We start from the raw sequence: 57,671 nt of genomic DNA, 5'->3' as shown, positions 1-57,671 counted from the left end.
CGACCCAACCGCCACCAACCCACCACCCTCACCACCGCACTCACCCACACCCACAACACCGGACACACCCCCACCTGGAACACCCTCATCCCCCACACCCACACCACCCCCCTCCCCACCTACCCCTTCCAACGCCACCGCTACTGGCTGGAGGCCACGGACGGAGACGGGGACGTGTCGTCCGCAGGGCTGGTCACGGCCGGACATCCCCTGCTGGGCGCGGCCGTCACGCTCGCCGACTCCGACAAGCTGGTGCTGACCGGCAGGCTGGCGGTCGGCAGCCAGCCGTGGCTCGCGGATCACGCGATCTCCGGCTCGGCGATCCTGCCGGCGACGGCCTTCCTCGAACTGGCCGTCCAGGCCGGCGACCGCGTCGGCTGCGACCGTGTGGAGGAGCTCACCCTCGAAGCGCCCCTGCTGCTGGCGCAGCGGGGTGCGGTGACGCTGCAGTTGGTGGTGGACGAGCCGGACGAGAACGGCAGCCGCTCCCTGGCCGTGTATGCGCGCCCGCAGGACGCGGAGGCGGAGCTGCCGTGGACGCGGCATGCCTCCGGTGTCCTCGCCACGGGCGTCGCCGAGGGCGACGACGAGCTCACGGCGTGGCCGCCGGCGGGCGCGGAGCCCCTGGACGTCGACGACCTCTACGAGCGGTTCGCCGCCAACGGCTTCGCCTACGGCCCCGCCTTCCAGGGCCTCACCGCGGCCTGGCTCCGCGGTGACGAGGTCTTCGCCGAGGTCCGCCTCCCCCAGGAGCAGCACGCCTCCGCCTCCGCCTACGGCCTGCACCCCGCGCTCCTCGACGCCGCCCTGCACACCATCGCGCTCGGCCCGAAGCTCCAGAACGACCAAGGGCTGCTGCCGTTCTCCTGGTCCGATGTCGCGCTGCACGCGTCCGGCGCTGCCGAGCTGCGGGTGCGGCTGACCGGGCTGAGCGCCGACTCCGTGTCGCTGACGGTCGCGGATGCCCTCGGCCGGCCCGTGGCCACGGTCGGCTCGCTCGTGCTGCGTGCGCGCCCGGCACGGCTCGGCGCCGCGCCGGGTGCCGGCCCGGACGCGCTCTACCAGCCGGTCTGGGTCGACCTGGCCGCCCCCTCGGAGCCGCGTGAGGCGCCGGTGCTGCCGGGCTTCGAGGTGCGCGAGCCCGCTGACCTGGTGCGTCTCGCGCAGGCGGCACAGGTGCCCGACGTGGTCGTTGCGCCGTACGTGCCGCAGGACGGCGCGACGGCCGACGTGGTCCGCGCGGCCGTGCACCGGGCGCTCGCCCTGGTTCAGGGCTGGCTGGCGGAGGATCGGTTCGCGGGCGCGCGGCTGGTGTTCGTGACGCGCGGTGCCGTGTCCACCGAGCCGGACGGCGACGTGACCGACCTGGCGCACGCGGCCGTCTGGGGCCTGGTGCGGTCCGCCCAGTCGGAGAACCCGGACCGCTTCGTGCTGGCCGACGTCGACGACGATCCCCGGTCGCTCGGTGCGCTGGCCCTCGCGCTCGCCGGCGACGAGCCGCAGTTCGCCGTGCGTGAGGGGCGGGTGACGGTGGCTCGGATCGCCGTCGCCACGGCCGCCCCCGCCGCGGACGTCCCGTCGTGGGACACGTCCGGCACCGTGCTGATCACCGGCGCGACCGGCACCGTCGGCGGCGTGATGGCGCGTCATCTGGCCGCGTCCGGGGCCCGGAACCTGTTGCTGACCAGCCGTCGCGGCCCCGCCGCCGAGGGTGCCGAGGAGCTGCGGGCCGAACTCGTCGCGCTGGGTGCCGAGATCACCCTCGCGGCCTGTGACACCTCCGACCGGGACGCGCTCGCGGCGCTGCTCGCCACGGTGCCGGCCGACCGCCCGCTCAGCGCGGTCGTCCACACCGCCGGTGTCCTCGACGACGGGGTCGTCACCTCGCTCACCTCCGAGCGGGTGGACCGGGTGTTCGCGCCGAAGGTGGACGCGGCACTGCACCTGCACGAGCTGACGGCGGAGCGCGGCGTGCCGCTGATCCTGTTCTCCTCGATCGCCGGATCCTTCGGCGGCATGGGCCAGGGCAACTACTCGGCGGCCAACGCGTTCCTCGACGCCTTCGCCCAGCACACGCGGGCCCGGGGGCACGACGTGCGCTCGATGGCCTGGGGTCTGTGGGAGGAGCGCAGCGAGATGACCGGCAAGCTCGGCGGCAGCGATCTGGGGCGCCTCGCCCGGGGCGGCATCGTGCCGTTCTCCTCTGCGGACGGCACGGAGCTCTTCGAGCGGGCCCGGGCACTGGACGCGGCGGTCGTCCTGCCGGCGCGGTTCGATCTCGTCTCGCTGGGCTCGCGCGGTCCCGCGCCCGCGCTGCTGCGGGACCTGGTTCCGGCCGGCCGCGGCCGCGCACCCGTCCGGCGGGCCGCCGCGGGCGGCGGGGCGGCTCCGGTGCGCGGGGTCAGGGAGCACCTGGCCACCCTGCCGAAGGCCGAGCACGGCCCGTACCTGCTCGACCTGGTCCGAACGGCGGTCGCCGGTGTCCTCGGCTACACGAGCAGTGCGGCCGTCGATCACGAGCGGGGGCTGATGGACCTCGGCTTCGACTCGCTGACCGCGGTCGAACTCCGCAACCAGCTGGGCAAGTCGACCGGTCTGCGGCTGCCGGTGACCCTGCTCTTCGACTATCCGTCATCGCGGGCGATCGCCGAGTACCTGGAGGCGGAGATCGCGCCGGCCGATATGCCGGCCGGCCCTGCTCTCGCCTCGCTCGCGGAGCTCGACCGCCTGGAACTGGATCTCACGCGGCTCGCCGGGGACGAGGAGTCCCGGACACGGATCGCGGACCGTCTGGAGGCCCTGCTCGCGCAGATCGCCCCGGCGCGGGCCTCGGCGGCGAACGCGGACGCGGAACGGATCGAATCCGCCTCCGACGACGAGATCTTCGACTTCATCGAGAACGAACTCGGCCTCTGACCCGACGGCTGTCGCGGAGACACGCCATGGCTGTGAACGAAAGGAAGAGCAACGGTGAGTGAGGCAAAGCTTCGCGACTACCTGAAGCGCGTGACGGCGGATCTCCATGTGACCCGCCGCCGGCTGAAGGATGCCGTGGACAGGGACCGGGAGCCCATCGCGATCGTCGGGATGGCATGCCGTTATCCCGGCGGGGTGAGCTCGCCGGAGGACCTGTGGGACCTGGTGGCCGAGGGCCGGGACGCGGTGGGCGGATTCCCGACCGACCGGGGCTGGGACCTGGAGGCCCTGTACGACCCGGACCCGGACACGCCCGGCACGAGCTACGCCCGGGAGGGCGGCTTCCTGACGGAGGCCGACCACTTCGACGCGGCCTTCTTCGGGATCTCGCCGCGTGAGGCGCTGGCCATGGACCCGCAGCAGCGTCTGCTCCTGGAGACCGCGTGGGAGGCCGTCGAGCGCACCGGCATCGCGCCCTCCACGCTCAAGGGCAGCAGGACGGGCGTGTTCGCGGGGGTGATGTACCAGGACTACGGGTCGCGGCTGCGTCAGGTCCCCGACGATGTCGAGGGCTATGTCGGGGCGGGTGGCTCCGGCAGCATCGCCGCCGGGCGGATCTCGTACACCATGGGCCTGGAGGGCCCCGCCATCACGGTGGACACCGCCTGTTCCTCGTCACTGGTGGCCATCCATCTGGCGGCCCGGTCGCTGCGCGCCGAGGAGTGCGAACTGGCTCTGGTCGGCGGGTCGATGGTCATGTCGACCCCCGTCGCGTTCGTCGACTTCAGCCGCCAGCGGGGGCTCGCCACCGACGGGCGCTGCAAGGCGTTCTCCGCCGATGCCGACGGCACCGGCTGGGGCGAGGGCGTCGGCATGCTCGTGTTGGAGCGGCTGTCCGACGCCCAGCGCAACGGGCACCAGGTGCTGGCCGTGGTCAAGGGTTCGGCCGTGAACCAGGACGGCGCGAGCAGTGGTCTCACGGCTCCCAACGGGCCCTCCCAGCAGCGGGTGATCCGCGCCGCGCTGGCCAACGCGGGCCTGACCGCCGCGGAGGTCGACGCGGTGGAGGCGCACGGCACCGGCACCTCGCTCGGCGACCCGATCGAGGCCGGCGCCCTGCTCGCCACCTACGGCAAGGACCGTCCCGCGGACCGGCCGCTGTGGCTCGGCTCGCTGAAGTCGAACATCGCGCACACCCAGGCGGCGGCCGGCGTCGGCGGTGTCATCAAGACGGTGATGGCGATACGCAACGGGCTGCTGCCCAAGACGCTGCACGCGCAGGAGGGTTCGCGGAACGTCGACTGGGAGTCGGGAGCGGTCCGGCTGCTCGCCGAGGCACAGCCGTGGCCGGAGACGGGTGCCCCGCGTCGTGCGGGTGTGTCGGCCTTCGGATTCAGCGGTACCAACGCGCATGTCATCGTGGAGCAGGCGCCGGTGGTGGAGCCGGTGGAGACCCCGGCCGAGACAGGTGTGCCATGGCCGGTGCCCTGGGTGATCTCCGGCCGCAACGAGGACGCCGTCCGCGACCAGGCCCGCCGCCTCGCCACCCACATCCGCCAACACCCCGAACACACCATCACCGACATCGCCCACTCCCTCGCCACCACCCGCACCGCCTTCCCCCACCGCGCCGCAGCCATCGGCACCAACCGCAACGACCTCCTCACCCAACTCGACCACATCACCAAAACCACCACCCCCATCACCCACACCCAAACCGGCAAAACCGCCTTCCTCTTCACCGGACAAGGCGCACAACACCCCGGCATGGGAGCCGAACTCCACACCACCTACCCCACCTTCGCCGACACCTTCGACCACATCTGCACCCTCATCGACCCCCACCTCCCCCACCCCCTCCACGAAACCATCTTCGGCAACCACCCCGAACGCCTCAACCAAACCCTCTACACCCAACCCGCCCTCTTCGCCTACGAAACCGCCCTCTACCGCCTCATCGAATCCTTCGGCATCACCCCCGACTACCTCGCCGGCCACTCCATCGGCGAAATCACCGCAGCCCACATCGCCGGCATCCTCACCCTCCACGACGCCACCACCCTCATCACCACCCGCGCCCGCCTCATGCACCACCTCCCCACCGGCGGCGCCATGATCTCCCTCCAACTCCCCCACACCCAAACCCAAGAACTCATCCAAGGCCACGAACACCACGTCGGCATCGCCGCCGTCAACGGACCCCACACCACCGTCATCTCCGGCGACGAAACCACCACCCTCCACCTCGCCGAACAAGCCGAAAAAAACGGCATCAAAACCAAACGCCTCACCGTCTCCCACGCCTTCCACTCCCCCCTCATGCAACCCATCCTCGACGACTTCCTCCACACCGCCCACACCCTCACCTACCACCAACCCACCACCCCCATCATCTCCAACCTCACCGGCAACCCCGCCGACACCACCAGCCACACCCCCACCGACATCACCACCCCCCACTACTGGACCAACCACATCCGCAACACCGTCCTCTTCCACCAAACCATCACCACCCTCACCAACCACAACGTCGTCCGCTACCTCGAAATCGGCCCCACCCCCACCCTCACCGCCCTCGCCCACACCACCCACCCCCACGCCACCCACATCCCCACCCAACGACCCAACCGCCACCAACCCACCACCCTCACCACCGCACTCACCCACACCCACAACACCGGACACACCCCCACCTGGAACACCCTCATCCCCCACACCCACACCACCCCCCTCCCCACCTACCCCTTCCAACGCCACCGCTACTGGCTGGAGGGCGGGGACACCGCGGGGGACCCGGGCAGTGCGGGTCAGGCGGCGACGGAGCACCCGCTGCTGAGCGCGGCGGTCGAGCTGCCGGACGCGGAGTCGCTGGTGCTCACGGGGCGGCTGGCGCTCGGCGGTCAGCCGTGGCTGGCCGACCATGCGGTGGGCGGCACGGTGATCCTGCCGGGGACGGCGTTCCTCGAACTGGCCGTCCAGGCCGGCGACCAGGTGGGCTGCGAGCAGGTCGAGGAACTGACCCTCGAGGCGCCCCTGGTGCTGTCCGCGGGTGAGGCCCTGGCGCTGCGGGTGACCGTGGAGGAGGCCGACGAGGCGGGACGGCGGGCGCTGACCGTCCATTCCCGCACGGACGGTGCCGAGTTCGGCGAGCCGTGGACCCGGCACGCGTCGGGCATGCTCGCGCCCGACGCGGTGGCCCCCGCCGCCCTGGACGCGGCGTGGCCGCCGGCGGGCGCGGAGCCCCTGGACGTCGACGACCTCTACGAGCGGTTCGCCGCCAACGGCTTCGCCTACGGCCCCGCCTTCCAGGGCCTCACCGCGGCCTGGCTCCGCGGTGACGAGGTCTTCGCCGAGGTCCGCCTCCCCCAGGAGCAGCACGCCTCCGCCTCCTCCTACGGCCTGCACCCCGCGCTCCTCGACGCCGCCCTGCACGGCATCGCGCTCGGCCCGGTGCTCGACGCGGGTCAGGAGGGCGGCGACACGCAGGGCAGGCTGCCGTTCTCGTGGACGGGGGTGAGTCTGCACGCCTCCGGCGCCACCGACGTGCGGGTGCGGATTGCGCCGTCGGGCGGGGGCGAGGCGGTGAGCCTCGACATCGCCGACGGCACGAGTGCCCCCGTGGCCCGGATCGAGAGTCTGGTGCTGCGCAGGATGTCCGGCGACACGCCGGTGGCGCCCGCCGCCGGCGGGTCGGCGCATCCGTCGCTGTTCCGGCTCGACTGGACCGCGCCGCGTGCCGGCGAGCGGATGCCCGCACCCCTCGTGCGGGCCGCGCTCATCGGGGACGACGGGCTGAAGATCACGGAGAGCCTCTTCGACGCCGGTGTGCACGTGGAGTCGTACGCGAACCTGGAGTCGCTCGGTGCCGCCGTGGACGCGGGCACCGCGGCCCCCGCCTTCGTCCTCATGTCCTGCTCACCCCGTCCGCCGGAACTCGCCTCGTCGGCGCGGGACGCGGTGTGTGAGGCGCTGGAGCAGGCGCGGGCCCGGGTCGCCGACGAGCGGTTCGGCGATGCGCGGCTGGTGTTCGTGACCCGCGGCGCGGTGGCCACCGAGCCGGATGCCGATGTGACCGACCTGGCCCAGGCCGCCGTCTGGGGCCTGGTGCGCTCCGCGCAGACGGAGAACCCGGACCGTTTCGTCCTGGCCGACCTCGACGACGATCCTCGCTCGGCGCGGGCGCTGGCCGTCGCTCTGCCGTCCGGTGAGGCACAGTTCGCCGTGCGCGAGGGCGGGCTGCGCGTTCCCGGACTGAACAGGGTGCCGGCCGGTGCGGCGGGAGCGCCGCTGCCCATCTCACCGGACGGGACGGTGCTGATCACCGGTGCGACCGGCTCGCTGGGCGGTCTGGTCGCGCGGCATCTGGTGACCCGCCACGGTGTCCGTCATCTGCTGCTGACCAGCCGGCGCGGTCCCGGGGCCGACGGCGCGCAGGCGCTGCGGGAAGAGCTGACGGCGCTCGGCGCGACGGTCACGCTCGCCGCCTGCGATGCCGCCGACCGTGACGCGCTGACGGGGCTCCTCGCCTCGGTCCCGGCGGAGCACCCGCTGGTGGGCGTGTTCCACACGGCGGGTGTCCTGGACGACGGCACCCTCGGCTCGCTGGCGCCGGAGCAGGTGGACCGGGTGCTGCGTCCGAAGGCGGACGCGGCCCTGCTGCTGCACGAACTGACCCTGGAGATGAACCTGGACGCGTTCGTCCTGTTCTCGTCGGCCGCCGGTGTGCTGGGCGGCGCGGGGCAGGGCAACTACGCGGCGGCCAACGGCTATCTGGACGCGATCGCCCAGCACCGCCGGGCGAACGGGCTGCTCGGGACGTCGCTCGCCTGGGGTCTGTGGGCGCAGGACAGCGGCATGACCGGCGGCCGGGCGGCCTCCGCTCAGCCGACGCGGTCCGGTGTCGCCGCCCTCGGCGCAGAGGAGGGGCTGGAGCTGCTCGACCTGAGCCTCGGGCTCGGGCTCGACGGGCCGGCGCTCGTGGTGCCGATGCGGGTGGACCAGCGGGCGCTGCGCGCGGGCGCGGCCTCCGGTTCGGTGCCGCAGCTGCTGCGCGGTCTGGTGCGCGGGCCGGCGCGGCGCGCGGGCGCGGCACGGCGGGCCTCGTCGTCCGGCGGTGCGGACTCGCTGCGTGAGCGGCTGGCCGGGCTCGGCGAGGCCGAGCAGGAGAGCCTGATGCTGGAGGCGGTGCGCGCCCAGGTGGCGGCGGTCCTCGGGCACGCGGACGCGTCCGCGATCGGGGCGGACCACGAGTTCGCCGACTCGGGCTTCGACTCGCTGACGGCGGTCGAGCTGCGCAACCGGCTGGCCACCGCCACCGGGCTGAGGCTGCCGGCGACCCTGGTGTTCGACCACTCGACGGCGGCAGCGCTCGCCTCGCATCTCGCGGCGGAGCTGCGGGCGTCGGGTGACGCGGACGAGGGCGGCTCCGTGGCGTCCGCGGCGCGTGCGTCGGACGACGGCGGTTCGCACTCGCTGCTCACGCAGTACACCCGGGCGTTCGAGACGGGCCAGTGGAAGGAGATCTTCGATCTGCTCCACGCGACGGCGGCGCTGCGGCCCCGGTTCCGCACGCCGGAGGAGCTCGAACGGCGTCCGAGTCCGGTGCTGCTGAGCAAGGGATCGGCACCGCACCACATGTTCTGCTTCTCGTCCTGCCTCGCCGTGGCCGGCATCCACCAGTACGCCCGGTACGCCGCGTCGCTGCGCGGACAGCGCAACGTGTCGGCCCTGGCGCTGCCCGGTTTCGGCCGGGGCGAGCGCCTGCCGGAGGATGTCGCGGCCGTGATGGACTCGCAGGCGCAGGCGGTGGCCGAGGCCGCCGACGGCGCGCCCGTCGTGCTGCTCGGCTCGTCGGCCGGCGGCTGGTTCGCGCACGGCACGGCCGCGGCGCTCGCCCGGCGGGGCGTCGAGGCGTCCGGTGTGGTGCTGGTGGACACGTACGTGCCCAAGAGCAGCATCCTCAACCAGTTCGGGCTGTCCCTGATGGACGGGATGACCGAGCGCGAGGGCGTCTTCGTGACGATGGACGACGCACGGCTGTCGGCCATGGGCTGGTATCTGAACATGTTCGGCACCTGGGAGCCGGAGCCGGTGGAGGTCCCGACGCTGCTGGTGCGGGCGACCGAGCCGCTGTCCACCGGTTCGCTGCGCCTGGAGGAACTCCCCGACTGGCGGTCTTTCTGGGAGCTGCCGCACGACGTCGTGGACGTCCGGGGCAACCACTTCTCGATGATGGAGGAGCACTCCGTCGAGACGGCGCAGGCGATCGAGGACTGGATCGCGCGGCTGTCCCGCTGACCCGCCACAGAACCCCTTCGTCCGGGGGGCGTGCGTGCGGGAGGTCCGCGCGTACGTCCCCCGGCCCGATGCAGTGAAACGGAGTACCACGATCGATATGGCATCACCCACGACACAGGAGAGTCTGTGGCTGCGCAGATACCACCCGCGCCAGGCGGCCGAGGTCACCCTCGTGTGCCTGCCGCACGCGGGGGGTGCCGCGAGCTTCTGGTTCCCCTTCTCCGAGCTCCTGCCGCCCGAGGTGGAGGTGCTCGCGGTGCAGTACCCGGGCCGCCAGGACCGGCGGCTCGACCCCCGGATCGAGAATGTCCAGGAGATGGCGCGCGGCGTCTTCGACGCCCTCGGGGAACGGGCGCGCGAGCGGCCGCTCGCCCTGTTCGGGCACAGCATGGGGGCGAGTGTCGGCTTCGAGCTGATCCGGCTCCTCGAAGGCGAACTGGACGTCGTCCCGGCGGTGTTCTTCGCCTCCGGGCGGCCGGCGCCGTCGGTGCACCGGAGCATCGGTGTGCATCTGCGGGACGACGCGGGGATCGTCGAGGAGCTGCGGCGGATCAGCGGTACCGACGGGCGTGTGCTGGACGATCCCGAGCTGCTCCAGCTCGCGCTGCCCGCCATCCGCAGCGACTACAAGGCGGCGGAGACGTACGAGTACCGGCCGGGCCCGCCGCTGCGCTGCGACATCATCGGGCTGACGGGGGACGCAGATCCCCGGGTCGAGCCGGACGAGGTGGCCACCTGGCGCGACCACACCACGGGCTCGTTCGCCTTCCACGTCCTGCCCGGCGACCACTTCTATCTCGGCGGCCGCAAGCGGGAGGTGGTCGACGTCGTCGTGGATGCGCTGCGCGCGTCGGGCGCCCTCTCGGGTCCGCTTCCCGGCGGCGCCCTCACGCCGCCGGCTCTCCGTCCCGATGACACCAGGTCGCCCTTCGGCGACAGAAAGGCCGTGTGACGATGCGCGTCCTGTTCGCCACCGTTTCCGAGAAGTCCCACCTGTACACGATGGTGCCGCTGGCGTGGGCGCTGTCCGCCGCCGGGCACGAGGTGCACGTCGCGAGCAACCCGGCGCTCGCCGACGGGATCCGCTCCACGGGTCTGACCGCCGTGTCGGTGGGCACCGACCACAATCTGCACGAGATGCTCGCGGCCAACCGCGACTCCCTGGAGAACCCTCTGTCGGACTGGAGCAACCCGGTCCCGGAGGCGCACACCTGGGAGGAGGTCCTGATGAAGTTCAAGGTGAGCGTCACGTTCGCCTATCAGACCTACAACGACGGCATGATGCACGAGCTGATCGACTACGCGCGGCACTGGCAGCCGGATCTGGTCGTCTGGGACTCGGCGTGCTACGCAGGCCCGGTGGCCGCGAGGATCGTGGGCGCGGCGCACACCCGGCTGCTGTGGTGCACCGACATCTACGCGGCGATGCGCGACGTCTTCCTGCGGCGCAGCGGGGAGCAGCCGCCGGAGCGGCGCGAGGACCCGATGGCCGACTGGCTCGGCGGCATCCTGTCCCGCTACGGCTCCGACTTCGACGAGGAGGTCGTGGTCGGGCAGTGGAGCACCGATCAGGTGCCCACCAGCCAGCAGCTGCCGCTGGGGCTGAACCGGCTGCCGATGCGGTACCTGCCGTACAACGGCCCGTCGCTGATCCCGGACTGGCTGCGGGAGCCGCCCGCGAAGCCGCGGGTGGTGCTGTGTTCGGGCATCTCCGCGCGGGCCGCGCTCGGTGGGACGTTCATGCCCGTCGACGAGATCATCGGCACCCTCGGCGAGATGGACGTCGAGGTGGTCGCCGCGCTCGGCGAGGAGGAGGCCGGGCAGATATCGCGGATCCCGGACAACACCCGGGTCGTCGACTTCGTGCCGCTGCACGCGGTGCTGCCCGGCGCCTCGGCCCTCATCCACCACGGCGGATTCGGTTCGTGGGGCACCGCGATGGTGAACGCCGTGCCGCAGTTCATCCCTACCATCCGGTACGCGGACTGGTGGAACAAGGCGAACGGGCTCCAGGAGTACGGCGCGGGCATCGCGGTGCACGCCACCGAGCTGACGCCCGACGTGCTGCGGGAGAGCGTGCGCCGGCTCGTCGAGGACGAGTCGTACCGCAAGGCCGCCGACCGGCTGCGTCTGGAGAACCTGGAGAACCCGACGCCGGCCCGGCTGGTGCCCGAGATCGAGCGGCTCACCGCCGAGTACCGGCGGCGCTGAACCACGGGGGTCGGCCGATCGGTTGATGGTGGACATCAACCGATCGGCCGACCCTCCGCCGGTCGATCGGCGGGCGGAAGGATCAGCCGATCCCGCGCCTCATGAGCCGATGTCCGCGGGCCGCCGCTCTTCTAGCCTTCAGGTGTGAAGCCGAACCGTCGGAAAGGTGGGGAACGATGCCGCTGATCGAAGTCAGGAATCTGCGGAAGGAATACCCCGGCCACGTGGCCGTGGCCGATGTGTCGTTCGATGTGGAAGAAGGAGAGATCTTCGGAATCCTCGGCCCGAACGGCGCCGGCAAGACCACCGCGGTCGAGTGCATCGAGGGACTCCGCAAGCGCGACGGCGGCCAGGTCAGTGTGATGGGCCTCGACCCGCTGCACGACGTGGCGGAGCTCCGTCAGAGCATCGGCGTCCAGCTCCAGCAGAGCGAACTGCCGCCGCGGCTGAAGGTCTGGGAGGCGCTGGAGCTGTACAGCTCCTTCTACCGTGACCCGGCCGACTGGCGTGAGCTCATCAGCGACTGGGGTCTGGCCGAGAAGGCCGACGCCTCCTACGAGTCGCTCTCGGGCGGCCAGCAGCAGCGGCTCTCCATCGCGCTGGCCCTGGTGGGCAAGCCGAAGATCGCGGTCTTCGACGAGCTGACCACGGCACTCGACCCGCATGCCCGCCGGGAGACCTGGAAGCTGATCGAGAAGGTGCGGTCCCAGAACGTCACCGTGCTGCTCGTCACGCACTTCATGGAGGAGGCCGAGCGCCTCTGCGACCGGATCGCCATCATCAAGGGCGGCCGTGTGGTGGCTCTCGACACCCCCTCCGGTCTGGTGTCGCGGGTCAGTGACGAGCAGGTCATCCGGTTCATCCCCTCGGTCCCGATCGAGGAGGAGCTGCTGATGCTGCTGCCCGACGTGACCCGTATGACGCGATCGGGATCCCAGATCACGGTGGTGGGGAAGGGGAACGTTCTCTACTCGGTGATCTCGGTGCTCGCCCGCAACCAGATCGTGGCCAACGAGCTCCGTCTGGAGCAGCCGAGCCTCGATGACGCATTCGTCGCCCTGACCGGCTCCCAGCCGGCCAGCTGACCCATTCCCACGAGGAGATCCACCCATGGCAGGGCGAGCCAAACTCACCTTTGTTGAAAGCAAGTTGTTCCTCCGCGACCCAACCGCGGTGTTCTTCGTGATCGCGTTGCCGGTCATGCTGCTCGCGATCTTCGACATCATCACCGGCAGTTCCGACGACGATGCCGCGACGAAGGAGTCGATGGCTGCGTTCGTCCCGGCCATGGCGATGTCGATGTGCATCACGATGCTCGCGCTGAACGTGCTGCCGACGACGCTGGCCACGTACCGCGAGAAGCAGATCCTGCGGCGGATGGCCGCCTCCCCGGTGCACCCGTCGAACCTGCTGTTCGCGCAGCTGCTGATCAACATGGTCACCGCCGTCATCGCCGCGATCCTGGTGCTGGCCGTCGGGCAGACCGTCTTCGACACCCGGCTGCCGGACAGCGCCCCGGCGTTCATCCTGGCCTTCTTCCTCGGCACCTGGGCGCTGTTCTCGGTCGGCCTGTGCGTGGCCGCCATGGCGCCCGGCTCCAAGGCGGCCACGGCCATCGGCCTGTCGCTGCTGTTCCCCAGCCTCTTCTTCGGCGGGGCGCTGGTCCCCAAGGAGGACCTGCCCGAGACGGTGGGCACGATCGGCGACTACACCCCGCTCGGCGCCGCCCTCGAAGCCCTGCGCAACGCGTGGGACGGGGACATGCCCAGCGTCACCCAGCTGCTGGTCCTCGTGATCACGGCGCTGGTTGCGAGTACGGTGGCGGCGAAGTTCTTCCGCTGGGAGTAGGACGAGGCGATGCGTGACGAGTACCGGGGGTGGGAGCGCCACTCCGATCTCCTCTTCGGGGCGCTGCCCTACCTGCTGCTCGGTCTCTCCCTGCTGCTCGCGGTGACCGACTCCCCGCTCGGGGTGTGGCGCCGCGAGCACGTCGTCACCATCGTGTGGGCGGGCGTGGCGGCGGTGTGGACCGCCGCCACCTTCACCGTGCCGACCCGGGGCCACTACCGGATGGCCCGGGGGCATCCGCTGACCATCATCTACTTCATCGGCCTGCTCGCCCTGGCGGCGGTGCTGCTGAGCCGTGACGACGTCTTCGTCCTCTTCACGGCCACCGCGTTCCTTCAGGCGCTCGTGCTGCTCTCGACGAGCTGGGCGTTCCTGTGCGTGTTCTGCGCCTCGTTCGTGGTGAACACCGTGCCCGACGGGTTCCCCGAGCCGACGATCCCCGCCTGGACGGGCTACGCGGGCGCGATCGTGGTGCAGACCGTGGTGGTGGGCTGGATCAACCTGCTGTTCAGCAAGCTCGACGCGCTCTCCCTGCAGCGCAAGCAGACCGTCAGCGAGTTGCGCACCGCGCTCGCCGAGAACGAGGGCCTGCACGCGCAGTTGATAGCGCAGGCCCGTGAGGCCGGTGTGCACGACGAACGCCGGCGGCTCGCGGTGGAGATCCACGACACGCTGGCCCAGGGACTGGCCGGGATCATCCGGCAGCTGGAGGCCGTCGGCGCGGAGGACGAGCGGGTGCGGCCGGACGTGGAGTGGCGTCGGCACATCACCACCGCGCACGAGCTGGCCCGGGAGAGCCTCGCGGAGGCCCGCAGGTCGGTACAGGCTCTGCGCCCCGAGCAGTTGGAGGGTTCCACGCTGCCGGGCGCGCTGGCCACGATCGCCCGCAAGTGGTCCGACGAGCACGCGCTGCCCGCCGGCTTCGCGACCAACGGGACGGTGCGGCCGCTCCACGCCGATCTGGAGGCGACCCTGTTCCGGGTGGCCCAGGAGGCGCTCGCCAACATCACCAAGCACGCGCGGGCCGGCAAGGTCGGCATCACGCTGTCGTACATGGAGGAGATGGCAGTCCTCGACGTCATCGACGACGGGGTCGGTTTTGACCCGCCGGCCGCCGAGGCGGTGGCCGGCATCCGGGACGGCAACGGCCTGGGGCTGGTGGGTATGCGGGCCCGTCTGGAGCGTGTGGCGGGCACCCTGGAGGTGGAGAGCGCTCCGGGTGAGGGCACCGCGATCAGCGCCTGCGTACCCTTCGAGGCACAGCACATGGAGTTCGGGAAGGCAGGGCCATGAACACGCAGGGCACCCCCATCCGCATCCTGATCGTGGACGACCATCCGGTGGTGCGGGACGGTCTGCGCGGATCGCTGGAGCGGGACGCCGCGTTCACCGTGACGGCCGAGGCGGCGGACGGCGAGGAGGCCGTGGCGCTGTACCGGGCGCACGCGGCCGACGTGGTGCTGATGGACCTGCGGATGCCGCGCATGGGCGGGGTGGAGGCCACCAAGCACCTGATGGAACTGGACCCTTCGTGCCGGATCCTGGTCCTCACCACCTACGACACCGACAGCGACGTGGTCGGCGCGCTGGCCGCGGGCGCTACGGGCTATCTGCTGAAGGACACCTCGCGCGAGGAGCTGATCCGGGCGGTGCGTTCGGCGGCGGACGGACAGTCGGTGCTCTCCCCCGCCATCACCACCCGGGTGCTGAACCAGGTGCGCAGCAAGCCGCGCGGCCCGCTGAGCGAGCGGGAGCTGGAGGTGCTGCGGCTGATCGCGGAGGGGAACACCAACCGTCAGGTGGCCGGCAAGCTGGTGATCAGCCAGGCCACGGTGAAGACCCATCTGCTGCACATCTACGAGAAGCTGGGCGTCAACGACCGTGCCGCGGCCGTCGGCGAGGCGCACAAGCGGCAATTGCTCCAGTGACGGGCGGCGGCGCGGCGGGTGGGCCGCTCCACCCCCTGTTCCCCCTGCAGCCGGCGCCAGAACTAGGGGTTGTTGGCGTCCGGTCGGCGAATCTACGGTGAGCGCATTGTCGGAACGCGGCCTGGGGAGTAATTGCCGTGCAGGAAATAATCGACGCCGCTCTCGCCACGGAAGCCACCAGTTCGGATTTCTCCGCGATTCCTCTTCCCGAGTCCTATCGCGGTGCGGTGGTACTCAAGGAGCAGACGGGAATGTTCGAAGGCATGGCGACCCGCGACAAGGAGCCGGTGAAATCACTCCACGTCCGTGAGGTGCCCACCCCTGAACCGGGTCCCGGCGAGGCGCTCATCGCCGTCATGGCCAGCTCCATCAACTACAACACGGTCTGGAGCTCGATCTTCGAGCCGATGCCGACCTTCGGGTTCCTGGAGCGCTACGCCCGCTCCGGCGACCCGTGGGCGGCCCGCCACGACCAGCCGTACCACGTGCTCGGCTCGGACCTCGCGGGTGTGGTGCTGCGCACCGGGCCCGGGGTGCGGGGCTGGAAGCCCGGCGACCGGGTGGTGGCGCACTGCCTGTCGATCGAGCTGACCCACCCGGACGGGCACGACGACGCGATGCTCGACCCTGAGCAGCGGATCTGGGGCTTCGAGACCAACTACGGCGGTCTGGCCGAGCTGTCGCTGGTGAAGACGAATCAGCTGATGCCGATGCCCGCCCACCTCACCTGGGAGGAGGCGGCGTCGCCGGGACTGGTCAACTCCACGGCCTACCGCCAGCTCGTCTCCCGCAACGGGGCGGCCATGAAGCAGGGCGACATCGTGCTCGTCTGGGGCGCGGCCGGCGGCCTCGGCTCGTACGCGACGCAGCTCGCCCTGAACGGCGGCGCCATCCCGGTGTGCGTGGTCTCCGGCAGCCGCAAGGCCGAACTGGTGCGCTCGCTCGGCGCGGAGCTCGTCATCGACCGCGCCGAGGAGGGCTACCGCTTCTGGCGCGACGAGCGCACACCCGACCCGCGGGAGTGGAAGCGGTTCGGCTCCCGGATCCGTGAGCTGACCGGCGGCGAGGACCCGAACATCGTCTTCGAGCACCCGGGACGGGAGACGTTCGGGGCCAGCGTGTACGTCGCCCGCCGCGGCGGCACCGTCGTCACCTGCGCCTCCACCTCGGGCTTCCAGCACGAGTACGACAACCGCTACCTGTGGATGGGCCTCAAGCGCATCATCGGCAGCCATTTCGCCAACTACCGGGAGGCGTGGGCGGCCAACCGCCTCGTCGCCCGGGGAATGGTCCATCCCACGCTGTCCTCGGTGTACCCGCTGGACGAGGTGGGCGCGGCCGCGCAGTCCGTCCACCGCAACGAGCACAGCGGCAAGGTCGGTGTGCTGTGCCTGTCGCCGGGCGAAGGGCTCGGCGTGCGCGACGCCGAGAAGCGCGCCCGCCACCTCCCGGCGATCAACCGGTTCCGCACCGGTTGAGCCGCCTGCGCGGCCCCTGGAGCAGGCCGCCCGCCCCGGTCCCCTTCCGGACGCGGGCGGCCGTCGCGTCCGCCCCTGTCCCCCGGACCCCCGGCAGCGGGCGCGTCCGCCCCGCCCATCCCCCATGCCCCATCCCCCGCTCAACGGAAGCGAGTCAGCCATGCCCGCCGAGTTCCGCCCGCTCAACGTGGAAGGCGCCTTCGCCTTCACGCCCAAGGTGTTCCCCGACGAGCGGGGCCTGTTCGTGTCGCCCTACCAGGAGGAGGCGTTCGAGGAGGCGGTCGGGCACCGGCTGTTCCACGTCGCCCAGACCAACCACAGCCTCTCCAGCCGCGGCGTGGTGCGAGGAGTGCACTACACGACCACCCCGCCCGGTGTGGCCAAGTACGTCTACTGCCCCCGGGGCCGGGCGCTGGACATCATCGTCGACATCCGGGTGGGCTCCCCGACCTTCGGGCAGTGGGACGCCGTGGAGCTGGACCCGGCGTCATTCAGGACCATGTACTTCCCGGTCGGCGTCGGGCACGCGTTCGTCGCCCTGGAGGACGACACCGTGATGTCCTACATGATCTCCGGCACCTACGTGGCCGAGCACGAGCTGGCGCTGTCGCCGCTCGACCCGGCACTCGGCCTGCCGATCCCGGACGACATCACCCCGCTGCTCTCCGAGCGCGACGCTGCCGCCCTCACCCTGGAGCAGGCCCGCGAGCGGGGGCTGCTGCCCGACTACGCCGAGAGCCGGCGGATCGAGGCCACGCTGCATGGCTGAGCAGCCCGCCTCCCCCGGGTGCCTCGCCGTGGTCGGCGCCACCGGCAGCGTCGGCAGCGCGGTGTGCCGGGCCGCGCAGGCGGCCGGACGCGAGGTGCTCGGCATCGCCCGGACCCCCTCGGCCGGCGCGGCGGACGTGCCGCGGCTCGCCCTCGACGCGGCGACCGTGCGGCCGGCCGTGCTGGCCGAGGTGTTCCGCTCCCGCAACGTCACGGCCGTCGTCAACGCGGCTGGCGGCTGGGGCACGACCGCCGAGGAGATGGTGTCCGCGCATGTGCGCATCCCGGAGCGGATCGTGGCCGCCGGCGCGCTCCGCACGGCCGCCGGCGCCCCGCCGCTGCGCGTCGTGCACGTGGGATCCGTCCACGAGTACGGGCCGGTCTCCGAGGGGGCGTGGATCGACGAGTCGCTGACGCCCGATCCGCGGACCCCGTACGCCACGACCAAGCTCGCCGGCTCCGAGGCGGTCCTGCGCGGCGACCGCGAGGGCAGTGTCCGGGGCCTGGTGCTGCGGGCCGTGAACGTCTGCGGCCCGGGCACCTCGCGCGCCAGCTTCCTCGGCACGGTCGCCGACCGGCTGCGCGCGACCGCCGCCGGGGAGCGGCTGGACCTGCGCATCGCGCCGGCCCGGCGCGACTACGTCGACGTCCGCGACCTCGCGCGGGCGGTGCTGCTCGCCGTGGACTCCCCGGTCTCGGGGCGTGCCGTCAACATCGGCCGCGGCGAGGCGGTCGCCGTCGGCGAACTGGTCGCCCTGCTCGCGGAGGCCAGCGGACTGCCGGACGGCACCGTCCGGGCGAGCGGCGGAACGGTCACCAGCAAGGGCGGGGACTGGACCCTCGCGGACATCTCGCTCGCCCAGGCCCTGCTGGGCTGGAGCCCGTCGATCGGGCTGCGGGCGTCGATGGCGGACATGTGGGAGAGCACCCGCCCGGCGGAGGCGATGGCCGAGTAGGCGTCCCTTTCCCTCCAGCTCGTCCGGCCCGGTGCCGCGTCGTCGACGCGGCACCGGGCCGCGGCGCGTCCACGGGCCCTCGATGGCTGTCCGCAATCGCCGGCGGACGCACGACGACAGCTACGGCGCCTCGCCGGGCAGGCGGGACGTCCGTCACACGCTTTAGGGGTGCGACATTTCCTAGGGGTTGTCTGTGGGGGGTCGCTAAGTAAGCTCGGTTTTCGTCGGCGGATTGTCGCGCAGAACAAGGAAGTGGGGCCGCTGTGGAATTTCGCGTACTGGGCCCGCTGGAAGTCGTCGCGGACGGTCGCCGAATTGAGGTGACGGCACCCAGGCTTCAGCAGGTGCTGTCCCTTCTTGTGCTGCGCAGGAACACTTTCGTCAATGTCTCCGAATTGGTCGACGAACTCTGGCCCGACAATCCTCCGGTCAGCGCCGTGTCCACCGTGCAGACCTATGTCTACAAGATCCGCAAGCTGCTCGACCGGTACGGCGCGGGGCACATGCTGGAGGGCCGCCCGGGCGGCTACCAGCTGGGGGTCCCCGACGCGGCCGTCGACCTGCACGCCTTCGAGGACGCGCTGGGCGAGGGGCGGGCCGTCCTGGAACAGGACGACGCCGCCGCGGCCTCCTCGATCCTCGCCCGCGGTCTCGCCCTGTGGCGGGGGGCGGCCCTGGCCGGTGTCGTCGCGGGCGAGCTGCTGTCCGCCTACGTCACCAGGATCGAGGAGGCCCGCTTCCTCACCCTGGAACTGCGCATCGAGGCCGATCTGCGGCTCGGCCGGCACCTGGAGCTGCTGAGCGAGCTGAAGTCCCTCGTCGTGGCCCATCCGCTGCACGAACGCTTCCACGCCTGCCTGATGCTGACGCTCCATCATGCGGGTCGGCGCGGGGAGGCCCTCGGCGTCTACGCGGCGCTGCACCGCAGCATGTCCGACGAACTCGGCCTCGAACCGGGTGAGGACGTGCAGCGGCTGCACCAGGAACTGCTGTCCACCGCGGTTCCGCTGGGGCCGGTGGTCGGCTACCGGCCCGCCGAGCCCGCCCTGCGGCCGCCGGTGCCCGGCCCCGCGCGGGAGGGCGGCGGTCTCACCGGCCGGCCCGCCCAGCTGCCGCGCGACACACCGGACTTCACCGGGCGGTCCGCCGAACGCCGGCGCATCGCCGAGCTGCTCACGGCACCCGTGGACAGCGATCACACCGCCACCCGGATGGCCGTCCTCACCGGACTGCCCGGCGCAGGCACCAGCGCGCTGGCCGTGCACGCCGCCCACCGCCTGCGGGCCGCCTTCCCCGACGGCCAGCTCTACGCCGAACTCGACGGCTCCGGCGGCGCCCCCCAGGAGCCCGGCGACGTGCTCGCCGGGCTGCTGCGCTCGCTCGGGGTTCCCTCGGACCTGATCCCCGACGGCGTCGAGGAGCGCGGCAACCTCTTCCGGTCCGCGACGGCCGGCCGGCGCATCCTGCTCGTCCTCGACGACGCCGCCTCCACGGAACAGGTACGGCCGCTCCTGCCCGGGGACCCGAGCTGCGCGGTGCTGATCACCAGCGGGCGCCGGCTGCACGGGCTGACGGGCGTCCCGCACCTGACCGTGGAGCCCCTGCGGCCGAGCGAGGGGCTCGCGTTCCTGGAGCGCACCCTGGGCACCGAGCGGGTGGCCGGCGAACCGGCCGCCGCAGCCCGCCTCGTGGAGCTGACCGGCGGGCTGCCGCTGGCGCTGCGCTGCGTCGCGGGGCGGCTGGCGACCCAGCCGGCCGTACCGCTGCGGGCGGCCGCCGTCCGGCTGGCGGGCGCCACGGACCTGATCGCGGAGTTCCGCTTCGGCGCCCTCGATGTGCGGTCGCGCTACGACGCGGGGTACCGGGGACTCGGCCACGTCGAGCAGGGGGTCATCCGCCTGCTGGGGCGGCTGCCCCGGTCGGGGTTCAGCGCGGGGGCGGCGGCCGAGGTGCTGGGCATGGAGGCGCGCACCGTGGAGCGCGCGCTGGAGACGCTCTTCGACCACCATCTGCTGCGTCTGCACAGCTGCGGCCCCGCCGGGGAGAGCCGGTACGCCTTCGCGGACGTCGTACGGCGCTACGCCCACGCGCGTCCGGTGTTCCCGCGCCCCCGCCGCTCCGGCGGGGACAGACCGCCGCTGTCCGCGCTGCCCACCGGCGACCTCGTGCCGGCGTACGAGGGGGAGCCGGTGGCACACGGCGCGTCACCGTACTTCGGCCGCCGCTCCGCACCCGACGCGGTCTGACCCGCCCCGCCCGCGCCGCAGGGGCGCCGGGGGCCGCCGCACGCCGGCGTCCCGCCCGGGTCGACGTCACCCGGCCGCATCGGCCCGCACGCCGCCCGGACGCCGGGAAGACCCCGACACCCCCCATCCCGCCCGGGTCGCGTCACCCGGCCGCATCGCCGTGCCGCACCCCTCACCCCGCATCTCGCATCCCGCACGAAGGACCCTGGGAACACCCCGACACCCGACCCCACCACATCGCCGTGCCGCGCCGCGCCGCGCGCGAAGGCCCCGGGAACGCCGTGGGCCGCACCGGCCGCGGCGTCCCCGGGACCGGCGGCCGGTCCCGGGCCGAGCCGTCCGTCACCAGTCCGTGGCGGCAGCGGTCCCGGTCTGCCCGTCCTGGGGAGCGAACTCCTCGGACACCTCCATCACATAGCGCCCGTACTCGGAGCCGGACATCCGCTCGCCGAGGCGGTGGCACTCCTGCGCTCCGATGAAGCCCATGCGCAGGGCGACCTCCTCGACGCAGGCGATGCGCACGCCCTGCCGCTCCTCCAGCATGCGCACGTACTGCCCCGCCTCCAGCAGCGACGCCGGGGTCCCGGTGTCCAGCCACGCGAAGCCGCGGCCGAGGTCCACCAGCCGGGCCCGGTCGCGCTCGAGGTAGTGACGGTTGACGTCGGTGATCTCCAGTTCCCCGCGCGGGGACGGCGAGAGGTTCTTGGCGATGTCCACCACCTCGTTGTCGTAGAAGTACAGGCCCGTGACGGCCCGGTTGGAGCGGGGCCGGTCCGGCTTCTCCTCCAGGGAGACCAGCCTGCCCCGCCCGTCGGTCTCGCCGATGCCGTACCGCTCCGGGTCGTTGACGGGGTAGCCGAAGAGCACACACCCCTCGACGTCCTGGGCGTTGCCGTGCAGGACGTCGGAGAAGCCGGGGCCGTGGAAGATGTTGTCGCCCAGGATCAGGGCGACGGAGTCGTCGCCGACGTGCGAGGCCCCCACCCGGAACGCGTCGGCGATACCGCGCGGCGCGTCCTGCTCCGCGTAGCCGATGCTCAGTCCGAGCTCGGAGCCGTCGCCGAGGAGGCGTTTGAACTGCGGCAGGTCGCGGGGTGTGGAGATCAGCAGGATGTCCCTGATCCCCGCGAGCATCAGTGTGGACAGCGGGTAGTAGAGCATCGGCTTGTCGCCCACGGCCAGAAGCTGTTTCGACACGACGAGTGTCGCCGGGTGGAGTCGTGTGCCGGTTCCGCCGGCCAGGATTATGCCCTTCATGCGCCTCAGCCTCCCCGAAGCCGCTGGACGCTCGGTCGAACCGCCTTCGAGTGAGCTGCGACGGCCCCCGGCGATCCTTCTCCCGCACGCCCTGTGTCGCGGCTGCCTCCGTGAAGAAGCCGCACGAAACCAACGGGAGTTAACTGTGACCATGCACGTGTGGAGTTATCTGGAGGAGTACCGCACGGAGCGGGAGGACATCCTCGACGCCGTGGAGACGGTCTTCGAATCGGGCCAGCTGGTGCTCGGGAAGAGCGTCCGCGGCTTCGAGGAGGAGTTCGCCGCCTACCACGGCCTCCGTCACGCCGTGGGCGTGGACAACGGCACCAACGCCATCAAGCTCGGCCTCCAGGCGCTCGGCGTCGGCCCCGGCGACGAGGTGATCACGGTCTCCAACACGGCCGCGCCGACGGTGCTCGCCATCGACGGGGCAGGCGCGAAGCCGGTCTTCGTGGACGTGCGCCGCGAGGACTACCTGATGGACCTCACCCAGGTCGAGGCGGCCATCACCGAGCGGACCAGGTGTCTGCTGCCGGTGCACCTGTACGGGCAGGCCGTGGACATGGCGCCGCTCAGGGAGATCGCCGACCGCCACGGGCTGAAGATCCTGGAGGACTGCGCGCAGGCCCACGGCGCTCGGCACCACGGCAGCCTCACCGGCACCATGGGCGACGCGGCGGCCTTCTCCTTCTACCCCACGAAGGTGCTCGGCGCCTACGGCGACGGCGGCGCGACCGTCACGAACGACGACGAGGTCGACGAGAACCTGCGCCGGCTGCGCTACTACGGCATGGAGAAGGTCTACTACGTCACCCGGACCCCGGGGCACAACAGCCGCCTGGACGAGGTGCAGGCCGAGATCCTGCGCCGCAAGCTGAAGCGTCTCGACCAGTACGTGGCCGGCCGCCAGGCGGTCGCCGCGCGGTACGCCGAGGGCCTGGGCGACACCGATCTGGTCCTGCCGGAGCTCGCTGCCGGGAACACCCACGTGTACTACGTGTACGTGGTCCGGCACCCGCGCCGTGACGCGATCATCGAGGCGCTCAAGGGGTACGGCATCGCGCTGAACATCAGTTACCCGTGGCCCGTGCACACCATGACGGGCTTCGAGCACCTCGGCTACGGCAAGGGGTCCCTGCCGGTCACCGAGGAACTGGCCGGCGAGATCTTCTCGCTGCCGATGTACCCGGCGCTGGAGCCCGAGGCGCAGGAGAAGGTCATCTCCGCGGTGCGCGAGGTCCTCGCGTCGGTGTGACCCGCCCCCGGCGGCCCGCACACGTCCCCTGCGGGCCGCGCGGCGGCGTGGAGCAGCGGCCCGGACGCCCCCGTGGGCCGTCCGGGCCGCTGCCATGCGTGCGGCGTGCCGGTTCAGACGGTGACCAGGCAGCCGGTCAGGCAAGCCGTCAGACTGCGTGCCTGCACGTTCACATAGGAGCTGTGGCGCAGCAGGGCGGTGAGCTGCCCCAGCGAAACCCAGCGGAAGTCCGGGTCGTCCGCGGGGACGTCCACGTCCGACTCGACGATCAGGTAGCGGTTGAGCGCGTGGTGGAAGCGCCCGCCCTCCTCCGACAGCAGCGTGTCGTACCGGATGCGTTCGGGCGCGGCCCGCAGCACCTCGTCCAGGAAGGCGGGCGGCTCGGCGGCGATCAGGCCGTAGTTCTCCGGTGTGCACTGCACCGTGGGGCCGAGTTCGGTGACGTCCACGAATCCGGGTTCGCTGCGCTGGCGCATGAGGGCGTGCAGCACACCGTCGAACTCCCGTACCAGGAAGGCGATGACGCCGATGCCGTGGGGGCGGATCATCGGCTGCGTCCAGCGGCGAACCTCCCTGCCGACGGCGGTCACCTCGACGCCGATGACGTCGAAGAAGCCGCCGCTCTCGTGTGCGATCCGGCCCTCCGCGCGACGCCAGCCGCGCACCCGGTCGAGGGGGACGCGCCGGGTGGTCAGTTGGGTCCTGCTGCGCGCGTCGGTGATCCAGCTCAGCGTGGCCGCAGTGTCCGGGCCGTCCCCGGTGCCGTGGGCCAGGGAACGGGCCACGGACGCGCGGAAGTCCGCCGTGTGCGCCGATCGGCCGGTGCCCGCGTAGTCGTCCTCGGCGCCGGCCCCGGATGCGGGCAGGCACGACAGCACCGTGCGGGTGTCCATGTTGACCATGTCCTCCTCGGCGAGGAGGCGGTAGAGCTGACCAAGGGTCAGCCAGCAGAACCCGTCGAGCTCCTCGACGTCGCCGGTGACCTCCACGATCATGTTGCGGTTGCGCTTGCGGTAGAACCACGAGCCCTGTTCGGACTGGCGGACGTCGGCGAGGACCCGGTGCGGGGCGGTGTCCTGGAAGTACGTCAGGTACGGGACGGCGCTGCCGCCGTGCACCCGGGTGAAGTTGCTGCGGGTGGCCTGCACGGTGGGCGATATCTGCACGCCGTTGGCGTTCCCCGGCTCGGCCTTCGCCTGCATCAGGCAGTGCAGCACGCCGTCGAACTCCTTGACCAGGATGCCGAGGATGCCGGTCTCGGGCTGGTCGATGATGGGCTGCTGCCAGTTCGGCACGAGCCCGTCCGGGCTGTGGACGTCCAGGCCCTGCACGGAGAAGAACTTGCCCGACTCGTGGCGGATGTCGCCGGTGGCGGCGTCCTGCACCCAGCCTCTCAGGCGGTCCAGGGGAATGTGTTCCGCACGGGCGCTGGTGCCGACGCCGCGCCACCAGTCGTGGAACTGCCCGAGGTCGGTGAACCGGCTCCCGGTGGCGCTCAGCGACGCGGCGATCCGTTCGGTCATCCGCGGGACGTCCAGGGCGATGGCCTGACCCGGCATCGGTCTCTCCTCGTGTCGGTGGCGCGCCGCCGGCAGCGGCGCCGGGCCAGCGTGGCGCGCGGCGATGGCAGGGCGGACGCGGCTGATCGGGGCCGGTTCGAGCGGTCGTGGACGGTTCTGCGACCGTTCTGCGAGGGATGCGCGACCGGACACGGCCGGCCGCTGGGGGTGCCCTTGTGCCGGGTGGGCTAGGGGGAGGTAAGGGTAGGCCCGGGCCGCCGGGGGTGCGTACCGTATCCGGCATCGGGGCGGGCGGGGCGATGACGCCCCGCACCGCCGCCGCAGCGCGGCCGGTGGGTTCTCCGCCGCTTCGAGAGGCCCGGTCCGGCCGGCGATCCCGGCCACGGCCCGAGGGCCCGGCGCGCGTACGACGCCCCCGGCGGCGACGACGGCCCGGCGGCAACGACTTCAGAGCAGGACGCGAGCGCCGCGGGCGCCGCGTCCCGGAAGGGAACGCCCACATGACACAAGCGACGGACACGTCCGGCACGCGGATCGGGATCCTGTCGACCGGCTCCTATCTGCCCAAGGAGGAGGTCTCCAACGAGGAGATCGCCGCCCGGGCGGGGGTAACCGCCGAGTGGATCGAACGCAAGACGCAGATCGTGTCGCGCCGTTGGGCGGCGCCGTACGAGGCCACGTCCGACCTCGCGGTGCACGCGGCCCGACGCGCTCTGGAACAGGCCGGGATGACGGCCGGCGAGATCGACTACCTGGTGGTGTCGACGTCCACGGGCGACTCCCCGCAGCCGCCCACCTCGTACCTGGTCCAGGACGCCATCGGGGCGCACGGCGCCGCCTGCTTCGACATCAACGTGGTGTGCAGCGGTTTCGTCTACGCGCTGGAGCTGGCGCGCAGCCTGACCCAGGGGCGTCCGGGCTGCCACGCGCTGGTGATCGGAGCCGACCTGTACTCGCGGATCCTCGACCTCGATGACCGCCGGACGGCGGTCCTCTTCGCCGACGGCGCCGGTGCCGCGGTCGTCGGGCCGGTGGCGGAGCCGTACGGCATCGTCGGCACCGATCTGTCCAGCCACGGTGCGGCGCACGACCTGATCCGGGTGGAGGCCGGCGGCAGCCGCCACCCCGCGTCGCACGAGACCGTCGCCGAGGGCGGCCACTTCATCAGGATGAACGGACGGGGTGTGCGGGACTTCGTCGCCGAGCAGGTGCCGGGGGCGCTGATCGCGCTCACGGACCGGCTGGGCGTCGGCATCGGCGAGGTCGACCACTTCGTCCCGCACCAGGCGAACGGGGTGATGCTCGGGGAGGTCGTCCGGCTCGCCGGACTGGAGCGGGCGACGACGCACCGCACGTTGCAGAAGTACGGCAACGCGGGCAGCGCCTCGGTACCGGTCGCGCTGGACGAGGCGCATCGTTCCGGCGCACTGCTGCCGGGCGATCTGGTACTGCTCGCCGGATTCGGCGGCGGCATGTCGCTGGGGGCGTCCCTGGTGCGCTGGGGCGTGGGCGCCCCGGGCGGCGGGCCGGCCGGCGGGTGACCGCCGCCGCCCGTGGCGGTGTCCTCCGGGTGCGGCCGGGGAACACCGCTCACGGGTGCCACGTCACCCTTTGGCCCGGTGTGTACGGTTCCGGTGTGAGCACCTTCGGAACGCCGTCCGGGCCCTGACCGCGTGACCCGTGTCCCGTGTCCCGTTGTACGTGACGGAGTTCCCCCTGAACGCCAACCGCAAGGTCGACCGGAGGCGGCCGGCCGCCGACGCGGCCCGGCGCGACTGAGCTCCGGAAACCGGCGCTCGGGTCGGTCGCACCGCGATCGGCTGAGGTCGTACCGCGATCAACCGATCAGCTGATTCCGCTGAGAGCGCGATGGACGATGTGACGGATGCGGTCCGCGCGCGAAGCTCTCCGCGTGACCTCAACGAGCGTACGCGGGACAGGCCGAGGGCCCATCGTCGAAGTCAGCGACGCCCCGGACCAGACATTCGACGAGGGCCGGCGCTTCGGACACGGGGCGCTCCTTCGGAAGGCTGTCACTGCGTCGTGGTGGTCGGGGTGGTGGCCCTCCAGTGGCTCTCCCCCGGAGGAAGGCCGTCCCCGGGGGACGGCCTTCGGCGCGTGGCCTTCAGGCGGTGCCGAGGGCTTGCCGGGCCAGGATCAGTTGGGAGATTCGGTGCTGCCTTCGATCACTTCGCCGCGCATGAGTCCTCTCTTCCGCGTCCTGGCCCCGAGCGAGGGTGTCGTCCGAAGTTTCACCCGGTCGCATCCGGGTTGTTGGCGAGGTGCGCGTACTTCATGTGTTTCCGCTGTGAATATGTCGGTATTCCCTTCCTGGGGTACTCGACAGGAGACGACTGGCCATGGCAGCGAAACGCACAGCGGTCCTCGCGATACTCACGGGCGCGGCCCTCCTCATGGCGGGCGCGACGGCCACCGAGTCCCTGCGTCCGGCGGCTGCCGGGAGCGGCGACACCACCGTTACGGCCCGCACCGACACCGGCCTCGTCCGGGGCATGAGAACGGCCACTCACACCGTCTACCAGGGCATTCCCTACGCGGGCCCGCCCAGGGGAGCCCACCGCTGGGCCGCCCCGCGCCCGGTCCGTCCCTGGGCCGGCGTACGGGACGCGACGAAGCCGGGGCCGCTCTGTCCCCAGGTCGCCTCGGCCTACGCGGACGTGTCGAGCCTGGAGGAGGACTGTCTGGTCCTCAATGTCACCACGGGCGCCTCGACCGCCGCGCGGCGCCCCGCGCCCGTCGTGGTGTGGATCCACGGCGACGGAGCTGTGGGCGCGGGCGCGTTCTTCGACGCTCGGCGCCTCGCCGACCGCGGCACGGTCGTGGTCACCATCAACTACCGGCTCGGAGTCTTCGGCGGCTTCGCCTACCCGGGCCTGGAGGGCTCCGGGACGTTCGCCCTGCAGGACCAGCAGGCGGCGCTGCGGTGGGTCCGGCGCAATGCCGCCGCGTTCGGCGGTGACCCCGGCAACGTGACGGTGGCCGGTTCCTCCTTCGGTGCCGCAGCCATCAGCGGCCACCTCACATCGCCTGACGCACGGGGACTGTTCCACCGGGCCATCCTGGCCAGCGGCGAGGGAATGATGGACATGTCGGCGGGGGCGATGGGGGAGGGCGTGCCGGCCTATCCGCACTACACCTGGCGCACGGAGCGGGAGTCGCGGGACACAGGTGTCGCGATGACGTCGTCCCTGGGCTGCGCCGGCCCCGACCCGCGTCGGGCGCTGCGGTGCCTGCGCGCGCTGCCGGTGAAGAAGGTGCTGGAGGTCCCGAACATCATGAACGCCTTCCAGGCGTTCGCCTACGGCAACGAGGTGCTTCCCGAGCTCCCGGAGGCGGTACTGGAGCAAGGACGTTTCCCCCGTATCCCGTTGATGTCGGGGGCCACGCTGGACGAGCACCGCCTGTTCGTCGGGATGGCCCACGACGCGATCGGCTCCCCGTTCACCGCCGCCCAGTACGCCGCCGCTCTCGGTACCGCCTTCGGCCGGGACGCGGACACGGTGGCCGAGCGCTACCCGGTCACCGCCTTCCCCTCGCCGGCCCTGGCCTGGTCCACCGTGGTGACCGACAGGATGTGGGCCCTTGGCACCTACGCCCAGGCGACCGCTTTCGGACGCCACGCCCCCACGTACGCCTACGAGTTCGCCGACCGGGACACCCCGATGTACCTCCCCCTCCCCGGAACCTTCGACTTCGGCGCCTACCACGCGGGCGACACGCCGTACATCTTCGAGGACCCTGACGCGCAGGAGCACTTCACCGCAGCGCAGGTACGTCTGTCCGACATCATGACCGACTACTGGGCACAGTTCGCCCGTACCGGCACACCGAACCGGCCGGGGCTTCCAGGATGGTCCCCGTTCGACCCGGCGGACGCCGTGCCGCACACCCAGTCCCTGGCGCCGGACAGGGTCGGGCCGGTCGACTATGCCGCGAGACACCGGCTCGATTTCTGGCGCCGCCTCGCCGAACAGGGGACGTCGTCGGCATCCCGGCCCGCCCAGGGCAAGGGCCCGGTCTCGTGACCGTCCCCGACGTCACCCATGACTGGGGTGTGCTCGAGGAGACGGTTGTGGGCCGGGTCATCGACTTCACCTTCCCGTCCGAGCTCGCCGCAGGAGTCCCCGCCCCCTTCGGCTTCCTCCCCGAGCGTACGAGGCAGAACATGCCCCGATGGGCAGGAAAGCCCTGGTCGGAGGCGGATCCGGAGGGCTACGGACGCTGCGTCGAGCAGGTCGAGGAACTGGCACGCTTCCTCACCGCCCGCGGCGTGAGGGTGCACCGTCCACGGGTACCCAGCGAGAACGAACTGGACGTGTACGGCGGCGGCTTCAGTATGCAGACCTTCGTACGCGATCCGATGATCGTCATCGGCGACCGGGTCATCGAGGCAGCGCTCCGCCTGCCGGCCCGCTTCAAGGAACGTTTCGGCCTGCGTCCCGTCATCGAGGAAGCGGAGGCGCGCGGGGCTCGCTGCTCGGTCATGCCACCGCCGGCGCCCGTATCGGTGGAGAAGCTCCCCACGGCCGTAGGGCCCTTCCTGGAGGGCGGAGACGTGCTGCCCATGGGCCGTGACATCCTCCATTCGACGCCGCACTGGTGCGGCTCGGCGATGAGGCGTTCGAAGCCCTCACCGGCGACGGCTGAGGGCCGAACCGCGGTCCGCGCCGGCTCAGACGCCGGAGGGTACTTCCGCCTTCTCGGGGGGACCCGTCCGCTCCCCTCCGTCCGCAGCCAGCCTGCGGTTGCGGCGGACGGAGGACCAGAAGGACCCGGCGATGAGCAAGACACCGATGAGGCCGGTGACCACCTCGGGGATCTGGTAGCGGATGGAGATCATGAGGATCACGGCCAGCGCGCCGATCGCATAGTGCGCGCCGTGCTCCAGGTAGACGTAGTCGTCGAGGGTGCCCTGGCGGACCAGGTAGACCGTCAGAGAACGGACGTACATGGCGCCGATTCCGAGGCCGAGCGACATCAGGACGATGTCATTGGTGATCGCGAAGGCGGCGATGACGCCGTCGAAGGAGAAGGACGCGTCCAGGACCTCCAGGTAAAGGAACATGAAGAACGCGGCCTTGCCCGCCATCAAGACCACCGGGACCTTCTTGCCGCTCCTCCTGGCCTCTTCCTCGGCCTCGTGCTCGCGCTCCTCTTCCTCCTCCAGCTTGTTCTCGAAGTAGCCGGAGAGACCGCCGACGACGAGGTACGTGATGAGGCCGAAGACGCCCGAGAGGAGGACCGTCGACGCCTTGTCGACATGCAGGCCGCCGTGCTGGTGGGCCTGGGTCGCGAACGTCATGGCACTGATCGCGAGGACGATCAGGGCGATACAGACGGACACCATGTCGATCTTGCCGAACTTGGCCAGCGGGCGCTCCAGCCAGCCGAGCCACTTGATGTCCCGGTCCTCGAAGATGAACTCGAGGAAGATCATCAGCAGGAACATACCGCCGAAGGCCGCGATCGACGGGTGGGCGTCGGTGACGAGCTGCTCGTAACGCTCGGCATCGTTGATCGCGAGATCGACGGCCTCGATGGGGCCCACCTTGGCACTGATCGCCACGATCACGACGGGGAAGACCAACCTCATGCCGAAGACGGCGATGAGCACACCGATGGTGAGGAAGATCCTCTGCCAGAAGGCGTTCATCTTCTTCAGGATCCCCGCGTTGACCACGGCGTTGTCGAAGGACACCGAGATCTCGAGGATCGACAGGATCGCCACGACCCCGAAGGCCGCCCACCCCCCGTACAGCACCGCCACGACGAGGCCGAGCGCGGTCACCGCGAACGACCAGCCGAACGTCTTCAGAATCACTGTCCACCCCATCATCTGTGCGGGGCTCCCCCGCGGGCCGCACCTGGCTTTACCGAACACTGATCGGAGTTTAGAGCGAAACCTCGACACCCTGACACGTACAGGCCAAGCCCTCACGGGCCTCCACCGCTGATGACTGACCAACGCCGTGCCCGCACACCTCACTTGAAAGCGCACCAGCCACCGGGCGTCCTTGCAAGCCACTCTCCACGCCCCCACGTTGCCGCCGGCGACGGAGGCTGTGATCGAAAGAGGTCAGGAGCGGCGCCGCCGCGCCCGCCGACCAGAACGGGCCGTCACCGCCCGAATCACCGAACTCGCGGCGCAGCCGGGGAACTTACGGCCGCACTGACTCACGCTCACCGAACCGACCTCGCCGAGGCCCCCGGGAACCGCCCCGCCCGGTCAGGCGTCGGTAAGGATTCGGCACACGAGTCGGCTGTCCTCACAGCCGTTCGACGCATCTGAGATGAATCGGGGAACCTGTGCGCATCACCGCAACGGCACGAAGAGTCCGCAGGGCTCTGGCGACCTTCGCCGCTACCGCCGCTCTCGTCGGCGCCGGAACCGTCGCCGGCGCCTCCAGCGCCTCGGCCGCCACCACCTGGCAGGCGATGGACAAGGTCTGCACGTCGTACACCGACCTCGACGGCGTCACGTCGATGGGGCAGATCTGCGCCGAGGTACAGAAGCGCGTCACCGACACCGGCTCGGTCACCGGCTGGCGGGGCAGGGTGATCCTCTCCCCCGTCGGCGGCTACGGGATGAAGCCGACCACCTATCACTGGTACACCGGCTCACCCCTCGCCCAGGTCTGCACGGGCGGCTGCGGCATGAAGACCACCGCATGGACCTCCGGCTGGTCCTCGGTCCAGACCCTCGGCTCCGGGCCCTACAAGGTGCAGGGGGAGTTCAGCAACGGCAGTTCCTGGGACCTGCACGCCTCCTGGGGCGCGTGGCAGACGGCCGCCGAGAAGTGCGCCACGTACGCGGTCGGCAAGGTGTGCGTGCGGTACCAGGTACGTCACTACCGCGAGACCCCCCAGGAGCGCAGCCTGCTCAACTACACACCGGCCGGCGGCGGCCACATCATCCCTCAGTCGATCAAGGTCGGATCCGTCATCGACGGCGTCAGCACGTCCAAGACCCTCGGTCTCTGCGACCCGTCGTGCACCAAGCGGACGAAGTCCTACTCCGCGACGGTGGCCCGGACCACGCCCAACCCCGCCGGCACCAACGAGTACTACGCCAGCGGCACCTTCAAACGGCCCAACGGCGCGACGTCGACGCTGAAGGCGGCGATCACGGGCTGACCCGGCACGACCGCCGGCATACGGCGGAGCCGCGACGGGCCCGGGGAGACTTCCGGGCCCGCCGCGGCTCACGGCTTTGCGTGCGTACGGCTGTCAGCCCGCGAAGCAGAGCGGCTGGCCGCCGGTGAAGGCGAAGCAGGAGACCTGACGGGAGGTCGTGCCGGTGCGGCCGCCCCGGTCCGTGACGGTCAGCTGCGCGGTGTAGGTGCGCTGGGCGGACGGGTAGCGGTGGGTGACGGTGGCGCCGGAGCCGGTCGCGCCGTCGCCGAACTTCCAGGCGTACGAGGCGATGTCTCCGTCCGGGTCGCTGGAGGCGGAGGCGTCGAAGGAGCAGTCTCCGTACCAGCAGGAGAGCGCGAAGGAGGCGGTCGGGGCCTGGCCGGGCGAGGGCTCGGTGGTGCCGGCGGTGACCTGCTTGGTCAGGGTGCCGCTCTCGCCGCTGTCGTCGGTGACGGTGAGCTTGACGGCGTAGGTGCCGGCCTTGGTGTAGGTGTGGGACGGCTTCGCGCCCTCGCCCTCGGTTCCGTCGCCGAAGTCCCAGGCGTAGGAGGCGATGCCACCGTCCGGGTCGGTGGAGCCGGACGCGTCGAAGGCGCAGGCCGGGGTGGTCGTGGAGCACTGGGCGGTGAACGCGGCGACCGGCTTGCCGGGTTCGGACGGGCCGCCGCCGAGGTCGGACACGTCCAGCAGCCTGTTCGGGGAGGAGGAGCCGGGGTTGGTGACGACGCCGGAGAGGGCGTTGTTCACCAGGGCGTCCCGTACCTGCTGCGGGGTGGCGTCCGGGTGGGCGGAGAGATGGATCGCCGCCGCGCCCGCGGCATGCGGGGTGGCCATCGACGTGCCGCTCATGGTCTGGGTGCCGCCGCCCATCCGCGTGGAGACGATGGAGCCTCCGGGGGCGAACAGGTCCAGACAGCGGCCGTAGTTGGAGAAGCTGGAGCGGCCGTCGTTGCTGTCGGTGGAGCCGAGGGTGATGGCCGCGGGCAGCCGTGCGGGGCTGGTGTTGCAGGCGTCCCGGTTGTCGTTGCCCGCGGCGACCGCGACCGGGATCCCGGCGTTGATCGCGCCCTGGACCGCGTCGTCCATGGCCCGGTCGATGCCGCCGCCGAGCGACAGGTTGGCGACGGCCGGCTTCTGGGCGTTCCGGACGACCCAGTCCATGCCCGCGACGATCTGCGAAGTCGAGCCAGTGCCCTGGCAGTTGAGTACCCGGACGCCGACGAGCTTCGCCTTCTTGGCGACGCCGTAGCTCTTGCCGCCGACCGTGCCGGCGACGTGCGTGCCGTGCCCCTGGCAGTCGGCGGAGTCGGCGTCGTTGTCGATGAAGTCGTACCCCGAGGACGCCCGGCCCTCGAAGTCGGTGTGCTGGCGGTAGAGGCCGGTGTCCACGATGTACGCGGTCACGCCCTCGCCCTCGTTGGGATAGGCGTACGAGGAGTCCTTGACGCCGTCGACCCGGTCGAGGCCCCAGGAGGGCGGGTTGGGCTGGGTTCCGGTGGCCCGGACCTCGGCGTCGGCCTGGACGTAGCGGACGCCGGGCTGGGCCGCCAGCTTCCGGGCCTGGGCGGCGGTCGCCTTGAGCGCGAAGCCTTTGAAGGCGGTGGAGTACACGGTGCGCACCGTGCCACCGTGCTCCGCGACCAGGTCGGCGGCGGCCGTGTTCGCGGCGATCGAGGGCGCGTCGTCGAGGGCCACGATGTACCGGCCGGGTATGGCCTCGGCCCGGTCCGCGCCGAGGACGCGGCCCTCGGCGGGCGGGACCGGGGCGGTCGCCCCGTGGGCGGGGGCGGTTCCGGCGAGTCCGAGCGCCATGGTCGCGGCGGCCGCGGTGCACAGTGCGCCGAGAAGGCGCGGTCTGCTGGTTGTGCGCATGATCTGGTTGCTCCCTTGGCTCCGTGTGATGGGGAACCGTGCCGGGCCGCCGAGAGTTGGGGAGGGCGGCCCGGCGCGGGTGACACAGGAGCCGCCGCTCCGGGCTGGGGCGTGGGGCAGGGTATGTGCCCGGTGCGACGACGGGGGCAACTCTCCGGTCCCGCCCGGGCCGGAACAATCCGTACGGCACTGCGTAGCGCTACCTATTCAATGGCCCCCGTACGCCCGGAATCAACCGGGCCGCCATCCAGGGCGCCATCCGGGGCGCCATCCGGGGTGGCCTCCCGCACCTCTCCGCGGACGGAGACGTTCAGCTTCCGGAGCACCTTCGCGACGTGCTGTTCCACGGTGCGCGGCGACAGGAACAACACGTCGGCGATCTCCCGGTTGGTGTGTCCCGTCGCCACCAGGCGGGCGACGTCCCGTTCGCGCGGGGAGAGTTCGTTGCCGTATCCCCTGCGCCCCCGCCGGGGCCCGGGCGGAGCTCCCGCGCCCCGTTCCCGCAGGGCGCTGCGGCAGCGCGCCGCGTCCCGTACGGCACCCAGCGCCTCGAAGCGCGCGGCGGCCGCGCGCAGTCGCTCCACCTCTCCTTCGGCGGCCCGCTCCGCGCACAGCGCCGCCGGGTACGGGGCCGGGAGCGCCGCGTACTGTTCGGCGGCGCGGGAGTGGTCTCCCCGGCAGGCGGCGAGCGCGGCCCGTGCGGCGGGCGCGTCCCGGTCACCGAGCCCGGCGGTGAACTCGGCGAGCACGTCATGTGCTTCGGGGGCCCGGTCCGCCCGGCGGTACGCCGTCAGCGCGGCCGGAACCAGCTCCGCGGCCCAGCCCCAGACGCCCTTGCGGCGGATCCGGCCCAGGGCCCGCGCGGCTTCCGCGCACGCCTCGTCGCTCTCGCCCCGCTCCAGCCGGATCCGTACGGCGGCGGCCGACGCGGCGGCGAGTACGGGAGCCGGGGCGTTGACGGGGTCCCCGAGCGCCGCCGCGTCCAGGTGCTCCAGCGCCGCGTCCCACTCCCCGCGCACCTCGGCGAGCAGCCCGAGGACGAGGTGGGCGTCGGACGCGATGCCCGAGACGCCGGGTGCGTCGGCCAGGACCGTACGGGCTCGCTCGGCCAGTCCCCGCCAGGCGCCGCGCGTCCAGGCCATGCGCAGGGCGGTGCCCTCGATGATGCCGCTGAGGAAGGGCGCTCCGGCCGCTCCGGCCAGTCGCACTCCCTCGTCCCGGAAGCGTTCGGCGTCGGCGGACCGGCCCATCCAGGCGAAGGCGTCGGCCGCGTTGGCGCACATCCGGGCCAGTTCGACGCGTTCGGCCGCGCTCCGCCCGTCGGCGAGGAGCTTCTCGGCTTCCCCGCGCACCGTGTCGCCGTCGCCGAGGCAGACCCGCAGCGTCAGATGGTTGCCCCGCACCGCGATCCGCAGCGCGCGGTCACCGTGCCGGGCGGCGAGTTCCTCGGCCCGTTCGGCCCAGTGCGCGTGGACGGTGACGGGGTGCTCGCCCCACACCGGCATGGCGAGGCCCGCCATGGCGCGGGCGGCCAGCTCGGGGCGTTCGTGCAGCTCGTCCACGGCCAGCTCGGTGTCCAGGCGGCCCTGTTCGTGCCGGCCCGCCTGGTTGTTGAGCAGCAGCCCCAGGTTGAGCCGGATCTCCCCCCTTACGGCGTCCGGTAGTTCGGCCGAAGCGGCCGAGGACACGACGCGGCGCAGCAGCCGGCTGGAACGCCGGTGGGCCAGCCCGAAGAGGGCCGCCCGGCTGAGGCGCACCGCGAGCCGCGCCCGGTCTGCCTCCGGGAGACGGGGGTCGTCCAGGAGCCCCTCGTAGAGCTCGACGGCGAGCGCCGCGTCACCGAGCTTCCGGGCTGATTCGGCGGCCTGTTCGGCATACGTCCGCCAGGCGGTCAGGTCGCCTGCCTTACGGGTGTGGTGGGCGAGCTGGACCAGGGGCGGGGGCTCCTGGGCGGCCAGCACGGCGGTGGCGCGCCGGTGGAGTCGGCGTCGGTCCGGTCTCAGAAGTCCCTCGTAGACGGCCTGTTGGGCCAGCCCGTGCCGGAATCCGTAGCGGTCCTCCCCGCAATCGTGGAGCACGCCCGCGCGCAGGGCCTCGCGCAGGGCGTCGGCAGCCTCTTCTCCGTGCTGGCCCGCCACCGCGCCGATCAGCTCCTCGGCGGCAGGCACCCTCAGTACGGCGGCGGCGTGCACGGCGGCCGCCGCCGGCTCCGAGAGGCCCGCCACCCGCTCGGTCATGGCGTCGCGCAGGAGGAGGGGCACCGCCCCCTGGGACCCGTCGAGTTCACCTGGTTCCTCCAGAACGAATTCGAGGACGAAGGGGATGCCGGCCGTCCGTTCGTGCAGCCGGCGCGCCGTGACGGCGGGGACGTCACGGCCGGTCAGCGCCGCCGTGAGGGTCCTGACTCCGGCGACGTCGAGCGGGCTCAGCGGGAGGACCACCGAGGTGACTCCCGGCGGGTGCCGATAGGCCCGGCCCAGGGGCAGGGCCCCGCTCCTGAGATCCTCGCGGCGGTAGCTGAGGACGGTGGACAGGCCCGGCGGCGGGTCGTCGGCCAGGAAGCGGAGGAGGTCCCGGGTGCCGTCGTCGGCCCAGTGCAGATCCTCCACGACGAGGACCACCGGGGACACCGCCGCGAGCAGGGCGCGCACGGCCCGGAAGAGACGGTGGGCCGCCGCCTGCGGATCGAGCAACAGGTCAGGATCGGGCGGTAGTTGACCGGCTAGCTCGGGGAGGTAGGGGCGCAGGGCCCCGCAGACCGGGTTGAGCCGCTCGGGGACCGTGCCCTCCAGGGTGCGCAGGACGTCGAAGACGGGACCGTACGGGAAGGGCTCGCGCAGCGGCGGGCAGGCCCCGGCGAGAACCCGGGCGCCGGGCGGGCGGCCGGGGCCGGACACCGGGTGCCCGACGGCCTCCCGGATCAGCCGGGTCTTGCCCACGCCCGCCTCGCCCTCGATCAGGGCGACCGACGGCGGGTGGGCCATCGCGTCGAGCAGGGCGTGCAGTTCTCCGGTCCGTCCGACCAGCACCAACGCGGACTCCCCTGATGGCGGCGGCAGATGTCGGCGAAACTACCCCCGGCCGACGGGGCCGTCCAGCGGCACCCCGACATCCCGGCGTCCGGCACCCGGCACCCGGCACCCGGCATCCGGCATCCGGCGTGAACCTCGTGCCCCCGGGGCACGTACCCCTGACCGAAGTGACCGAGCCGGAAAGACCGACAAGAAGACCGACGAAGGGAATGCCGCGATGAGCGCAACGCAGGAGCGCCGGAGCCTCCCCGGACGCCGCACGATCGTCGCAGCGGTGGGAGCGGCCGGAGCGGCCGCCGCCCTCACCGCGTGCGGCGGATCGGACGGATCGGACGGATCCGACGGTTCGGGAGGTTCGGACGCGGTCGAGCAGCCCGGGAACGGCGGCGGGAAGGGTGGAGAGGTGCTCGCCGCGACCGCGGACATCCCGGAGGGCGGCGGGGTGGTCTTCGCCGCGCAGAAGGTCGTGGTGACCCAGCCGCAGCCGGGCGAGTTCAAGGCGTTCTCGTCCACGTGCACGCATCAGGGCTGCGCGGTCAAGGACGTCTCGGACGGCAGGATCACGTGCCCCTGCCACAACTCCACGTTCGACGCCGCCACGGGCAGCCCGACCGGCGGGCCCGCCACGCAACCGCTGCCCGCACGCGAGATCACCGTCGAGGGCGACTCGATCAGGCTGGCATAGCCGCTCCCCCTCCCGTCCCCCGCCTGGCCGGTCGCTTCCAGCCGCCGAGTACGGCGTCCGTGGTGGTGACGGTAGCGACGAGGACGAGCGTGTTGCGGACCATCGCGGGGGTGTACTCGGCGGGCACCCCCGCGATGGCGTCGGCCGGTACGACGGCCGTGTAGCCGAGGTTGACCGCGTCGAAGACGGCGTTGGGGATCGCGATGTTGGCCGAGACGCCGGTGACGACGAGCGTCCGGCAGCCGAGGTTGCGCAGCAGCGGGTCGACGTCGGTGCCGGCCAGCGGCGAGAGGCCGTGCAGCCGGCGGACGACGAGGTCCTCGTCGGCCACCTCGATGGGGGCCGCGACCCGGACGGCTGTGCTGCCGGTGTGCTGCTGGACGGGCAGCCGGGCGGCGGCGCGGAAGAGCCGGGCGTTCCGGTTGCCGCCGCGACCGTCGGGCCGGCTCTCGGCGACCGCGTGCATCACCTGGACTCCGCTTCCGTGGGCGGCGGCGACGAGACGGGCGATGTTGTCGAGGGCGCCGGACGAGCGGGCTGCGGCGGCGAGTTCGGGCAGGGCGCTGTCCGGTCCCACGACGCCCTGCTGGCACTCGACGGTCAGCAGGACGGTGGTGGCGGGGTCGAGCAGCTCGGTGAGCCGCTCCTGTGATGACCTCGACGGCACGGGCGCTCCTCCCTTTCCGGTGTCCGCCACCCAGGAGGACGGGGTCCTGCGGACGGACCCTCGCGGACCGACTCCCGCGGACCGACTTCTGTGAACGGACCGGGCGCGCGAGAGTAGCGGCCATTGCGTCATGAAGGAAGAGCGTCCATGATTCCCGACGTCCCGTCAGATCCCATGAGAGGGCGGCCATGACCGACACCCAGCGACGAGGCCGCCGGATCATGATGACACCCGGGGAGCGTGACGCCTATCTCGGCGAACAGCGCACCTGCCGGGTGGCGACGCTCGGCCCCGACGGCGCCCCGCACGTCGGGGCCCTGTGGTTCGTCTGGGACGGTGGCTCCCTCTGGCTGTACTCCATCACGCGCAGCCTGCGCTGGTCCCAGCTGCGCGGGGACTCCAGGATCGCCGTGGTCGTGGACGACGGCGAGGGGTACGAGGAGCTGCGCGGTGTGGAGCTCACCGGCCGGGCGGAGTTCGTCGGCGAGGCGCCCCGCACGGGCGAGCCCTGCCCCGAACTCATGGAGCCGGAGCGGCTGTTCCCCGTGAAGTACTTCGGCATGACGGAGATGCCGCACGACGGACGGCACGCCTGGCTGCGGCTGACCCCGAAGACGATCACTTCCTGGGACTTCCGCAAGCTCGCCGATCTCGCCTGAGCTCCCGTCCGCGGCCGCCACGGCCCCGGCCCCGGCCCCGGCCCCCGGGGATCATCCGGCGCCCGGGGCTCGTTGACCGTCCGCCACCCCACCCACACCAGCCCCCGCAGCCCGCAGCGCCTTCACCGCGGCGCGGACCGACGGCCGGCGGTCCGCGTCCGTGCGCCAGACCGCGTGGACGTGCCGCCGCATGGTCTGCCGCACCGGCACCAGCCGCACGCCTTCGGGGACCGGGCCGCGCCCCAGCCGAGGAGCCACACAGACACCGAACCCGGCCGCGACCAGGGCGAGTTGCGTGTGGTGCTCGCCCGCCAGATGGGCGATACGGGGCTCGATGCCCCGGGAGCGCAGAGTGAACACCAGCCACTCGTAACAGAATTCGCCCTCGGGCCAGGACACCCACGGGTCGTCCGCGAAGTCCTCCAGCTCCACCTCGTCACGGTCCGCCAGCGGATGTCCGGCCGGCATGGCGATGTCCGGTGCGTCGTCGAGGAGTTCGGCCTGGGCCAGCCCGCCGGGCACGGGCAGCCGCTTGTTGCTCCAGTCGAGCACGACGGCCAGGTCGACGTCGCCGCGGAGAACCGCGCGCAGTCCCTGTTCGGGCTCCAGCTCCCGGGTGGGGACGGTGAGATCGGGGTGGTCCGCGCGCAGGGCGGTGAGCATCGCGGGGAACAGCCCGCGGGCCGCCGTCGGGAAGGCGCAGATCCGTACCTCGCCGACGACCTCGCCGCGCTGTGCCTCGATGTCGGACTGGGCCAGCTCCACCTGCGACAGGATCCGCGCGGCGTGGTCCGCGAGCAGCCGGCCGGCGTCGGTGAGCCGGACGCCTCGGCCGTATCTGGCGAGCAGCCGCTGCCCGACCTCACGCTCCAGCTTCGCCAGCTGCTGCGAGACCGCCGACGTCGTGACGTGCAGCCCGTCGGCCGCCCCGGTCACCGAGCCGTGCCGGGCGAGGGCGTCCAGCGTGCGCAGCCGCTCCAGGTTCAACATGTAAGCGATGCTACGCGAACGGGCACAGAAGGATTCGCTTGTCCTACGACGTCATCCTCGTCAGGGTTGACCTCATGAGCGCTCCCTGCGAGCCGAGGGTCACGGCCCCGGCGTCAGCACCTCCCCCGCGACCTCCCCAGCCCGCCCCGATCGCGCCCGCCGCGCGGCGCCCCGCCCTCGACTGGCGGATCCGGTTCGCGGGGCTCTCGCTCATCTGGGGCTTCAGCTTTCTGCTGATCAAGGTCGGGACCGAGGGCTACGCCCCGTTCCAGGTCACCTTCGGCCGGCTGCTGGCCGGTACGGCGGTGCTGGTCGCCGCCATGGCGCTGCGCCGGGAGCGGCTGCCGCGCTCCGCCCGGACCTGGGGGCACCTCACGGTCGCGGCGTTCCTCCTCAACGCGCTGCCGTTCTCGCTCTTCTCCTACGCGGAGCTGACGATCCCCTCGACGCTGGCCGGGATCTGTAACGCGACCTCGCCGCTGTGGGGCATGGCGCTCTCGGTGATCGCCCTGTCGGAGGACCGCCCGACCCGCCGACGGGTGGGCGGTCTCGGCGTCGGCTTCCTCGGCGTCCTCACGGTGCTGGGCGCCTGGCAGGGCTTCTCCGGCCTGGACCTGCCGGGTACGGGCATGGCGCTGCTCGCCTCGTTCTGCTATCCGGTCGGCTGGATCTACGTGCGCCGCACCCTGGCCGGGACCGGGTCGTCGACGCTGGCGCTGACGGGCAGCCAGCTCTTCCTCGGTACGTTGCAACTGGCCGTGGTGACACCGCTGTTCACCTCGGCGCCGACGTCCTTTCCGCTGCTCCCGACGGTCTCGGTGCTCGCCCTGGGCGCGCTGGGCACGGGCCTCGCCGTCCTGCTCCAGTACGGACTGGTCCAGGAGGTCGGTCCGACGACGGCTCAGATGGTCACGTACTTCATCCCGGTGATCGCGACGGCGGCAGGCGTCGCGCTGCTCGGCGAACAGCTGAGCTGGAACACCCCGGTCGGGGCGCTGATCATCCTCGCCGGGGCGGCCCTCACCCAGAGCCGGGCCCGCCCTGCCGCCGCCCCACCCGAGCCCGCGAAAGCTCTCGTCGCCACCCCACCGGAGCCCGCGATCGTTCCGGTCGCCACCCCACCGGAGCCCGCGATCGTTCCGGTCGCCACCCCACCGGAGCCCGCGGCGGACCGCGCCGTGCCGCCGGACGCGGACGCCGCCGGTCTCAGCCGTAGCTGACCGGCCGTGCGGGACCCGCGGCCGCGGCCACCGCGTCCGCCAGGGGCCCGATGTCCGCCGCGGCCAGCGGGGAGACGGTGAGCCGCACGCCTTGGGGCGTGTCCAGCCGGAAGCGTGCGCCCGGGGCCGCCGCCCAGCCCGCGTGGAGCAGCCGGGCGACAGCCCCGGTCTCGTCGCTCACGGGGACCCACACGTTCATACCGCTGCGGCCCCGGGCGCTCACGCCGCGCTCCGCCAGCGCGTGGATGAGCGCGTCCCTGCGGTCCCCGTAGGAGCGGGACACCGCCCGGGTGTCGACGGCGCCCGAGGTCCACAGCTGGAGCACGGCGCGCTGGAGCAGCCGGCTGACCCAGCCGGGCCCGAGCCGCTGCCGCCCCGCCACCCGGTCGACCGTGACGGCGTCCCCGGTGAGCGTGGCGACCCGCAGATCGGGGCCGTACGCCTTGGCCGCCGAGCGGATGAACGCCCAGTGGGCCGTCACCCCGGCCAGCGGGTGCAGCGGCAGGTCCACGATGGCGTGCCCGTGGTCGTCCTCGATCAGCAGCACGTCCGGGTGGCGCCCGAGGACCGCGCGCAGCTCCCGGGCGCGCGGCGCGTCCAGGGACGCGCCGGTCGGGTTCTGCGCCCGGTCGGTGACGACGAGGGCCCGCGCCCCGGCCCGCAGCGCCCGCTCCACATCCGCGGGCAGCGGACCGGAGTCGTCCACACCGACCGGCACGGCGCGCAGCCCGAGCGCCGGTACGAGGTCGAGCACGCTGCCCCAGCCAGGGTCCTCCACCGCCACCGCGTCGCCCGGCTTCAGGTGCGCCGCGAGCACCCGCTCGATCGCGTCCAGCGCTCCGGACGTCACGGCGACCGGCCCGGCGGGTACCCCGTCGGCGTCCATCAGAGCGCGGGCGTACGCGGCGAACTCCGCGACCACCGCGGCCTGCCCGTACAGACCATGGCTCTCCGCGTCGGCCGCGGCGGCCGCCGCCAGCGCCGGCCCGAGGTCGGGCAGCAACTCCGGATCGGGATTGCCCTCGCCGAGGTCCCGTACGCCCGGGGGCGCTTCGATCCGCAGGGATCCGCGCGACGTGCTGGCCGGGGCCGGACGTACCCGACTCCCCCGTCGGCCCGCCGTCTCGATCACACCGCGCTCGCGCAGCGTCCGATAGGCGGCGGCCACGGTATTGGGGTTGACCTCCAGACGCGCGGCCAACTCCCGCATGGGGGGCAGCACCTGGCCCGGCGGAAGGTCTCCGGAGCCGACCCCGCGCTCCACACTGGCGGCAATCTCCGCTGCGCGCCGCCCACTGATCCGATACTCTCCTAGCACAAACAATAGTATGCACTAGTGCAATGGAGTCAGCAAATGCAGCACACCGCAACGCCCGACGACACGGGCTCCGGCGTCGCCGCCCCCTACCTGCCCACCGACCGCACGGTGCCCACCCGGTCCAAGGAGCGCGCCTCCTACGACCGCGAGCTGGTCCACTCCATCCTCGACGAGGCCTACCTCTGCCACCTGGGTTTCGTGCGCGACGGTGCCCCGGTCGTCCTGCCGACCCTCTTCGGCAGGATAGGAGAGCGGCTGTACGTCCACGGTTCGACGGGCTCGCGACCGCTGCGGTCGGCGGGGAGCGCCGACCCGGGGCTGCCGGTCTGCCTGACGGTCACCCATGTCGACGCCCTCGTGCTGGCCAGGTCCGCCTTCCACCACTCGCTGAACTACCGCTCGGTGGTGGTGCACGGCACGGCCGTGACGGTGACCGACCCCGAGGAGCGCCGGCTCGCCCTGGACGCGATCGTGGAGCAGGTCGTGCCCGGCCGCTCCCACGACTCCCGGCCGGCCGACGCCAAGGAACTCGCCGCGACAGCGGTGATCCGGCTCGACCTGAACGAAGTGTCCGCGAAGGTCCGCACCGGCGGACCCAACGACGAGCCCGAGGACAGTGCCCTCCCCCACTGGACCGGCATCGTGCCGCTCACCCGGGGCTATGCGGCGCCGGTCCCCGCGGACGACATGGATCCGGCCATCGGCGTACCGGACTACCTGTCCACGCTCTGAAGGCCGATGGAGGCCGATGGAGGCCGCGGCAGCCGCGGCCTCAGACCTTATCGGGCCGGTCCCGTCACACCGCCGGCGCCTCCTTCCGGCGGGCCGCCGCCGCCACACGCGCCTCCGCGAGGGCCAGCCCGGCCACCGCGGTCAGCAGGAGCAGCGTGCCGAGGACCGTGGCCGCTGTCAGCCGCTCCCGCAGGACGGTCACCGCGATGACGGCCGCGCTCACCGGCTCCAGGAGCATGATCACGGAGACGGTGGCCGATCGGACGGCGGCCGCCCCGGCGAAGTACAGCGCGTAGGCGAGCGCCGTGGGGATCGCGGCCACATAGACCAGCAGCCACAGCACCTGCCCCGTCTCGGCGGTGTGCGGCACCAGCCCCTCGGCCATGGCCATGGGCAGCAGGCCCACCGCTCCGATGCCGAACGCCCAGGCGCTGGTGGTCAGCGCGTCACCGCCGCCGCCGTGCCGCCCGAGCCGGCGGGTGAGCAGCGTGATGGCCGCGTACCCGGAGGCGGACAGCAGCGCGAGCAGCACTCCGGCCGGCACGACGTCGCCGCCCTCGCCGCCCAGGACCAGCACGACGAGCCCGGTCAGCGCGCCGGTCACAGCGACGAGGCCGCCCCTGCCGAGGCGTTCTCCCAGCAGCAGACGCGCCCCGACGGCGATCAGGACGGGCCCGGCACCGAGCGTGACGACGGTGCCGACGGCAAGGCCGGTGACCTCGACCGCCGCGAAGTACGCGGTCTGGAACATGGTGAGACCGATGCCGGTACCGAGGATCCGGAGCAGCCGGCGCCGCCGGGGTTCGGGCTCCCGGGGCGCCCGGCGGGGGCGCAGGGCGAGCGCGCCGGCGAGCAGGAGGAGACCACCCACGCAGCGCCAGAAGGACAGGGCGAGAGGGCCGAGATCGCTGACCCGGAAGATCAGGGACGCCGCCGCACCGGCGGTGCCCCAGGCGACCCCGGCGACGACCAGATACAGCATGCTCCGCCCGACGGGCAGCGCGGAAGCAACGGGGATGGACATACGACTTCTCCAGAGGAGGACAGGGTGGCAGGTCGCTCGGCTCCGCACGCGGGCAGCGACGAGCCGCTCGGGGACTGCCCGAGCCCGGTCTTCGTCAGGAGTGGCCGCCCGCGCTAGGCGGCAGGCGGCGGCAGCACAGTCAGATGCATGGCCGTCACACTAATGCGGGGCCCGGCCGCCGGACAACTCACCCTCGACGGCCCCGGCCGCCGCGCCGGTGCCGACGCCGGAGGCGACGGGACCCGACGGGGGCTTCGGCGCGGCGGACTGGGCGATGAACGCGCCGGTCAGGACCACGAATCCGCCGATGAGCTGCGGCGCGGAGAGGTGCTCGCCGAGCAGCACCCAGGCCAGTCCGGTCGCGATGACCGCTTCGAGGCAGGCGACGACTCCGGCCACCTGGGGCGAGAGCAGCCGGACCGAGACGACCCCGGTGACGTACGCGAGCACGGTGGCGAGCAGCACGATCCAGCCCAGCAGCAGCCAGGCGGGAACCTCGTTGCCGTTCATGACCGCGCTGCCGCCGAGCAGCGACCAGTCCATGCCCCAGGGGCGGGCGACGACGGTGAGGACGGCCGCGCCGACGATCAGTCCGTACGCGATGACCCCGACGGGGTGCGGAGGCTCGGCGTGCTTGCCACCGCCGTCCCGGCCGTCCTGCCCGCCGTGGTCGGAGAGAACGAAGTAGCCGACCTGGCAGCAGGCCGCGCCGAGGGCGAGCAGCAGGCCGAGCAGGTCGAACTTGAGCCCGGACCAGACCTCGACGACACACGCCAGGCCGCCGACCGCCAGCACCACACCGACGGCGGCGGCCCGGGTGACGGGCCTGCGCTGCACGAAGCGGACCCAGCCGAGGACCAGCGCGGGCGCCAGGTATTCCACCAGGAGCGCCACACCGACCGGGATGCGGGAGATGGAGGCGAAGTAGAAGGCCTGGACCCCGGCCACCGCGAACAGGCCGAACCCGGCCAGCAACGCGGGGCGTTCCCGTACGAGATTCCGGTGACGCCAAGCGACCGGGAGCATGATGACGGCGGCGCCCGCGACGCGCAGCCAGACCACGTGCAGGGGGTCGAGCCCCGCCTCGATCAGCGGCTTGGCCGCCACTCCCGAACCGCCGAACGCGAAGGCCGAGACCAGTGCCAGGCCCAGCCCGGCACTTCTGCCCTGAAATCCCGAAGACGCTTGCATCGGCACATCATGGCAGCAGTAGACAGCACCGTCATCCCCGTGACACCTGTCGAGACGCCCCCGGCCGCGACCGCGTGAAGGCGGGGAGGTGAGGCATCGCCGTCACGGGGCGGCTCAAGCGTGTCGCGCTGCCTTGGCCGTGACCACGACCACCCGGTCCGCCAGCCACCGCGCGTCCACGCCCCCGCGGGCGAGCACCTCCACCGCACGGCACTCGATGTCGGTCGCCAGGGCGGCGAGCAGATCGAGGCCGGAGGCGCGCGCTTCGCCGCGCGACGCCGCACGGTACAGCGCGCCCTCCATCGCCGCGAGGGCCGAGGGCGACCAGCCGTCGACCGCCGGGTCACGCACCACCGGAATGGAGCCGGAGTCCTCGACGGAGCCCTGCCAGCGGAGCCCGTAACCAATGCTGCGCTGGACGAGGTAGCCGAGCACCTTGGCCAACTGCGGCCCACCGTCGAAGGCCTCGCGGACCTCGGGATCCGTCTCGATCAGCGAATGCAGGAGGTGGGCGGTGTCGATCTGCCGGTCACCGTCGCGCAGCGCGCGCCTGCGCGCACCGTTGAGCACCGCTGCCAGTTCCACGGTGAAGCGGGCATCGTTCTCGGCGTGGTTCGGTACGGGCTGGTCAGGCATGGGCGGCGTCCGGTTTTGCACACCTCTACCCCATCAGTCCCACAGCTGAAAGACATCCCCGGAACGGCCCATTGGGCATCCCACCGAAGTTGGGGACAGCGGAGCGGTCCGTCATCCTTGCGGATGAGATCGTGCCGAACGGCACAACCATGACGGTCCGGAGCGCGCGCCGCCTTGCATCTCACGCCCCCACGGCAACCGCAGGCCCCCGCGCGCACGTCCCCCACGCCACACGGACGCGGCGGGGGCGGGAGGGGAGGAAGGGTTGTTCTGGATGGTCGCGCTGCTCGCCCAGGACGGGCTGCAGTACGTCTACCGCGTGTACGCACCCGACGACGCCCTGCCCGCCGACCTCTTCTGGTCGGCCTTCCACTGCCACGACGAGGGCCCCCACCCCCGAGCGTCGGACAGGTTCGACGCCGCGGTGATCTGGCGGAACAGGCAGCCCCAACAAATCTGACGATTCATCAGCATTGAATGTTGACGCGGCCCCCGCTACCTTCCGCGACACCGGAACCGGACGAACCAGAGGTGGTCGCATGGCTGAAGTCAGCGCCGAGGCACGCATCGAGGCGCCCGCCGAGAAGGTCTGGGGCCGCCTGACGGACTTCTCGTCGTACGGGGAGTGGAACGCCACCCACACCAGCTTCCCCAGGGGCGGCCCGGCCGAGCTGGAGCTCGCGGCCACCTACGAGGAGAACATGAAGCTCATGGGCTTCCCCGCCGAGGTGCTCTGGACGGTCGACGGCCTGGAGGAAGGCCGTCTGCTGGCGACCCGGGGCAAGGGCCCGATGGGGGTCAACCTCGCCATGCGGTACTCCCTGACCCCGGAGGGCGACGCCACGACGATGCGCATCGACGGGGAGTTCACCGGTGCGGCGGTCTCCCTGATGGGCGGCAAGCTCAAGGACTCCGCGACGGCGGCGCTCCAGGAGTCGCTGCGCAAGCTCGCCGGGCTCGTCACCTCCTGACCACACCCACGGGCAGGCGAGAGGCCCCCCGGGGCCTCCCGCACCCGGCCCGCGAACGCGCTCGTCGCTCGTCGGCGAGGATCAGGCAGGGCTTCTTGCGCGCACCCGTACCGTTCCCCCGACCGAGTCGGCGGGCACCGTACGGGCGGTGAAAACCGTACGGGCGGCGATCCGATCTTCGGCGCTTCGGATCGCGGACGCCGGGGGGTACCGCCCCGTCCCACCCGTCCGAGCCCGGGCACGCCTTCCCGTGCCCTCCCGAAATTGCCTTTCGCCCCCGCTCGGCAACCACTAGCGTTCCTGGCCCCGAATGACTCGCCAGGAGGAGAAAGACATGGTCGGTCGTCCGAGCGCGCGCTGACGTCGTAGCCATATCGGCCCGTCATCGCGTGCTGCCCCTCAAGGTCGCGGCACAGCGAGCCCCTTTCCCGCCCGACGCCCGGGTGCGCCTCCGTGCGCCGGGCCGCGGGTCTCGTGCCCCGACCCCAGAGGTTCCTGTGCAGCCCTCCCCCGCCCCTTCCTCCCCCATCCCTTCCTCCGGCGTGCCGGATTCCGGCAGGGCCGTGCCCTCAGGTCCCTGGCGGGACGCCGACTTCCGCAGGCTCTGGGCAGGTCAGACGGCCTCCCAGCTCGGCGAACACACGACGCTCGTCGTACTGCCGCTCTTCGCCGTCCTGACGCTCGACGCGGGCGCGAGCCAAGTGGGCGTCCTCCGCGCCGTGGGGCAGGCGCCGATCCTGCTGCTCTCACTCCTCGCGGGTGCCTGGGTGGACCGCTGGCGGGCCCGTACGGTGATGGTGCTCACCGACGCCGGCCGCGCCGTGGCCCTGGGCGCGGCGGCCGTGGCCGGGCTCCTCGGACTGCTCGGTCTGCCCGCGCTGTTCGTGGTGGCGTTCACCGTCGGAGCCCTGTCGGTCCTCTTCGACGTGGCGTACCAGGCGTCCCTCGTACGGATGGTGCGGCGCGATCAACTCGTGCGGGGCAACAGCGCGTTGGAGGGCAGCCGGTCCGCGGCGCAGATCGGCGGCCCCGCGCTCGGCGGCGCGTTGGTGTCGCTGCTGTCGGCCCCGGTCGCCGCGGCCGCCGGCGCGCTGTTCTTCGCGGTGTCGTTCGTGTCGCTGGGGCGGATCCGCCGCCCCGAAGCCGTACCCGGGCGCGTGGCACCGGTTCCGGAGCATGCCTCCCCGGTCCGGCGCCGGATCCGGGAAGGTCTTCGCTTCGTCGCCAAGAACGCCTGGCTGCGGGCCGTGTGCTTCGCCTCTGCCGCCTTCCAGCTCTCCTTCGCGGCCACGATGACCGTCTATCTGCTCTTCCTCCCGAACGAACTGCGGCTGACGGGCGTCACCGTCGGCCTCGCCCTCGCGGCGACCGGTCCGGGCGCGCTCCTGGGTTCGGTCCTGGCCGCACGGCTGCCGGTCCGGTTCGGCCACGGCGTCGTGCTCGTGTCCGCGGCGGTACTCGGCAACGGTGCGCTGCTGGGCGTACCGGCCCTGCACGGCTCCTCGCCCGCGACGGTCCTCGCGCTCCTTGCCGTCAACTTCGTGTTCGGGACGTTCAGCCAGCTGGTGAACGTCACGGTCATGTCGGTGCGGCAGGCCGTCACACCGGACGGGATGCAGGGGCGCGCGGCCGCGACGATCACGTTCGTGGGGATGGGGTTCACCCCGCTCGGCTCGCTGCTCGGCGGCCTCCTCGCCCAGGGGTGGGGTCTGCGCACCGGCCTCCTGGTGTCGGCCGCGGGCATGATGCTGTCGCCGCTCCTGATGGCCGTGTCCCCGCTCGCTCGCCTGGGACGGGTGCTTCCGGCTCCGCAGGCGTGAGGACGCCCGGCGGGGCCAGACCGGGGCGTACCGCTGCAGGGTGGAAGTCATCGGTGGGCCGAGAACCACCGCCGGGCACGGCCGCTCTCCGACACGACGGTCCCGACACGACGGTCAGGGGCCGGTTACCCGGAATTGGCCTTGGCCCGCCTCCGCCCCGGCGATCTACGGTCGTCCCATGAGGATTCGCATCGTCGACGCGTTCACCGACCGCCCCTTCTCCGGAAACCCCGCCGGCGTACTTCTGCTGGACAGCGGTACGTTCCCGGCCGATGCACGTCTGCAGGAGATCGCCGCCGAGGTCAACCTCTCCGAGACGGCTTTCGCCCACCCGCTGCCGCCGGGCGGCACGGCCGACTGGGCGCTGCGCTGGTTCACTCCGGCCACCGAGGTGGGCATGTGCGGGCACGCGACGCTCGCCACCGCCCACGTCCTGCACACCACGGGTCTGGCCACGGGTCCGGTGCGCTTCGCCGCGCGCTGCGGGATCCTGACCGCGACCGCCCGGCAGGACGGCACTCTCACCCTCGACTTCCCCACCTCCCCGCTGACCGAGGAGCCGGTGCCGTACGGCCTCGCAGACGCCCTCGGGGCGGACCCCGTCTCGGTGCACGACACCGGTGAGCACATCGGCGACCTGCTCGTCGAGCTCCGCGACGAGGCGGCCGTACGGGCGCTCGCCCCGGACTTCGCCGCGCTGGCGGCCCACTCCCGGCGCGGTGTCATCGCCACCGCCGCCGCCGAGGATCCCGCCCGGGGATACGACTACGTCTCGCGCGGCTTCTTCCCGGGCGTCGGCATCGACGAGGACCCGGTCACCGGCAGCGCCCACACCGCGCTGGCCCCCTTCTGGGCGGCCCGCCTCGGCCGCGACGACCTCACCGGCCTCCAGGCGTCCGCCCGCTCGGGGCTGGTCCGCACCGCGCTGCGCGGCGAGCGCACCCTGCTGACCGGCACGGCGGTCACGGTGATCGACGGCGAACTGCTCACCACCCTCTGACGGCCGTCGGGGGTGCGCCGGCTCTCCGGCGCACCCCGTCACGGCCTCGACGGCACCGCGCTCACGGCGTCGGCAGCCAGTCGACCCGGCCCGCGAGCAGCGCGTAGCCGACGAACGCCCCGATGTCCAGGAGTGCGTGCGCGACGACCAGCGGGCCCACCCGGCCCCAACGCCGGTAGAGCAGCACGAACACGACGCCCATCACCACGTTGCCGATGAAGCCGCCGATCCCCTGATACAGGTGGTACGACCCGCGCAGCACGGAGCTGGCCACCAGCGCGGCCATCGGCGTCCAGCCCAACTGTCCGAGTTTGCGCAGCAGATAGCCGACGACGATGACCTCCTCCACCACGGAGTTCTGGATCGCCGAGAGGATCAGTACGGGGAATTTCCACCAGACCTCGGGCAGGGACTCGGGAACGACCGTCAGGTTGAATCCGGTGGCGCGGGCCACCAGGTAGAAGGCGAGGCCGGCGCTGCCGATGCCGGCCGCGACGAGGGTTCCGCGGCCGAGGTCGAACCAGGGTTTCGCACCGTCGAATCCGATGGCCCGCAGCCCCGCTCCTTCCCGGATCAGCAGGTGCGCGACCAGCGCGACCGGCACCAGAGCCGTTGCGATTCCGAACATTTGCCATGCCAGATCAAGCCATGGACGGTCCGGAGCGTACGAGCCGTTGAGTGTCGCCGCCTGGTCCTTCAAACCTCCCGGTTTCGTCAGCGATCCGACAAAACTGATGAGCGAGGACACCGCGCTGGCGCCCAGCGAGAGCGCCAGGACCAGCAGCACCTCGGACCGCAAGATCCTTCGTGACACGGCCTCTTGGGGAAAAGAATCAGCCACGCGCCCGGCCTCCACCTGCACACCTGCCTTTTGTTCTGCAATCACGTCTCATCCCACCGACCACCGCACTAGGGTCTCGAATAAAGGTACGAAGATCATGCGCGACAGGCCGGGGGACGACCACCATCACTGATGGTGCGGTCCCCCTTCTCCTTGTTTCATCCTCAACGAGGGGCACCACCGACATGGGACGTCATAGCTTGCCCGACAGCCACGCGAGGGAAGGACGCCGGGACCACCCGGGCCCACGGCGACGGCGACGCACGGTCGCCATCGCCACCCTGCTCGTCCTCACCGTGGCGACCGGGACAGCCGTGGCGGCCAAGGTCGGCCTGCTGTCGTTCTCCCGGTCCTGCGAGGAGACCGCCGTACGGCTGACCGTGGCGGCCTCCCCGGACATCGCCCCCGCCGTGCGCTCCATAGCCGAACAGGCGCCCGGCTCGGTGGCCTCCTCCCCCGTGGCGCTTGCCATGGTGCCGTCGGCCTCCCGGAAGCTCGGCTGGCCCGAGAAGTCCTACTCCTGGTCCGCGCTGGTCGCGGCGCTCGGCTCCGACCGGGTGCATCTCGGCGCGGCGGATCCGGCGCGCAGCGCCACCGGACTGCTGGCGCTCGTCGGCATCGGCGCCTCGTCGGCGCGACCGGGCTGTACGACACGACGCTCGCCTCGTACAAGGAAGCCCGGTCGACCTTCGTGAAGGGCAAGTTCAAAGCTCAAGGCGCTCCGCGACCCGGAGCCGCCCGGTCCCGGTCATCGCGAGCGCGGTGGGCCCGGACGCGGACCGCGACGAGGTCGCCGAGATCCCGCGGGCCACCGGCGGCGACGGCTACGAGGTAAGCGACCCGGCCGGGATCCAGGCGGTGATCCTCCGGGCCATCATGGCGGCCGGGCAGAACGGACTCGTCGCACAGGAGTGACCGGCCCGGGAGCCGGAGCCGGGCCCGTCAGCGGCGCCGGCTTCCCGGGGGTCTCAGGGCGCCGGGAAGCCCACCGGCCAGGTGTGGACCGGCTCCCCCGCGTGCATCAGCTCGGCATAGCGGCGGGTGGTGGCCGCGAGGGCCGCGTCCCGCCCCAGCCCGGCGCCGAGGGCCCGGCGGTAGGTCGCCACCTGCCAGGAGGCCCCGTTGACGCGCCGCTTGCAGCGCTCCTCGATCACCCCGAGATAGCGGTCCCGGTCGGCGGGTTCGATGTGCCAGGCGTCCAGCCCCGCGGCGGCCAGCGGCAGCAGCTCCTCCAGCACCAGCTGTACGGCGGGGATCCTGGCCAGTCCGCCGGTGCGGCCCGGCCGCGGCCAGAGCAGCTCGGCCTCGATGCCGTGCCGGCAGGCCTCGGTGAAATTCTCCTCGGCAGCCTCGAACGGCAGCCTGCTCCACACCGGCCGCGACTCCTCGGCGAGCGCCCGTACGAGCCCGTAGTAGAAGGCGGCGTTGGCGATCACATCGGTGACCGTCGGCCCGGCGGGCAGCACCCGGTTCTCCACCCGCAGATGGGGAACGCCGTCGGCGATCCCGTACACCGGACGGTTCCAGCGGTAGACGGTGCCGTTGTGCAGCACCAGCTCGGCCAGCTCGGGCACCCCGCCCTCGTCCAGCACCTTCAGGGGATCCTCGTCGTCGCAGATCGGCAGCAGCGGCGGGAAGTAGCGCAGGTTCTCCTCGAAGAGCTCGTGGGCGGAGCCGATCCAGCGCTCCCCGAACCAGGTCCTGGGGCGCACCCCCTGGTTCGCCAGCTCCGGCGGCCGCACGTCGGTGGCCTGCAGGAACAGGGGTGGCCGGGACTCCCGCCACAGCTCCTTGCCGAAGAGGAAGGGGGCGTTGGCGCCCAGCGCGATCTGGACGCCGGTGATCGCCTGGGCGGCGTTCCACACATCGGCGAACCGGGCGGGCGTCACCTGCAGGTGCAGCTGTACCGAGGTGCAGGCCGATTCCGGGGCGATGGAGGGCGAGGTGCAGACCAATCGCTCGACGCCTTCGATATCCAGGACGAAATCCTCCCCCCGGGCGGCCGCCATTTGATCGTTGAGCAGGGTGTAACGGTCCACGGCCGAGAGATTCGCGGACACCACGTCGTGCTCGCCCAGGGTGGGCAGGATTCCGATCATCACGATCCCCGCGTCCACCTCCCCCGCCTTGCGGTGCGCATAGGCGAGGCCGGTCCGCAACTCCTCCGCGAGCTGATCGAAAACCCGGCCGCCGAGGCGGTGCGGGACGATATTCACTTCGAGATTGAACATCCCCAGTTCGGTCTGGAAATCCCGGCTCGCGATGCGCTGGAGCACTTGCTGATTCATCATCCGGGGCATCCCGTCGGAACCCGCGAGATTCAGCTCGATCTCCAGCCCCATCAGGTTCCGCGGACGGTCGAACCTCCGCTCCGCCAGGAGTCTGCCCAGCCCCTCCAGGCACTGGCCGAGCTTGGCGCGGTACGCCTGTCGATCGGACAGGTCAAAGGCTTCCGCCACGACCTTCTCCCCCATCGAGGGGTCCCTCCTCCAGTGGGCGGCCCGCGGCCCAGGCCGCTCGCATCACGATCGATAATGCCCAGCGGGAGTGATCCGTAACGCCCCCACGGGCCTCCGATACCCGATAGTCTGATGGAAGGAGACCGGGGGCACATTCCGGAGGCATGTGGTTCCCCACATTTTCGGCCGGAGTATGCGCGGTGAGAACACCGACGCGTTTCGGCCGACCGCTCCACCGGAAGAACGCCAGGTCGAGGTCGCCAACGGCAGTTCAAATCACCAGGAATACCACAATTCGAAGGCCGGATGACGTCTTGCGCGACATATCTCCGACCGCTAGTGGAAACACTGTGTGAACACGCGTCATATAAACTCCGCTCAACGAGGCAGAGAGTTGATACGACTCGCCCGTCACCGGCCGTCTCCGGCCCGCATGCCGACAACGCCGTCTGCACCCGCCCAAGCGCCACCGTGTCTCCGAAGTGAGAGGCGACCCACTATGCCGCTGCATGTTCCCCCGGCTCCCGCGCCCGCCCTGCGCAGTGTTCTCGCGGCCCTCGGTTCTCCCACCGCCGTCCGCGAGGCCCGAACATCCGCTCTCCGGTCCGTCCAGGGACCGCTGAGCCCCGAACTCCCGCTTCCCGTGCATGTGCTGGACCGGATCACGCCCACCAGGTCAGCACCTCTGACACGCCTCGCGGCCTGGCGTTTCCTGATCCGGAGCGAGGGCCGCGCGGTCGCCGCGGCGGACACCGTGCTCACGCCCGACGGCTGGGCCTTCTCGCACTTCTTCGAGGGGCCCTACCTCGCCTCGACCGAGCTGGCCCTCCGGCAGGCGGAGGGGTCGTCCACCGCCTGCCAGGCCCGGCTGCTGTCCATCCCGGAGCTGTACATGCTCACCCTCTGGCTGCACGGCGACACCGAGGCCGATCCCGCCGGCGGGGTGCTCGCGCCGACGGACGTCCTGGTACCCCTGGCGCCGGCCCCGCCGGGCATCACCGCCCACCGCCCGCACCGGGTCGCCGACCTGCTGCCCGTCATCTCGCTGCGCGTGGCTCCCGGCCCGCTGCTCAGTTCGGCCTGACCGGCGCCACCCGGCAACAGCGCCCCCGCAGTGACCCCTGCCCCGCCCGGCCACCGGGCGGGGCAGGGGTCACTGCGGGGGCGCTGTGCTGCCCACTCGGCCTAGCCCCATCCGGCCACCCCGAACCACCCAAAGGGACAGTGCAGTTGCGGTGAACCGTCCGCGCGGGTGATGCGTCATGAGAGGAGTACGGGTGCCGCAGCCAAATCCCTGCGGAATCCTCCCCGTAGGGCAACACTGGGACCGGACCGACTGATACGGGGGCGGCCATGAGCACCTCATCCAGCCGCAGGACACTCGACTCGACGCAGCGAAAGAACCCATCCATGTGCCAGCACCAGCCACCCTGCCCCACCGCCGATTCACCCGACCGGGAGGCCGCCCGTCTGACGGCCCACCACCCCGAACAGGGGTGGAGCCTCTTGTGCAACGGCGTCCTGCTCTTCGAGGACACCGGCGAACTGCTGCCCGACGGGCAGATCATCGCCCCGCACCGGCCGCTGGCAACCGGCCGCGTGGTGAAGGCCGCCTGAGGACGGGCCGACGAACAGGGGCCGGCCCGGAGAGATCTCCGCACCGGCCCCGACGCATGTCCGGCGTGCACCGCTCACGGCGCACGCCCTGCAGCAGCCTGTCTCAGTCGTCGTACGCGTCCAGCGGGGGGCAGGAACAGACCAGGTTCCGGTCGCCGAAGGCGCCGTCGATGCGGCGCACCGGCGGCCAGTACTTGTCCGCGGCGGAGACCCCGGCCGGGAAGACGGCCTCCTCGCGGCTGTAACCGTGGTCCCAGTCGCCGCCGAGCGCGGCCGCGGTGTGCGGGGCGTTGCTCAGCGGGTTGTCGTCCTGGCTCCACTCCCCCGAGGCGACCTTCTCGATCTCGGCGCGGATCGCGATCATGGTGTCGCAGAACCGGTCGAGCTCCGCGAGGTTCTCACTTTCCGTCGGCTCGATCATCAGCGTGCCGGCCACCGGGAACGACATGGTCGGCGAGTGGAAGCCGTAGTCGATCAGGCGCTTGGCCACGTCGTCGATGGAGACGCCGGTCGCCTTGGAGATCGGGCGCAGGTCCACGATGCACTCGTGCGCCACCAGACCGGCCGGGCCGTTGTACAGGATCGGGAAGTGCGGCTCCAGGCGCTTGGCGATGTAGTTCGCGGCCAGCACGGCGACCTGCGTGGCCCGCTTGAGCCCCTCGCCGCCCATCAGGCGGACGTACGCCCACGAGATCGGCAGAATGCCCGCCGAACCCCACGGGGCGGCCGAGATCGGGCCCACACCGGTCTCCGGGCCCGCGGCGGGCTGGAGGGGGTGGTTGGGGAGGTACGGGGCGAGGTGCGCGCGGACGCCGACCGGGCCGACGCCGGGGCCGCCGCCGCCGTGCGGGATGCAGAAGGTCTTGTGCAGGTTCAGGTGCGAGACGTCGCCGCCGAACTTGCCGGGCTTGGCGAGCCCGACCAGCGCGTTGAGGTTGGCCCCGTCGACGTAGACCTGGCCGCCCGCGTCGTGCACCTCGCCGCAGATCTCGGCGACGTGCTCCTCGAACACCCCGTGCGTGGACGGGTAGGTGATCATGAGTACGGCCAGCTCGTCGCGGTGCTGCTCGATCTTGGCGCGCAGGTCCGCGATGTCGACCTCGCCGTCGTCGGCGGTCTTCACCACGACGACCTTCATGCCCGCCATGACGGCGCTGGCGGCGTTGGTGCCGTGCGCGGAGGACGGGATGAGGCAGACGGTGCGCTGCTCGTCGCCGTTGGCCCGGTGGTACGCGCGGACGGCCAGCAGCCCCGCGAACTCGCCCTGGGAGCCGGCGTTGGGCTGGAGGGACACCGCGTCGTAGCCGGTGACCTCGGCGAGGCGCTCCTCCAGCTCACGGATGAGGGAGAGGAAACCCTGCGCCTGGTCGGCCGGGGCGAAGGGGTGCAGCGCGCCGAACTCGGGCCAGGTGATCGACTCCATCTCGGCGGTCGCGTTCAGCTTCATGGTGCAGGAGCCGAGCGGGATCATGCCGCGGTCCAGCGCGTAGTCGCGGTCGGCGAGCTTGCGGAGGTAGCGCAGCATCGCGGTCTCGGAGCGGTGCTGGTGGAAGACCGGGTGGGCCAGGATCTCGTCGGAGCGCAGGAGCCCCTCGGGCAGCGCGTCGGCGACCGTCGCGTCCAGCGCCTCGATGTCGCCCTCGGCGCCGAAGGCGGCCCAGACGGCGGAGACCTGCGCACGGGTGGTGGTCTCGTCGCAGGCGAGGGAGACCTGGTCGGCGTCGACGAGGCGGAGGTTGATCCCGCGCTCCCGGGCGTCGGCGACGATACCGGCGGCCTTGCCGGGCACGCGCACGGTCAGGGTGTCGAAGAACGCGCCGTGCACGACGTCCACGCCGGCGCTCCGCAGGCCGTCGGCCAGGATCGCGGCGAAGCGGTGGGTGCGCCGGGCGATCGTCCGCAGCCCGTCGGGACCGTGGTAGACCGCGTACATCCCGGCCATGACGGCGAGCAGGACCTGCGCGGTACAGATGTTGCTGGTGGCCTTCTCGCGGCGGATGTGCTGCTCGCGGGTCTGGAGGGCCAGGCGGTAGGCCTTGTTGCCGTCGGCGTCGACGGAGACGCCGACGAGGCGGCCGGGCAGGGAGCGGGCGAACTTCTCGCGGACCGCCATGAAGCCGGCGTGCGGACCGCCGAAGCCCATCGGGACGCCGAAGCGCTGGGTGGTGCCGACCGCGATGTCGGCGCCGAGCGCGCCGGGCGAGGTGAGCAGCGTGAGGGCCAGCAGGTCGGCGGCGACGGTGACGATCGCGCCGAGCCCGTGGGCCTGCTCGATCACGGGCTCGATGGCGCGCACGGCACCGGAAGCGCCCGGGTACTGGAGCAGGACGCCGAAGACGCCGCGCTCGGCGATCCCGGCGGGGATGCCGTCGCTGAGGTCGGCGACGACGACCTCGACACCGGTGGGCTCGGCGCGGGTCTCGATCACCGCGACGGTCTGCGGCAGGGTGTCGGCGTCGACCAGGAAGACGCCCTTCTTGACCTTGCCGACGCGCCGGGCGAGGGCCATCGCCTCGGCGGCCGCGGTGCCCTCGTCGAGGAGCGAGGCGCCGGAGGTGGGCAGCCCGGTCAGCTCGGCGACCATCGTCTGGAAGTTGAGGAGGGCCTCCAGGCGGCCCTGGGAGATCTCCGGCTGGTACGGCGTGTAGGCCGTGTACCAGGCGGGGTTCTCCATGACGTTGCGCAGGATGACGGGCGGCGTGAAGGTGCCGTAGTAGCCGAGGCCGATCATCGGGGCCAGCACCTCGTTGCGGTCGGCCAGCGACCGCAGCTCGGCCAGGACCTCCGCCTCGGTGCGCGCCGAGGGAAGGTTCAGGGCCTCCGCGCTCTTGATCACGTCGGGCACCGCGGCGGCGGTGAGCTCGTCGAGGGAGCCGTAGCCGACCTGGGCGAGCATCTTCGCCTGGGCCCCGGCGTCGGGCCCTATGTGGCGCTGCTCGAACGGAATGCCCTGCTCCAGCTGGGAGAGCGGAGTGCGACGGGGGGTCATGGTGGAGGCCTCCTGGTCTGTCACGACCTGCGAGGGGCACCACGGCGCGGGTGCCCGAACGGCCTCCCCCTCTGTCATCTCAACCTGAGAGCTTCACCGGCCCGCCCGGGGGG

40 protein-coding genes and 1 pseudogene (1 of these 41 cut by a window edge) are annotated in these 57,671 nt (G+C 72.1%); 27 read left to right on the top strand and 14 right to left on the bottom strand.

Going from position 1 to position 57,671, the window contains the following annotated elements; translation table 11 throughout:
* The 12 genes from N7925_RS31575 to N7925_RS31520 all read left to right on the top strand — a co-directional run.
* Positions 1-2,916 carry the 3' portion of a type I polyketide synthase gene (locus N7925_RS31575; protein WP_274345864.1) on the top strand. 7,230 nt of this gene lie to the left of the window's left edge, so the window shows 2,916 of its 10,146 coding nt (coding positions 7,231-10,146); its start codon lies beyond the left edge, outside the window; it ends in the stop codon at positions 2,914-2,916.
* 54 nt (positions 2,917-2,970) lie between these two features.
* Positions 2,971-9,213, top strand: coding sequence for a type I polyketide synthase (locus tag N7925_RS31570; protein WP_274345863.1), 6,243 nt, complete (start codon positions 2,971-2,973; stop codon positions 9,211-9,213).
* 97 nt (positions 9,214-9,310) lie between these two features.
* Complete coding sequence (locus N7925_RS31565) at positions 9,311-10,165, top strand: thioesterase II family protein (RefSeq protein ID WP_265602870.1); 855 nt, start codon at positions 9,311-9,313, stop codon at positions 10,163-10,165.
* Positions 10,166-10,167: 2 nt separating this feature from the next.
* Positions 10,168-11,424: an activator-dependent family glycosyltransferase gene (locus tag N7925_RS31560; RefSeq protein ID WP_274346585.1), complete on the top strand. Its 1,257-nt coding sequence runs from the start codon at positions 10,168-10,170 to the stop codon at positions 11,422-11,424.
* Positions 11,425-11,600: 176 nt separating this feature from the next.
* Positions 11,601-12,509 carry an ABC transporter ATP-binding protein gene (locus N7925_RS31555; RefSeq protein WP_265602869.1) on the top strand — a complete coding sequence of 303 codons (909 nt, stop codon included), beginning with the start codon at positions 11,601-11,603 and terminating at the stop codon, positions 12,507-12,509.
* A gap of 25 nt (positions 12,510-12,534) precedes the next feature.
* Positions 12,535-13,272 carry an ABC transporter permease gene (locus N7925_RS31550; RefSeq protein ID WP_265602868.1) on the top strand — a complete coding sequence of 246 codons (738 nt, stop codon included), beginning with the start codon at positions 12,535-12,537 and terminating at the stop codon, positions 13,270-13,272.
* A gap of 9 nt (positions 13,273-13,281) precedes the next feature.
* On the top strand, positions 13,282-14,565 hold the full coding sequence (locus N7925_RS31545; RefSeq protein WP_274345862.1) for a sensor histidine kinase: 1,284 nt from the start codon (positions 13,282-13,284) through the stop codon (positions 14,563-14,565).
* The gene (locus tag N7925_RS31540; protein WP_265602866.1) at positions 14,562-15,200 is read left to right on the top strand and encodes a response regulator; all 639 of its coding nucleotides are present in this window, start codon (positions 14,562-14,564) and stop codon (positions 15,198-15,200) included. The genes N7925_RS31545 and N7925_RS31540 overlap by 4 nt, the downstream gene beginning before the upstream one ends.
* Before the next feature lie 137 nt (positions 15,201-15,337).
* The gene (ccrA, locus tag N7925_RS31535; RefSeq protein ID WP_274345861.1) at positions 15,338-16,678 is read left to right on the top strand and encodes a crotonyl-CoA carboxylase/reductase; all 1,341 of its coding nucleotides are present in this window, start codon (positions 15,338-15,340) and stop codon (positions 16,676-16,678) included.
* A gap of 160 nt (positions 16,679-16,838) precedes the next feature.
* On the top strand, positions 16,839-17,447 hold the full coding sequence (locus tag N7925_RS31530; RefSeq protein WP_265602864.1) for a dTDP-4-dehydrorhamnose 3,5-epimerase family protein: 609 nt from the start codon (positions 16,839-16,841) through the stop codon (positions 17,445-17,447).
* Positions 17,440-18,402, top strand: a complete 963-nt coding sequence (locus tag N7925_RS31525) for an NAD-dependent epimerase/dehydratase family protein (RefSeq protein ID WP_265602863.1) — start codon at positions 17,440-17,442, stop codon at positions 18,400-18,402. Before N7925_RS31530 ends, N7925_RS31525 begins: the two co-directional genes overlap by 8 nt.
* A gap of 263 nt (positions 18,403-18,665) precedes the next feature.
* Complete coding sequence (locus N7925_RS31520; protein WP_331618180.1) at positions 18,666-20,648, top strand: AfsR/SARP family transcriptional regulator; 1,983 nt, start codon at positions 18,666-18,668, stop codon at positions 20,646-20,648.
* 342 nt (positions 20,649-20,990) lie between these two features.
* On the opposite strand, the gene rfbA is transcribed toward N7925_RS31520, so the two are convergent.
* Complete coding sequence (gene rfbA, locus N7925_RS31515; protein ID WP_274345860.1) at positions 20,991-21,905, bottom strand: glucose-1-phosphate thymidylyltransferase RfbA; 915 nt, start codon at positions 21,903-21,905, stop codon at positions 20,991-20,993.
* A gap of 145 nt (positions 21,906-22,050) precedes the next feature.
* On the opposite strand from rfbA, the gene N7925_RS31510 reads away from it, so the two are divergent.
* Positions 22,051-23,160: a DegT/DnrJ/EryC1/StrS family aminotransferase gene (locus tag N7925_RS31510; RefSeq protein WP_274345859.1), complete on the top strand. Its 1,110-nt coding sequence runs from the start codon at positions 22,051-22,053 to the stop codon at positions 23,158-23,160.
* 113 nt (positions 23,161-23,273) lie between these two features.
* Here the strand turns inward: N7925_RS31510 and N7925_RS31505 are convergent, their stop codons facing one another.
* A complete protein-coding gene (locus tag N7925_RS31505; protein ID WP_274345858.1) occupies positions 23,274-24,719 on the bottom strand; it encodes an NDP-hexose 2,3-dehydratase family protein in 1,446 nt (481 codons plus the stop codon).
* Between the two features lie 461 nt (positions 24,720-25,180).
* Here N7925_RS31505 and N7925_RS31500 point away from each other — a divergent pair, with 461 nt between their 5' ends.
* Together N7925_RS31500 and N7925_RS31495 are read left to right on the top strand one after the other, a co-directional pair.
* Positions 25,181-26,221 carry a 3-oxoacyl-ACP synthase III family protein gene (locus N7925_RS31500; protein WP_274345857.1) on the top strand — a complete coding sequence of 347 codons (1,041 nt, stop codon included), beginning with the start codon at positions 25,181-25,183 and terminating at the stop codon, positions 26,219-26,221.
* An 819-nt stretch (positions 26,222-27,040) separates the two neighbouring features.
* Complete coding sequence (locus N7925_RS31495) at positions 27,041-28,726, top strand: carboxylesterase/lipase family protein (protein ID WP_274345856.1); 1,686 nt, start codon at positions 27,041-27,043, stop codon at positions 28,724-28,726.
* A 647-nt stretch (positions 28,727-29,373) separates the two neighbouring features.
* Here the strand turns inward: N7925_RS31495 and N7925_RS31490 are convergent.
* Positions 29,374-30,522: a DUF475 domain-containing protein gene (locus tag N7925_RS31490; protein WP_265602856.1), complete on the bottom strand. Its 1,149-nt coding sequence runs from the start codon at positions 30,520-30,522 to the stop codon at positions 29,374-29,376.
* 485 nt (positions 30,523-31,007) lie between these two features.
* Here N7925_RS31490 and N7925_RS31485 point away from each other — a divergent pair, with 485 nt between their 5' ends.
* The gene (locus N7925_RS31485) at positions 31,008-31,835 is read left to right on the top strand and encodes a hypothetical protein (protein ID WP_274345855.1); all 828 of its coding nucleotides are present in this window, start codon (positions 31,008-31,010) and stop codon (positions 31,833-31,835) included.
* 93 nt (positions 31,836-31,928) lie between these two features.
* Here N7925_RS31485 and N7925_RS31480 read toward each other — a convergent pair whose 3' ends face one another.
* Positions 31,929-33,707: a S8 family serine peptidase gene (locus tag N7925_RS31480; protein ID WP_274345854.1), complete on the bottom strand. Its 1,779-nt coding sequence runs from the start codon at positions 33,705-33,707 to the stop codon at positions 31,929-31,931.
* Between the two features lie 203 nt (positions 33,708-33,910).
* Positions 33,911-36,736: an ATP-binding protein gene (locus N7925_RS31475; RefSeq protein ID WP_331618179.1), complete on the bottom strand. Its 2,826-nt coding sequence runs from the start codon at positions 36,734-36,736 to the stop codon at positions 33,911-33,913.
* Positions 36,737-36,956: 220 nt separating this feature from the next.
* Between N7925_RS31475 and N7925_RS31470 the strand changes: the two genes are divergently transcribed.
* Positions 36,957-37,424 (top strand): Rieske (2Fe-2S) protein, encoded by a 468-nt coding sequence (locus tag N7925_RS31470; protein ID WP_274345852.1) that lies wholly within the window; start codon positions 36,957-36,959, stop codon positions 37,422-37,424.
* Here N7925_RS31470 and N7925_RS31465 read toward each other — a convergent pair.
* Positions 37,411-38,091 (bottom strand): cysteine hydrolase, encoded by a 681-nt coding sequence (locus tag N7925_RS31465; RefSeq protein ID WP_274345851.1) that lies wholly within the window; start codon positions 38,089-38,091, stop codon positions 37,411-37,413. The genes N7925_RS31470 and N7925_RS31465 overlap by 14 nt on opposite strands.
* Positions 38,092-38,279: 188 nt before the next feature.
* Here N7925_RS31465 and N7925_RS31460 point away from each other — a divergent pair, with 188 nt between their 5' ends.
* Positions 38,280-38,750: a pyridoxamine 5'-phosphate oxidase family protein gene (locus N7925_RS31460; RefSeq protein WP_274345850.1), complete on the top strand. Its 471-nt coding sequence runs from the start codon at positions 38,280-38,282 to the stop codon at positions 38,748-38,750.
* A 51-nt stretch (positions 38,751-38,801) separates the two neighbouring features.
* Here the strand turns inward: N7925_RS31460 and N7925_RS31455 are convergent, their stop codons facing one another.
* Positions 38,802-39,740 (bottom strand): LysR family transcriptional regulator, encoded by a 939-nt coding sequence (locus tag N7925_RS31455; RefSeq protein WP_274345849.1) that lies wholly within the window; start codon positions 39,738-39,740, stop codon positions 38,802-38,804.
* A 74-nt stretch (positions 39,741-39,814) separates the two neighbouring features.
* Between N7925_RS31455 and N7925_RS31450 the strand changes: the two genes are divergently transcribed.
* A complete protein-coding gene (locus tag N7925_RS31450; protein ID WP_274345848.1) occupies positions 39,815-40,960 on the top strand; it encodes a DMT family transporter in 1,146 nt (381 codons plus the stop codon).
* On the opposite strand, the gene N7925_RS31445 is transcribed toward N7925_RS31450, so the two are convergent.
* Positions 40,947-42,278, bottom strand: a complete 1,332-nt coding sequence (locus tag N7925_RS31445; protein WP_265602847.1) for an aminotransferase class I/II-fold pyridoxal phosphate-dependent enzyme — start codon at positions 42,276-42,278, stop codon at positions 40,947-40,949. The genes N7925_RS31450 and N7925_RS31445 overlap by 14 nt on opposite strands.
* 36 nt (positions 42,279-42,314) lie before the next feature.
* On the opposite strand from N7925_RS31445, the gene N7925_RS31440 reads away from it, so the two are divergent.
* Positions 42,315-43,010: a pyridoxamine 5'-phosphate oxidase family protein gene (locus N7925_RS31440; protein WP_274345847.1), complete on the top strand. Its 696-nt coding sequence runs from the start codon at positions 42,315-42,317 to the stop codon at positions 43,008-43,010.
* A gap of 64 nt (positions 43,011-43,074) precedes the next feature.
* Here the strand turns inward: N7925_RS31440 and N7925_RS31435 are convergent, their stop codons facing one another.
* The 3 genes from N7925_RS31435 to N7925_RS31425 all read right to left on the bottom strand — a co-directional run bounded on the left by N7925_RS31435 (position 43,075) and on the right by N7925_RS31425 (position 45,882).
* Positions 43,075-44,034 (bottom strand): DMT family transporter, encoded by a 960-nt coding sequence (locus N7925_RS31435; RefSeq protein ID WP_274345846.1) that lies wholly within the window; start codon positions 44,032-44,034, stop codon positions 43,075-43,077.
* Positions 44,035-44,193: 159 nt separating this feature from the next.
* Positions 44,194-45,225: an EamA family transporter gene (locus N7925_RS31430; RefSeq protein ID WP_265602844.1), complete on the bottom strand. Its 1,032-nt coding sequence runs from the start codon at positions 45,223-45,225 to the stop codon at positions 44,194-44,196.
* A 114-nt stretch (positions 45,226-45,339) separates the two neighbouring features.
* Complete coding sequence (locus N7925_RS31425) at positions 45,340-45,882, bottom strand: peptidase (protein WP_274345845.1); 543 nt, start codon at positions 45,880-45,882, stop codon at positions 45,340-45,342.
* A 244-nt stretch (positions 45,883-46,126) separates the two neighbouring features.
* On the opposite strand from N7925_RS31425, the gene N7925_RS31420 reads away from it, so the two are divergent.
* The 4 genes from N7925_RS31420 to N7925_RS31405 all read left to right on the top strand — a co-directional run bounded on the left by N7925_RS31420 (position 46,127) and on the right by N7925_RS31405 (position 49,652).
* Entirely contained in the window at positions 46,127-46,321 is a 195-nt protein-coding gene (locus N7925_RS31420; RefSeq protein WP_265602842.1) for a hypothetical protein, read from the top strand.
* A 79-nt stretch (positions 46,322-46,400) separates the two neighbouring features.
* Complete coding sequence (locus N7925_RS31415; RefSeq protein ID WP_265602841.1) at positions 46,401-46,832, top strand: type II toxin-antitoxin system Rv0910 family toxin; 432 nt, start codon at positions 46,401-46,403, stop codon at positions 46,830-46,832.
* A 497-nt stretch (positions 46,833-47,329) separates the two neighbouring features.
* Positions 47,330-48,652, top strand: coding sequence for an MFS transporter (locus tag N7925_RS31410; RefSeq protein WP_443032283.1), 1,323 nt, complete (start codon positions 47,330-47,332; stop codon positions 48,650-48,652).
* Between the two features lie 178 nt (positions 48,653-48,830).
* The gene (locus N7925_RS31405; RefSeq protein ID WP_274345843.1) at positions 48,831-49,652 is read left to right on the top strand and encodes a PhzF family phenazine biosynthesis protein; all 822 of its coding nucleotides are present in this window, start codon (positions 48,831-48,833) and stop codon (positions 49,650-49,652) included.
* Positions 49,653-49,713: 61 nt separating this feature from the next.
* Here the strand turns inward: N7925_RS31405 and N7925_RS31400 are convergent, their stop codons facing one another.
* A complete protein-coding gene (locus N7925_RS31400; protein WP_274346583.1) occupies positions 49,714-50,514 on the bottom strand; it encodes a CPBP family intramembrane glutamic endopeptidase in 801 nt (266 codons plus the stop codon).
* Positions 50,515-50,678: 164 nt separating this feature from the next.
* Here N7925_RS31400 and N7925_RS31395 point away from each other — a divergent pair.
* A pseudogene (locus N7925_RS31395) lies at positions 50,679-51,408 on the top strand (hypothetical protein).
* Positions 51,409-51,461: 53 nt separating this feature from the next.
* Here N7925_RS31395 and N7925_RS31385 read toward each other — a convergent pair.
* Positions 51,462-52,967: a glutamate--cysteine ligase gene (locus tag N7925_RS31385; protein WP_274345841.1), complete on the bottom strand. Its 1,506-nt coding sequence runs from the start codon at positions 52,965-52,967 to the stop codon at positions 51,462-51,464.
* A gap of 484 nt (positions 52,968-53,451) precedes the next feature.
* On the opposite strand from N7925_RS31385, the gene N7925_RS31380 reads away from it, so the two are divergent.
* Together N7925_RS31380 and N7925_RS31375 are read left to right on the top strand one after the other, a co-directional pair.
* Positions 53,452-54,036: a hypothetical protein gene (locus N7925_RS31380; protein WP_265602836.1), complete on the top strand. Its 585-nt coding sequence runs from the start codon at positions 53,452-53,454 to the stop codon at positions 54,034-54,036.
* A gap of 326 nt (positions 54,037-54,362) precedes the next feature.
* Entirely contained in the window at positions 54,363-54,569 is a 207-nt protein-coding gene (locus N7925_RS31375; protein ID WP_322784848.1) for a DUF5999 family protein, read from the top strand.
* 103 nt (positions 54,570-54,672) lie between these two features.
* Here N7925_RS31375 and gcvP read toward each other — a convergent pair whose 3' ends face one another.
* A complete protein-coding gene (gene gcvP, locus N7925_RS31370; RefSeq protein ID WP_274345840.1) occupies positions 54,673-57,558 on the bottom strand; it encodes an aminomethyl-transferring glycine dehydrogenase in 2,886 nt (961 codons plus the stop codon).
* Positions 57,559-57,671 lie beyond the last annotated feature (113 nt).

This window comes from Streptomyces sp. CA-278952 (assembly GCF_028747205.1).
GTDB lineage: Bacteria > Actinomycetota > Actinomycetes > Streptomycetales > Streptomycetaceae > Streptomyces.
Note: the sequence above shows the minus strand (reverse complement) of the source record. Positions and strands in the feature narration are given on the sequence as shown.

Bases quoted from the DNA above. Each gene is read 5' to 3' on its own strand.
- N7925_RS31565 (WP_265602870.1), top strand. From the start codon at position 9,311: ATGGCATCACCCACGACACAGGAGAGTCTGTGGCTGCGCAGATACCAC.
- N7925_RS31560 (WP_274346585.1), top strand. From the start codon at position 10,168: ATGCGCGTCCTGTTCGCCACCGTTTCCGAGAAGTCCCACCTGTACACG.
- N7925_RS31555 (WP_265602869.1), top strand. From the start codon at position 11,601: ATGCCGCTGATCGAAGTCAGGAATCTGCGGAAGGAATACCCCGGCCAC.
- N7925_RS31550 (WP_265602868.1), top strand. From the start codon at position 12,535: ATGGCAGGGCGAGCCAAACTCACCTTTGTTGAAAGCAAGTTGTTCCTC.
- N7925_RS31545 (WP_274345862.1), top strand. From the start codon at position 13,282: ATGCGTGACGAGTACCGGGGGTGGGAGCGCCACTCCGATCTCCTCTTC.
- N7925_RS31540 (WP_265602866.1), top strand. From the start codon at position 14,562: ATGAACACGCAGGGCACCCCCATCCGCATCCTGATCGTGGACGACCAT.
- N7925_RS31530 (WP_265602864.1), top strand. From the start codon at position 16,839: ATGCCCGCCGAGTTCCGCCCGCTCAACGTGGAAGGCGCCTTCGCCTTC.
- N7925_RS31525 (WP_265602863.1), top strand. From the start codon at position 17,440: ATGGCTGAGCAGCCCGCCTCCCCCGGGTGCCTCGCCGTGGTCGGCGCC.
- rfbA (WP_274345860.1), bottom strand. From the start codon at position 21,905: ATGAAGGGCATAATCCTGGCCGGCGGAACCGGCACACGACTCCACCCG.
- N7925_RS31505 (WP_274345858.1), bottom strand. From the start codon at position 24,719: ATGCCGGGTCAGGCCATCGCCCTGGACGTCCCGCGGATGACCGAACGG.
- N7925_RS31500 (WP_274345857.1), top strand. From the start codon at position 25,181: ATGACACAAGCGACGGACACGTCCGGCACGCGGATCGGGATCCTGTCG.
- N7925_RS31495 (WP_274345856.1), top strand. From the start codon at position 27,041: ATGGCAGCGAAACGCACAGCGGTCCTCGCGATACTCACGGGCGCGGCC.
- N7925_RS31480 (WP_274345854.1), bottom strand. From the start codon at position 33,707: ATGCGCACAACCAGCAGACCGCGCCTTCTCGGCGCACTGTGCACCGCG.
- N7925_RS31470 (WP_274345852.1), top strand. From the start codon at position 36,957: ATGAGCGCAACGCAGGAGCGCCGGAGCCTCCCCGGACGCCGCACGATC.
- N7925_RS31460 (WP_274345850.1), top strand. From the start codon at position 38,280: ATGACCGACACCCAGCGACGAGGCCGCCGGATCATGATGACACCCGGG.
- N7925_RS31455 (WP_274345849.1), bottom strand. From the start codon at position 39,740: ATGTTGAACCTGGAGCGGCTGCGCACGCTGGACGCCCTCGCCCGGCAC.
- N7925_RS31450 (WP_274345848.1), top strand. From the start codon at position 39,815: ATGAGCGCTCCCTGCGAGCCGAGGGTCACGGCCCCGGCGTCAGCACCT.
- N7925_RS31440 (WP_274345847.1), top strand. From the start codon at position 42,315: ATGCAGCACACCGCAACGCCCGACGACACGGGCTCCGGCGTCGCCGCC.
- N7925_RS31435 (WP_274345846.1), bottom strand. From the start codon at position 44,034: ATGTCCATCCCCGTTGCTTCCGCGCTGCCCGTCGGGCGGAGCATGCTG.
- N7925_RS31430 (WP_265602844.1), bottom strand. From the start codon at position 45,225: ATGCAAGCGTCTTCGGGATTTCAGGGCAGAAGTGCCGGGCTGGGCCTG.
- N7925_RS31415 (WP_265602841.1), top strand. From the start codon at position 46,401: ATGGCTGAAGTCAGCGCCGAGGCACGCATCGAGGCGCCCGCCGAGAAG.
- N7925_RS31405 (WP_274345843.1), top strand. From the start codon at position 48,831: ATGAGGATTCGCATCGTCGACGCGTTCACCGACCGCCCCTTCTCCGGA.
- N7925_RS31385 (WP_274345841.1), bottom strand. From the start codon at position 52,967: ATGGGGGAGAAGGTCGTGGCGGAAGCCTTTGACCTGTCCGATCGACAG.
- N7925_RS31380 (WP_265602836.1), top strand. From the start codon at position 53,452: ATGCCGCTGCATGTTCCCCCGGCTCCCGCGCCCGCCCTGCGCAGTGTT.
- N7925_RS31375 (WP_322784848.1), top strand. From the start codon at position 54,363: ATGTGCCAGCACCAGCCACCCTGCCCCACCGCCGATTCACCCGACCGG.
- gcvP (WP_274345840.1), bottom strand. From the start codon at position 57,558: ATGACCCCCCGTCGCACTCCGCTCTCCCAGCTGGAGCAGGGCATTCCG.